The organism is Micromonospora sp. NBC_00421, from assembly GCF_036017915.1.
Classification (GTDB): domain Bacteria; phylum Actinomycetota; class Actinomycetes; order Mycobacteriales; family Micromonosporaceae; genus Micromonospora.
In genome coordinates, this window is record NZ_CP107929.1 from 3404712 (window position 1) to 3461052 (window position 56341).

The window sequence follows — 56341 nt, forward strand, 5'->3', positions numbered from 1 at the left end:
TCTTGGCGGCCTTCAGGTCGGTGCCGACCTTCTGGGTGACCTGCTTGAGCAACGACTCCCGCTGCGGCTGGTGCTCCCCGATCAGCCGCAGGATCTCCTCGTAGCGTTTCGGGAACAGGGTGCCGAAGGCCAGATCCTCCAGCTCCCACTTGATGGTGTTCATACCGAGGCGGTGGGCCAGTGGCGCCAGGATCTCCAGCGTCTCCTTCGCCTTCTGCTCGCGCTTGGGCGCCGGCAGGAAGGAGAGCGTACGCATGTTGTGCAGCCGGTCGGCCAGCTTGATCACCAGGACCCGCGGGTCCTTCGCCATCGCCACGACCATCTTGCGGATCGTCTCCGCCTTGGCCGCGTCGCCCAGCTTGACCTTGTCGAGCTTCGTCACGCCGTCGACGAGCAGGGTGACCTCGGGCCCGAAGTCGGCCCGCATCTGGTCGAGGGTGTACTCGGTGTCCTCGATCGTGTCGTGCAGCAGTGCCGCCACCAGCGTGGTGGTGTCCATCCCCAGGTTGCCCAGGATGGTCGCCACCGCGAGCGGATGGGTGATGTACGGGTCGCCGGACTTGCGGTACTGACCGGAGTGCCAACGCGCGGCGGTGTCGAAGGCCCGCTGGAGCAGCCGGGCATCCGCCTTGGGGTGGTTCTCCCGGTGGCTGGCGATCAGCGGTTCGAGCACCTCGCTGACCTGGGAGCTCTGCCAGGGGGCGTTGAACCGGGCCAGCCGCGCCCGCACCCGACGCCCGGTCGGCGCGTTGGACAGCGCGAAACCGGCGCTCGGCGACGGGTCGTCGGCGGTCGACGACTCCACGGCCACGCCGTCGGGCGCGGCACCGGCGGCGTCGCCGACTCCCGCAGGGCTGGCCGGTGGATCGTTCTTCCGATCGGTCACCGCGCCGTCAGTGTCGCCTGTCGGGTGCACCGTGCCCTCCACCGGAGGGACGACATCGTGGGACACCGGCCTCCTCACCGATCGCCGGGACCACGCCGGCCGTGCGGCCGACGCCTTGTCTTCCAACCGGCCTTCGCGCCGGCATGTTCCCATCGACCGTCGTCGGGCCGATGGCGTTGCCCGCCGGCCGTGCGGCCGACGACGTGCCCACCGACCGGACGGGTGATCGCCCGGTCAGCAATGGGCAATGCTACCCGCACGGTAGGTGCCGTGCCGCTCCGCCGGACGGTCCGTCCCTGGTCGCCGGGACGTCCCGGGCGTCAAACGGTCAGCAGGGCATGGACCGGACGCCCGGCGAGCCGCTCCCGCCCGCCAAGGAAACCCAACTCCAGCAGTACGGTGAAACCGGCCACCGTGCCGCCGGCGCGCTCGACCAGGTCGAGGGTCGCCTCGGCGGTGCCTCCGGTGGCCAGCACGTCGTCGACCACCAGCACCCGGTGCCCGGCGGTGAAGGCGTCCTGGTGCACCTCCAGCGTCGCCTCGCCGTACTCCAGGGCGTAGGAGGCCGAGTACGCCGGCCGGGGCAGCTTGCCCGCCTTGCGCACCGGCACCACACCCAACCCGGTGGCGTACGCGATCGCGGCGGCGATCACGAACCCCCGGGCCTCGATGCCGACCACGATGTCGAAGCTGTCCCGCCCGTGGTGTGCGACGATCCCGTCGATCACCTCACGGAACACGTCGCCGTCGGCGAACAGCGGCATCAGGTCCTTGAACATGACCCCGGGCTTGGGGAAGTCCGGCACGTCCAGCACCCGGCTGGCGACCAGCCGGGCCACCTCCGGGCCGCTGTCTCCCCGTACACCGGTGCTGTGGGTCTCGGTCACGGTGGTCGGCTCTCCTTCGATACGACGACGGCGTCCGTCATGCTGCTCGCACAGCATGGCGGACGCCGTCGACTCGACGTGTGGCGGGTCGCCCGTCGGTCAGCGCCGCTTCGCGCCGCCGGGCCGGTTACCCCCGCCGCCGCTGGGCCGGCCACCCCGGGCCCCTGTCGCCCGCTTGGCCGCCGGGCGGGAACCGACCTTCGGCGCGCTGCCGGCCAGGGCCGCCGCCTCCGGGTCGATCGGCTCGTCGACGGTCTCGTCACCGGCGGGCCGGGCCGCGCCGCGCGGGGTGATCTCGCCCCGGGCGACCGCGCCCCGGCGGGCCAGCACCCGCTTGGCGTGCGCCTCGATCCGCGGGTCCTGGTTCTTCAGCAGCACCAGCAGCGGGGTGGAGAGCAGGATCGAGGTCAGGAACGCCATCGCCATACCGACGAAGAGCACCAGGCCGAGGTCCTTCAGGGTGCCCGCGCCGAGCAGGCCGGCACCGATGAAGAGCAGACCGCCGACCGGGAGCAGGGCGACGACCGAGGTGTTCAACGACCGCATCAGGCTCTGGTTGAGCGCCAGGTTGGCCGCCTCGCCGTAGGTCTGGTTGTTGTTGGCGGTGATGCCCCGGGTGTTCTCCTGGACCTTGTCGAAGACCACCACCACGTCGTAGAGCGCGAAGCCCAGGATGGTGAGGAACCCGATGATCGTCGACGGGGTGACCTCGAAACCGACGAGCGAGTAGATGCCGGCGGTGAGGATCAGGTTCATGAACAGCGAGATGATCGCGGCGACCGCCATCCGCCACTCGAACCGCAGCACCAGGTAGACCGCCACCACCAGGACGAAGATGACCAGGCCGAGCAGCGCCCGGGAGGTCACCTGACTGCCCCACGCCTCGCTGACCTGGCTGCCGCTGATCTGGTCGGCGTTGATGCCGAACTCGTCGGCCATCTCGGCCTTGACCGCGTTGGCCTGCTCGGCGCTGAGCTGCGAGGTACGCAGCTCGTAGTACTGACCGCTGGTGCTGCCGACCTTCTGCGCGGTCACCACCTTCGCGCCGTCGCCCTCGGCCGCCAGCGCGTCGTTGACCTTGGCCTCGGCCTGGTCCAGGGTGCCGACGCTGGCCGGCACCTGGAACGAGTTGCCGCCGGCGAACTCGATGCCCAGGCTGAAGCCGCGCACCGCGAAGCTGAGCACGGCGATCAGCACCAGCACCCCGGCGACGGTGAACCACAGCTTGCGCCGGCCGACGATGTTGAGACCGGCCTCGCCCCGGTAGAGCCGAGACGCCAGACCACTCTTAGCCATCTCAGGCCTCCTTGACGCGCGAGTTGCGGGCGGTGCCCGGGTCGGCCGAACGGGCGGGCAGGGCCCGACCGAGGCCGCTGACCCGGGGCGACAGGAACGCCGGGGTCCGGGCGAACATCGTCATGATCGGGTGCCGGAAGAGGAAGACGACCACCAGGTCGAGCACGGTCGCCAGGCCGAGGGCGAAGGCGAAGCCCTTCACCGTGCCGACCGAGACGATGTAGAGCACCACGGCGGACATCAGGGTGATCGCGTTCGCCGAGATGATCGTCCGGCGGGCCCGAATCCAGGCCCGGGGCACCGCGCTGCGCGGGCTGCGCCCCTCCCGGATCTCGTCCTTGAGCCGCTCGAAGTAGATGACGAACGAGTCCGCCGCCACACCGAGCGAGACGATCATGCCGGCGATGCCGGCCAGGGTGAGGGTGAAGCCGATCGACCGGCCGAGCACCACCAGCGCGCCGAAGACCAGCAGCGCGGAGAGCACCAGGCTCAGGAAGATCACCGAACCGAGCAGCCGGTAGTAGAAGAACGAGTAGATGATGACCAGCAGCATGCCGATGCCGGCGGCCAGCAGACCGGCCCGCAGGTGGCTGTCGCCCAGCGTCGCCGTGACGTTCTGCTGCTCCTGCGGCACGAAGGTGACCGGCAGCGCGCCGTAGCGCAGCTGGCTGGCCAGCGCGTTCGCCGAGGTGTTGTCGAAGCTGCCGGTGATCTGCGAGTCGCCGGTCAGCACGCCCTGGATCTCGGGCGAGGAGACGATCTCGTTGTCCAGCACCACCGCCACCCGGCACTTGCCGTCCTGGCCCAGCGCCGTCTGGTCGCAGCCGCCACCGGTGTTGTTGAACGCCTCCCGGGTCAGCTCGGTCCACTTGGACTGACCGTCACCGGTGAAGTTCAGGCTGACCACCCAGGTGCTCGCCTGGTCGAGGACGGCGTTGGCGTCCTTGACGTCGGTGCCCACCACCTTGGCCTGGTCGAGCAGGTACTTCGCCGCGCCGCCCTCACAGGCGACCGCCTGCTGCTTCTCGTCCTTGATCGACGCGGGGGGCCGCTTGTCGAGCTGGGCGCAGGTGATGGTCGGCACGTTGAACTGCATCTGCGGGGTCAGCACCGCGACCTCCTGCGCGGAGAGCGTGCCGAACGGCTTGAACGTCTCCGCCAGGGCCGGGTTGGTGGCCAGGTCGGCCGGGGCCTGGAGCCCGCTCGCGGCGGCCCAGGCGGGCGCGCCCACCTTCTTCTCGACGGCCTTGCGCTGCTCCTCGATGCTCTGCGGCACCGGGGCCTCGGTGGTGCTGGGCGAGGCGGCGGGGGCGCTCGGCGAGGGCGACCCGGACGGGGTGGCGCTCGGCGCGGGGGCGCCGCCGCCCTGACCACCGGCGCTCGGCGAGCCGGTCACCTTGGGCGACGCGCCGCCGGAGGCCTTCGGCGAGGGGCTGCCCGACGGGCTCGGCGCGGCGCTGCCGGACGGGGCCGGCGTCGGGGTCGCCGGGGCGGCGACCGCGCCGCTGCCGTCGGCGGCCTTGAGTACCTTGCGGAAGCGCAGCTCCGCGGCGCTGCCGACGTCGGTGAGGTCACGGTTCTCACCGGGCAGGGAGATGACGATGTTCCGGTTGCCCTCGGTGACCACCTCGGCCTCGGCCACCCCGTAGGCGTTGACCCGGCTCTCGATGATCTGCCGGGCCTCCTCCAGGTTGGCCGACGTCGGGGGCTTGCCGTCGAGGCTGTTGGTCGCCTCCAGCGTCAGCCGGGTGCCGCCGATCAGGTCCAGGCCGAGCCGGGGCTCCAACCGGTCCTTCCAGCCGCCACTGGCGCCGCCCGAGAAGAACACCAAGGTAAAGAGGACGACGAAGATGAACCCGAGCACGGCGAGCTGCCGCCCGGGGCGCATCTGTCCCTGAGGTGGTGCCACGGCTGTCTGTCTCCCTGTAACGGTCGCGCCGCCGGTGCAGCGGCGGCGAGGTCGGAGCGGAATTCTCGCCCCGACGTGCTCTGCGCGGACCACTCCCGACCGGCGGCACGGCGCACCGCCGCCGACGTGGGGGCGTCGAGCGGACGGGGCGCGTGCCGACCCTGGAGACCGGCCCACCTATCCAGTTGTCCCGCCTGCCCGCTCGGTGCGGGCGGGCGCTCACTCCTTGACGGCCTCCGCGTCCTCGGCGACCGGCTCGTCGGCCTCCGGCCGCTCGGCCCGGGTGACCACCCGGGCGATGGCCGGACGGGCGTAACGGGTCTGCACGCCGGGGGCCACCTCCAGCAGCACGGTGTCGTCCTCGACGCCCACGACCGTGCCGTAGAGCCCGCCGATGGTGACGACCTCGTCACCGGGGCCGAGCGCGGACTGCATGGCCTCGGCCTCGCGGCGGCGCTTCTGCTGCGGCCGGATCATCATGAAGTACATGACCCCGAAGAGCAGGGCGATCATGATGATCGGCGTCAGGCTGCCGGCGCCTCCGCCGGACTGTGCTGCGTAAAGCACGGTGTGCGACCTTCCCATTGGCCCCCGTCACGGCGCGTAGGCACCGGAGCGGAGGCGGATATTCACATCCTGTACAGACCGCGGCGAGTCTAATCCCTGCACCTGGGAACGCCGAATGCGGCGCAGATCACGTTCAGATCACGGTGGATCGGGCGCGTTCGAGAAGAGATCAGGCACAGCGGGGGCTTCCATGCCAAATGTACCATTTGGCGGCGTGCGGCCCAGGTGCCGCCAGGCAGCCTCGGTGGCCACCCGCCCCCGGGGCGTCCGCGCCAGCAGACCGGCCCGGACCAGGAAGGGCTCGCAGACCTCCTCCACCGTGTCCGGCTGCTCCCCCACCGCCACCGCGAGGGTGGACAGGCCCACCGGCCCGCCCCGGAACGAGTCGACGAGCGCGGTCAGTACCGCCCGGTCCAGCCGGTCCAGGCCCAGGGCGTCCACGTCGTACACGGTCAGGGCGGCGCGGGCGGTCTCCAGGGTGACCACGCCCTCGGCCCGGACCTCGGCGTAGTCCCGCACCCGGCGCAGCAGCCGGTTGGCGATCCGGGGCGTGCCCCGGGACCGGCCGGCGATCTCCACCGCCCCCTCCGGGGTGATCGGCACGCCCAGGATGCGCGCCGACCGGTGCAGCAGCGCCTCCAGGTCGGCCGGGGAGTAGAAGTCGAGGTGCGCGACGAAGCCGAACCGGTCCCGCATCGGGCCGGTCAGCAGGCCGGACCGGGTGGTCGCGCCGACCAGGGTGAACGGCTCCACGTCCAGCGGGATGGCGGTCGCCCCCGGCCCCTTGCCGACGATCACGTCGACCCGGAAGTCCTCCATGGCGCTGTAGAGCAGCTCCTCCGCCGGCTTGGCGATCCGGTGGATCTCGTCGATGAACAGCACGTCGCCCTCGGCGAGGCTGGTCAGGATGGCGGCCAGGTCGCCCGAGCGCTCGATCACCGGACCGCTCGTCACCCGGATGCCGGAACCCAGCTCGGCGGCCACGATATTGGCCAACGTCGTCTTCCCAAGGCCGGGAGGCCCCGACAGGAGGATGTGGTCCGGTGGGGCGCCGCGCCGCATAGCGCCCTGCAACAGCAGGTCGAGCTGGTCGCGCACCCGGTGCTGGGCGATGAACTCGTCCAGCCGCTTCGGCCGGACGCTGACCTCCGCGTCCCGCTCCGCGTCGTCGGCGTACGCCGAGACCAGGCCGTCGCCGGTCATCGGGTCCGGCCGAGCAGTCGGATGGCCTGCTTGAGCAGGACCGGCACCGGCGGGGTGGGGCCGTCCACGGTCTCCGCCACGGCGGCCACCGCCTGGTCGGCCTGCCCGGCCGTCCAGCCGAGCCCGACCAGTGCCTGGCGGACCTGGTCCGGCCAGGCACCGGCGGTCACCCCGGCCGCGCCGTCGGCGCCCACCGGCACCGGGCCGATCCGGTCGCGCAACTCCAGCACCAGCCGCTCGGCGCCCTTCTTGCCGATCCCCGGCACCCGGGTCAGGGCGGCGGTGTCGGCGTTGGCGATGGCCTTGCGGACCGCGTCCGGGGTGTGCACGGCCAGCACCGCCTGGGCCAGCCGCGGGCCGACCCCGCTGGCGGTCTGGAGCAGCTCGAACAGTTGCTTGGCGTCGTCGTCGGCGAAGCCGTAGAGGGTGAGCGAATCCTCCCGGACCACCAGGCTGGTGGCGAGCCGGGCCGGCTGGCCGACCCGCAGCTCGGCCAGGGTGCCGGGGGCGCACTGCACGGCCAGGCCGATCCCGCCGACCTCCACCACCGCGTGGTCCGGACCGGTCGCGGTCACGGTGCCGCGCACGCTGGCGATCATCGCGCTCCTCCTCGTCGTGCCCGGTCGGCGGCGACTGCCAACTTGGACCGGGTGCCGCCGCGCCACACGTGGCAGATGGCCAGGGCCAGGGCGTCGGCCGCGTCGGCCGGCTTTGGCGGCTCGGCCAGCCGCAGCAATCGGGTGACCATGGTGGTCATCTGCTTCTTGTCGGCCTGACCGGAGCCGGTCACCGCCGCCTTGACCTCGCTCGGCGTGTAGGTCTGCACCGGCAGCCCGGCCCGCGCCCCGGCCAGTACGGCGATCCCGCTGGCCTGGGCGGTGCCCATCACGGTGCGCACGTTGTGCTGGCTGAACACCCGTTCGACGGCGACCGCGTCGGGCCGGTGCTCGGCCACCAGGTCGGTCAGCGACCGGTCCAGGTGCAGCAGGCGCAGGGACAGGTCGTCGGCGGGATCGGTGTAGACGACGTAGTAGGCGACAAGCGTGCAGGGCCGCCCCGGCACGCCCTCGACCACGCCGACCCCGCACCGGGTCAGCCCCGGATCGACGCCCAGCACGCGCACGCCGCCTCCTCCCCGACCCTCGGCAGTACGTGTGTTCGACACCCTACTGCCGCACCCCGACGCGCCGGTGAGCGGACACGCCGTCCCCCGCCCGACCGGCACGGACGCGCTGCCGGCCACACAGTTCGGGGGTGGAGTATGTGTCGCCGACCCATGTGCCGCCGGTCGGTCAGCTCGTAACTTCTGCGCCATGACGGCAGAACCCGTGGCGCTCCCCCATGTCGTACACGTCGACCTCGCCGGTCGGCGTGCCCTGGTGACCGGTGGTGGCAGCGGCATCGGCCGGGCCTGTGCGCTGCGGCTCGCGGCGGCCGGCGCGGCGGTGCGGGTGGTGGACCGCAACGTCGAGGCGGCCAGGGCGGTGGCCGCCGAGGCGGGCGGGCGGGCGGAGGGGGTCGACCTGGCCGACCCCGAGGCGGTGGCGGGCCTCGACGCGGACGTCGACATCGTGGTCAACAACGCCGGGCTCCAGCACGTCGCCCCGGTGCCGGACTTTCCCGTCGAACGCTTCACCCACCTGCACCGGGTGATGGTCGAGGCGCCCTTCCAGATCATCCGCCGGGCGCTGCCGCACATGTACGCCCGCCGCTGGGGGCGGATCGTCAACATCTCCTCCGTGCACGGCCTGCGCGCCTCCCCCTACAAGGTGGCGTACGTGTCGGCCAAGCACGCCCTGGAGGGGCTGTCCAAGGTGGTCGCCCTGGAGGGCGCGGCACACGGGGTCACCGCCAACTGCATCAACCCGGCGTACGTGCGGACCGCGCTGGTGGAGGGTCAGATCGCCGACCAGGCGGCCCGGCACGGCATCGGCGAGGACGAGGTGGTCGAAAAGATCATGCTGGCCCGGGCCGCGATCAAGCGGCTGATCGAGCCGGCGGAGGTGGCCGAACTGGTGGCGTACCTGTGCGCGCCGCCGGCCGCCTTCATCACCGGCGCGTCGATCCCCCTCGACGGGGGCTGGACGGCGAGCTAGTGGGCACCCGGACAATGGGCGGCATGTCGTCGCCGGTCGAGTTCCTGGAGTTGCTCGCCCGGGAGGCGGCGGCTGTCGAGTTCGAGGGTCCGCTGGTGGCCGCCCGGGCCGCCGGGCTGCCCCCGGAGCGGCTGGCCGAGCTGGAGCAGGCCAAGCTGGTGGCGCTGCGGGTACGCGGCCTGCTGGAGCGTCGCCGCCGCCGGGAGAGCGAGCTGTCCGGGCTGTACGACACCGCCGGTGACCTGGCCGGGCTGCGCGACCTGGACGACGTGCTGCGGGCCATCGTGCACCGGGCCCGGCACCTGCTCGGCGCGGACGTGGCCTACATGACGCTCAACGACGACGAACGCGGTGACACCTACATGCGGGTCACCGACGGGTCGATCTCGGCGGCGTTCCAGCGGCTGCGGTTGGAGCTGGGCGACGGGCTGGGTGGCCTGGTGGCGCAGACCGGCACCCCGTACGTGACCGCGAACTACGCCGAGGACGAGCGGTTCCACCACACCGGTGAGATCGACTCCGGGGTGGGCGAGGAGGGGCTGGTGGCGATCCTCGGGGTGCCGCTGCGCCTCGGGTCGAGCGTCATCGGGGTGCTCTACGCGGCGAACCGGTCGGCCCGCCCGTTCGCCCGGGAGGAGGTGTCGTTGCTGGTCTCGTTGGCCGCGCACGCGGCGGTGGCGATCGACACCGCCCGGCTGCTGGCCGAGACCCGGGCCGCGCTGGCCGAGCTGTCGGCGGCCAACACCACCATCCGGGCGCACAGCAGTTCGGTGGAGCGGGCGGCGGCGGCGCACGACCGGATGACCGCGTTGGTGCTGCGCGGCGGCGGGATGCCGGACGTGGCGGCGGCCGTCACCGACGTGCTGGGCGGGGCGTTGCTGGCGCTGGACGCCGAGGGTCGGCTGCTGGCCCGGGTGGGCGAGCTCGGCGAGCCGGACCGGGCCGACCTGGTGGAGGCGGTGGCGGCCTCCCGTACCGAGGGGCGCAGCGTGCGGCGGGGCGACCGCTGGTACGCCGCCGTGGTGGCCGGCACCGAGAACCTGGGCGCGTTGGTGCTGCGTCCCGACGGTGACCTGGTCGACGCCGACCAGCGGATCCTGGAACGGGCGGCGCTGGTGACCGCGCTGCTGCTGCTGTTCCGGCGGACGGTCGCCGAGGCGGAGGGCCGGGTCCGGGGTGAGCTGCTCGACGACCTGATCGCCCGGCCGTTGCGGGACACCGACGCGCTGCGCAGCCGGGCCCGCCGGCTCGGGGTGGACCTGGACGCCCCGCACGTGCTGGTGGCGGTGGGTGACGACGCGTTCGCGGCGACCGGTTCGGCCCGGCTGCGGGTGTTGTCCTGGGCCACCACGTACGCCTCGACCCGCAGTGGACTCGCCGCGGCCCGCGACGGACGGGTGGTGCTGATGCTGCCGGGGGGCGACGCCGGGGGCAGCGCCCGCGCGGTGGCCCGGGACCTGTCCCGGGTGACCGGTCGGCCGGTGACCGCCGGGGCGAGCGGGCCGACGGTCGGTCCGACGGCGTTGGCGGCGGCCTTCACCGAGGCGGACCGCTGCCTCACCGCGCTGGGGGCGTTGGGCCGGGTCGGCGAGGGGGCGAGCACCGCGGAGCTGGGCTTCGTCGGGCTGCTCCTGGGCACCGTCGGCGACCAGGGGGAACGGGACGTGACCCGGTTCCTCACCGCGACCGTGGGGCCGGTGGTCGACTACGACGCGCGGCGGGGCACCGCGCTGGTGCGCACCCTGGAGGCGTACTTCGGGGTGGGTGGCAGCCTGGCCCGGGCGGCCGAGCAGCTGCACGTGCACGTCAACACGGTGACCCAGCGGCTGGAGCGGGTCGGGCAGCTGCTCGGGCCGGACTGGCAGCGGCCGGAGCGGGCACTGGAGGTGCAGCTGGCGCTGCGCCTGCACCGGCTGCGTACCCCCGGCTGAGCCCGGCCGGGCGCCGGTGGGGGCGGCTCAGCGTGGCCGCAGGCCGGCCAGCACCCCGTCGACGACCTTCTCCGGGAGGAGCCCGTCGTCCAGCTCCGGGTGCCAGCGCAGCAGGCGCTGGATCAGCATCGGCCCGGTGAGCAGCGCCATAGCCACCTCGATGTCGAGATCGGCCCGCAGCTCACCGGTGCCGACCCCACGGCGCAGCACCTCCCGCATCAGCTTCCGCCGGGGCTCGATGATGTTCTGGTAGAGCATGAAGTGGTCCGGGCTGCGGTTCACCTCGGGCACCAGGCACGGCATGATCCGGGCGGCCCGCGGGTCTATGTTGCGCCCTACCGCGCCGACCAGCAGCACCAGGTCGTCGCGGACGGAGTGCCCGGCGGGTTGCGCGGCGACCCCCTTGAGCCGGCGCAGCGCGTCCAGCAGCAGGGCGTCCTTGCCCGCCCAACGGCGGTAGATGGTGGCCTTGCCCACCCCGGCGCGGGCGGCGATCGCCTCGATCGACAGCGCCTCGAGGGTGCTGCCCTCGGCGAGCAGGTCGAGGGTGGCCTCGATGATGGCTTCGTCCGCACGGATGCTCCGCGGTCGCCCGGGCGACCGCGGAGCATCCGTGGTGGGGTTCGTCTCCGACATCGTCCCGCGGACCTATGTGGTCCCGGCCAGTTCCCGCTCCTCCACCGGCGTCGTGGTGGTGGCGGTGGCGGGCCGACCCGGCATCCAGCGCAGCACGATGAGGATGCCGAGGGCGGCCACCACCGTGGAGATCGCCGCCGCCCAGTGCATCGCCGAGACGAAGGAGTCGTTGGCCGCCGCGATCAGCTTCGGCGCCGCCGGGCCGAGCTGCGCCGCCGCCGCGTACGCCCCGGAGACGGACTCGTTGGCCGACTCCCGGGCGGGGGCCGGCAGGCCGTCGAGGGCCGAGGCGATGTCCTGCCGGTAGACCGCGGAGAGCACCGAACCGATGACCGCGACGCCCAGCGCACCGGCGATCTGACGGACGGTGTTGCTCACCGCCGACCCGACGCCGGCCTTCTCCCGGGGCAGCGCCGACATGATCGACTCGGTGGCCGGCGGCATGATGTTCGCCATCCCGACACCCTGGAGGAAGAAGGCCACCAGCACCACCCAGAGCGGCGTGTCGGCCTCGATGAAGGCGAAGGCGGCAAGCGACACGGCGGTCAGCACGAGGCCGACCGTGGCGACCGACCGGCCGCCGTAGCGACGCACCATCGCGGCGCTGCGGGGGGCGAAGACCAGCTGGGCACCGGCGAACGGCAGGAAGCACAGGCCGGTCTCCAGCGGGCTGTAGCCCCGGACCAGTTGCATGTAGAAGGAGCTGAAGAACATCACGCCCATCGCGGCGAAGAACACCAGGCCGACGATCGCCACCGGCGCGGCGAACCGGGGCACCCGGAACAACCGGACGTCCAGCGACGGGTGGTCGCTGCGCCGCTCGTGCGCGACGAACCAGGCGAGCACCGCCACCCCGCCGAGGATGGCGGCCCACACCGTCACCCGGCCGAAGCCGTGCTCACCGCCGTCGATGATGCCGTAGGTCAGCGCGATCAGCCCGACGACCGAGAGCAGCACGCCGAGCACGTCGACCCGGCCCGGTCGGGGGTCGCGGGACTCGGGCACCAGCAGGGCCACCAGCACCACCCCGACCGCCACCACCGGCACGTTGATCAGGAATACCGAACCCCACCAGAAGTGCTCCAGCAGCGCGCCGCCGAGGATCGGGCCGATCGCCACCGCCAGGCCGACCGCGCCGGCCCAGACGCCGATCGCGCGGCCCCGTTCCCGGGGGTCGAAGACGTTGGAGATGATCGACAGGGTCACCGGCATGATCGCCGCGCCGCCGACGCCCATCAGGGCACGGGCCGCGATCAGCTGGCCGGGGCTCTGCGCGTACGCCGACAGCAGCGACGACAGGCCGAACAGGACCAGACCGACGAGCAGGAACCGGCGGCGGCCGACCCGGTCGCCGAGGACCCCGAAGGTGAACAGCAGGCCGGCGAAGACGAGGGTGTAGGAGTTGATCGCCCATTCCAGCTCGCCCTGGCTGGCCCCGAGGCCGTGCACCGGGTCGGCCAGGGTGCGCAGGGCGACGTTGAGGATGGTGTTGTCGAGGACGACGACGAGCAGGCTGATCACCAGCACGCCCAGGATCGCCCACCGTCTCGGATGTCCGGTGTTCTCGTGCGGTTGCATGCGTCCGGCGCTCCCCCCGGTTCACCCGTCCCGTGCAATACGAGACGGGTAAGACTCGTAACGGCCCTCACCTTACGAGCGCGATGTTTCGATACGACACCGGTTCGTATCGGATGTGGTACGGGTCACCCCGCACCGGCGGAGGGCGGCGCGGGTCGGACCGGCACGCCGCAGGCGACCAGCGCGGCGGAGAAGCTGGTCAGCCGGGTCGACGGGGGCGGTAAGGGCTCGATCCACCCCGGGCCGGCGGCGTACACGCGTACCTCGGGGAAGTCGCGGCCGAAGCGGACCAGGCGGTACGCGCGGCCGGTGACCGGCGTCTGCGACCAGACCACCACGACCCGCGGGCGGGCCCGCAGGACGGCGGACCGCAGCGCCGCCCAGGGCAGGGCCGGCCCGAGGTGCACACAGCCCCGGCCCTGCTCGCGCAGCGCGGCGGCCACCGCGTGCAGACCCAGGCAGTGCAGCTCGTGCTCGGCCCCGGCGAGCAGCACGCCGTCGGTGCGCAACCGCCGACCGGGGTCGCGCCGGTGCACGTCCAGCCCGATCCGGACGCCCTCGGACACCGCGTGTTCGACGGCGATCTCGGCGGCGTCGCGCCCGCGCAACCCGGCCAGCAGCGGCACGCAGAGCCCCTCCCAGACCGCCGCCACCCCGACCTCGGCGGCGAACTCCAGCACCAGCGCGGCGACCAGGTTCGCGTCGAGGTCCTCGGCGGCCGCCGAGAGCCGCTTGCGCGCCGTCTCGACGGTCTGGACCGGCATCGGATCTGTCAACACCAGACGCACCCCCGGGTAGGTCACCACTACCAGGGGTTCGCCCGGACAGGGCCGAACGGATGCGCCGTCGGTGGATTTCTCGGCGCCGGCTCAGTCGGTGAGTGCCGCCACGGCCAGGTCCACGTCCGCCTCGGTGGTGTAGAGGTGGAACGCGACCCGCACCTGCCCGGCGCGGACCGCCGCCCGCACCCCGGCCCGCGCCAACCGCTGCCGCGCGTCGGGCACCTCCACCGCGACGATCGCGCTGTGCCCCGGTGGTTGCCCCAGCCCGGCCAGGAACCGGTTCGCCAGCGCCACGTCGTACTCCCCGATCACCGCCGGGTCGAGCTCGGCGACCAGTTCCAGGGCCGGTGCGGTGCCCACCCAACTGAACCAGGCCGGGGAGATGTCGAACCGGCGGGCGTCGTCGGCCAACCGCAGCGGCGGACCGTAGTAGGTGGAGTGCGGGTCCTTGCCCGCGTACCAGCCGGCGGCGTCCGGGCGCATCCGCTCCCGCAGCGCCGGTGCCAGGTAGGCCAGCGCCGAGCCGCGCGGCGCCATCAGCCACTTGTACGCCCCGACCGCGACCGCGTCGGCAAGCGAGGCGTCGAACGGCAACCATCCACACGCCTGGGTGGCGTCCACCACCACCCACGCGCCGTGCGCGCGGGCCGCGGCCACGATCTCGGCGTACGGGGCGACGACCCCGTCGGCGGACTGCACCAGGCTGAACGCCACCAGGTCGGTGTCGGCGTCGATCGCGTCGCACAACCCGGCCAGCGGCACGGTGCGCACCCGCACCCCCCGTTCCTCCTGCACCAGCCAGGGGAAGAGGTTGGAGGTGAACTCGACCTCCGGGACGACCACTGTGGCCCCGGCCGGCAGGGCGGCGGCGACCGGCGCGAGCAGCTGCGACACGGTGCTGCCGACCGTGACGTCCGCCGCCGGCACCCCGACCAGCCCGGCGAAGGCCTGCCGGGACCGCTCGGTCGCCTCCCCCCACACCTCCCACGAGGTACGCCCCACCCGCCAGTCGGCCAGCGCGTCCTGCACCGCCGTCCAGACCGGCTCGGGTGGGAGCCCGTAGCTGGCGGTGTTCAACCAGCCGGGCTCCGGCTGCCACAGCTTGCGTGCCTGTTCCAGCTCCATGGTGTCGAGGCTAGTGACGACCCGGTCACCCGGTCAGCGCCAATCGGCCGGTGGTGGCCCCCGCCCGCCGTCGGCCCGCCCACCGTCGGCCCGCCCGCCGCCGTCGTATGTCGGTGCCGGGGTCGGGATCGGGTGCCGGCGCGGTCGGCCTTGACGGGCTGGCCTAGGTTGATGATCCACATCGCGACGAACCCCTGGAAGGGTGATGCCCCGTGCCGGTCGGCTTCACATTCGCCGTCATCCTCGCGATCGGGCTGGCGATCGCCGGCGCGGTGGCGCTCCTCGCCCGCCACCGGGACGTCAAGCGCATCGCCGCCCTGGTCGCGCTCGGCTGCCTGGCCGGCGCGCTGCTCTTCGGTGTGGGGGCCAGCGCGCACTCCGTGCCGATCCGTTCGGTCGGCATCGTCACCAGTTTCAACAAGCCGACCGGCGAGGTCACCGGCTCCGGGCTGAAGTGGGTCGCCCCCTGGCAGAAGGTCGGCGAGTGGGACGCCGGCCGGCAGAAGTACGACCACATCGGCGGCGACCAGTGTGTCCGGGTCCGCACCGGCACCCTCGCCGACGCCTGCGTGGAGGTGCTGATCGAGTGGCAGGTCAAGCCCGAGAACGCGCCGAAGCAGTTCATGGACTACAAGGGCGACTTCGAGAGCTTCCGGGGTCAGCGGGTGGGGGTGCAGCTGGACAGCGCGGTCAACGACGCCTTCGCCGCGTACAACCCGCTGGAGAAGATCGACGCCCGGACGGGCAACCTGAACGTCGACCTCAAGCCGTTCGCCGAGGGCATCCGGGGCAACGCCGAGGGCCGTCTCTCCGGCGACGTCGACATCCTGTCCGTCACCATCACCCGGGTCAACCACGACGACAAGACCGAGGGCAACATCAAGGCCTTCCAGGACAAGCTCGCGCAGACCCGCAACCTCGAACAGGACCGCAAGAACGCCGACATCCAGAAGCAGATCACCGAGACCAACGCCAAGGTCGACAAGGTGTCCCGCTGTCTGGAGATCGCGGAGAAGAACGGCAGCACCCCCGGGCTGTGCATCAACCCGGGAATCGTCACCGGCGGCAAGTGACCCCGCCGGCTGACCATCGGCCGGCAGGTGACCACCGGCCGGGCGGTCAGCTCACGTTGGCCGGGCCGAGGACGCTCTTCAGGTCGCCCATCAGCGCGGTGGTGGCGGCCACCCGGAAGGGCCCGAGCCGCAGGGTGGTCACCTTGCCGCCGTTGAGCAGCTTGACGTGCACCTCGGTGTCACCGGGATGCAGCACCAGGGTCTCCTTGAGCCGTTCCACGAGCGGCGGGGTGCAGCGGTGCACCGGGATGGTCAGCGTCACCGGCTTGCTGCCCGGGGTGCTGCTGACGTCCGGCATGGACATGTCCATCGCCATGATCCGCGGGGTGTCGTCGCGCCGGTCCACCCGGCCCTTGACCACCACGATCGCGTCCTCGGCGATGTACTGCCCGATCACCTCGTAGGTGTTCGGGAAGAACAGCGTCTCCACCCCGCCGGCCAGGTCCTCCAGGGCGGCCGAGGCCCAGGCCCGGCCCTGCTTGGTGACCCGGCGCTGCACGCCGGAGAGGATGCCGGCCAGGGTGACCACGGCACCGTCGGGGACGGTGCCCTCCTCGGAGAGCGCGGCGATCGTGGTGTCGGCCGCCGCGCCGAGGACGTGTTCCAGCCCGAACAGCGGATGGTCGGAGACGTAGAGGCCGAGCATCTCGCGTTCGAAGGCGAGCTTGTCCCGCTTGTCCCACTCGGCGTCGCCGATCACCGGCATCGCCGTGGTGCTGCCGCCCGCGTCGGTGTCGCCGAAGCCGGCGCCGAACAGGTCGTACTGGCCGACGGCCTCCTTGCGCTTGACGTCGGCGAAGGCGTCGATGGCGTCGGCGTGCACGGTGAGCAGGCCCTTGCGGGTGTGCCCCAGTGAGTCGAAGGCGCCCGCCTTGATCAGGGACTCGATCGTCTTCTTGTTGCAGACCACCGCGTCGACCTTGGACAGGAAGTCGTAGAAGTCGGCGTACTCGCCCTTCTCGTCGCGGCACCGCATGATCGCCGCGACCACGTTCGCGCCGACGTTGCGCACGGCGGCCAGGCCGAACCGGATGTCCTGGCCGACCGGGGTGAACGGCCCGGCGGAGGTGTTCACGTCCGGCGGCAGCACCTGGATCCGCATCCGGCGGCACTCCGACAGGTAGAGCGCCATCTTGTCCTTGTCGTCACCGACGGAGGTGAGCAGCGCCGCCATGTACTCGGCCGGGTAGTGCGCCTTGAGGTACGCCGTCCAGTACGACACCAGGCCGTACGCCGCCGAGTGCGCCTTGTTGAAGGCGTACCCGGCGAACGGCACCAGCACGTCCCAGACCGCCTGGATCGCGGCGTCGGAGTAGCCGCGCTCGCGGCAGCCGTCCCGGAACGGGATGAACTCCTTGTCGAGGATCTCCTTCTTCTTCTTGCCCATCGCCCGGCGCAGCAGGTCGGCCTGGCCCAGGGTGTAACCGGCGAGGATCTGCGCGGCGCGCTGCACCTGCTCCTGGTAGACGATCAGACCGTGGGTGGGGGCGAGGATCTCCCGTAGCGGCTCCTCCAGCTCCGGGTGGATCGGGGTGATCTCCTGGAGGTTGTTCTTGCGCAGCGCGTAGTTGGTGTGCGAGTCGACGCCCATCGGGCCGGGCCGGTAGAGCGCCAGCACGGCGGAGATGTCCTCGAAGTTGTCAGGCTTCATCAGCCGCAGCAGCGAGCGCATCGGCCCACCGTCGAGCTGGAACACGCCGAGGGTGTCGCCCCGGGCGAGCAGTTCGTAGGCGGGCTTGTCGTCAAGCGGCAGGCCCAGCAGGTCGAGCTCCCGGCCGTGGTTGAGCTGGATGTTCTTGACCGCGTCGTCGATGATCGTCAGGTTGCGCAGGCCGAGGAAGTCCATCTTCAACAGCCCGAGCGACTCGCAGGTCGGGTAGTCGAACTGGGTGATGATCGCCCCGTCGGCGTCCCGGCGGGTCAGCGGGATGTGCTCGATGATCGGCTCGGCCGACATGATCACCCCGGCGGCGTGCACGCCGGTCTGCCGGATCAGCCCCTCGATGCCCTTGGCGGTGTCGATCACCTTGCGCACGTCCGGGTCGGACTCGTAGAGGCCGCGGATCTCGCCGGCCTCGGCGTAGCGGGGGTGCTTCGGGTCGAAGATGCCGGTGAGCGGGATGTCCTTGCCCATCACCGCCGGCGGCATCGCCTTGGTGATCCGGTCGCCGACCGCGTAGGGGAAGCCGAGGACCCGGGCCGAGTCCTTGATCGCGGCCTTCGCCTTGATGGTGCCGAAGGTGGCGATCTGGGCGACCTTGTCCTCACCCCACTTGTCGGTGACGTACTTGATCACCTCACCGCGCCGACGCTCGTCGAAGTCGATGTCGACGTCCGGCATCGAGACCCGCTCGGGGTTGAGGAACCGCTCGAAGATCAGGCCGTGCGGGATCGGGTCCAGGTCGGTGATGCCCAGCGCGTACGCGACGAGCGAGCCGGCGGCCGAGCCACGCCCCGGGCCGACCGCGATGCCCTGGTTCTTGGCCCACTGGATGAAGTCGGCGACCACCAGGAAGTACGAGGGGAAGCCCATCTGGTTGATCACGCCCAGCTCGTACTCGGCCTGCACCAGGTGGCCCTCGGGGATCCCGCCGGGATAGCGGCGGGCCAGCCCCTTGAAGGTCTCCTTGCGGAACCAGGACTCCTCGGTCTCCCCGTCGGGCACCGGGAAACGCGGCATCAGGTTGTGGAACTCGAACATCCCGCTCGGGTCGACCTTCTCGGCCACCAGCAGGGTGTTGCGGCAGCCCTGCTGCCAGAACTCCGAGGAGTCCACCGCGCGCATCTGGTCGGCGGACTTGACGAAGTAGCCGCCGCCCTCGAAGCGGAACCGGTTGGGGTCGGCGACGTTGCTGCCGGTCTGCACGCAGAGCAGCACGTCGTGCGCCTCGGCCTGCGCCTCGTGGGTGTAGTGCGAGTCGTTGGTGACCACCGGCGGGATGTCCAGCTTCCGGGCGATGGTGATCAGGTCTTCCCGGACCCGCTGCTCGATGGAGAGCCCGTGATCCATGATCTCCAGGAAGTAGTTCTCCTTACCGAAGATGTCCTGGTAGGTGGCGGCGACCCTGAGCGCCTCGTCGAACTGACCCAGCCGCAGCCGGGTCTGCACCGCGCCGGACGGGCAGCCGGTGGTGGCCATGATGCCCTCGGCGTGCTCGGCGATCAACTCCATGTCCATCCGGGGCCACTTGACGTAGTGCCCCTCCATGGACGCGCGGGAGTTGAGGGTGAACAGGTTCTTCAGGCCCTGTGCGTTGCGCGCCCACATGGTCTTGTGGGTGATCGCGCCGTTACCGGAGATGTCGTCGCTCTTCTGCTCCGGCCGGCCCCACTTGACCCGCGCCTTGTGATAGCGCGACTCCGGCGCCACGTACGCCTCGACGCCGAGGATGGGGGTGATCCCGACGGCCATGGCCTGCTTGTAGAAGTCGTTCGCGCCGTGCATGTTGCCGTGGTCCGTGATCGCCACCGCCGGCATCCCCAGCCGGTTGGCCTCGGCGAAGAGGTCCTTCAGCCGGGCCGCCCCGTCGAGCATCGAGTACTCGGTGTGCACGTGCAGATGCGCGAACGAATCACCCATGCGTGACGCCCCCCGGCGGTGTGGATCAAGCCAGCTGTCGAGTCGACCGGCCCACCCTACCGGCCGGTCCTGCGCCCTCGAAGCTGCCGCACCGGGTCGGTCCCGGCTGGTGCGACAGGGCCCGTCGGCGTCCGCACCGGGCCCGGGCCCGGCCGACGCGGACACCAGCCGGGACCACGCGGTGGACGCCTGGTGGACGCCGGTCAGGGCCGCACCGACCTGCCCAGCGTCCGGGGGCGGGGCCGTTCCGGATCGGGGCGTCGCTGAGCCGGCTCACCTCGGCCGGTCTGATCGACTGGACGGCCGTCGGGTGCGACGGTGTGGTCCAGGCCGGGGTCACCGGTGAGTGGGCCGGGGTGATCCTGGTGGCCTTCCGGGACGGCCGGCTGGTCGAGGTGGGTACCGCCACCGCCCCGCCCCGTTCACCGGCCGGGCGGCGGTGGGCATGTCCTTCGCCGAGTTGGCGCAGGTCCACGGCCCGCGGGGCGCCCTGATCCACAACGACGCCGGGGACGCCACGGTGTACCTGGTGCGGTTCGGCAACCGGGTCGGGCTGTTCACCGGACACCCGATCCGGCCGGGCGTCGGCTACTTCCAGGTCGGGCTGGCCGACCACGTCGAGCGGGCCTTCCGGCAGGGCCGCTCCTGCTGACACCCGTACGGGGCCGGGGCGTCGAGGGTTCCCGACGCCCCGGCTCGCATGGTGGCATCTCCCACATTGCTGTATGGCTCGACATTAGTGTGTGACACACACTATCGTGTGAAGCATGGTTAGGGACGAGATCCTGCGGACCCATCTCCAGGAGCTGCGGCGCGGGACGGTGGTGGTGGCCAGCCTGCTGGCCCTGCGCCAGCCCGGCTACGGCTACGCGCTGCTGCAACGCCTCACCGGGCACGGCTTCCCGGTCGACGCCAACACCCTCTATCCCCTGCTCCGACGGCTGGAGGAGCAGGAGCTGCTGACCAGCGAGTGGAACACCGAGGAGAGCCGGCCGCGCAAGTTCTACCGCACCAGCGCCGACGGGGAGACGGTCCTGGCCCGCCTGCTCGACGACCTCACCGCCGTACAGACCTCCGTGACCGGGCTGATCGAAGGAGCCGACCGATGAGCACCCTGACCGACCGCTACCTCGCGGCCACCCTGCGGGCGGTGCCGGCCCCCCGACGCGAGGAGATCGCCACCGAGCTGCGGGCCGCCATCGCGGACATGATCGACGACCGGGTCGGCGGCGGGCAGGACACCACCACCGCCGAACGTGAGGTGCTCACCGAACTGGGCCACCCCGAGCGGCTGGCCGCCCGCTACGCCGACCGCCGGCTCCAGCTCATCGGCCCCGCCTACTACCTGGTCTGGCAGCAACTGCTCCGCCGACTGCTGACCGTCATCCCCGGCACGGTCGGCGTGATCGTCGGGGTGGTCCAGGCGACCGTCGCCGACAACCCGGGCGGGGCCATCGGCGCGGGCATCAGCGTCGCCTTCCAGACGGCCGTGCAGATCGCCTTCTGGGTGACCCTGAGCTTCGCGATCCTGGAACGCACCGACATCTCGCTGAAGCTGCCCGAGTGGACCGTCGACCAACTGCCCGAGATGCCGGCAAAGCGCGACATCCGGCTCCCCGACACCTGCGCCTCGATGGTGACGATCCTGCTCACCCTGACCTTCCTGGCCTGGCAGCACTTCCGCTCCTGGGTCCGGGGCACCGACGGCGAACGCATCCCGCTGCTCGACCCGGCGCTGTGGACGTCCTGGCTGCCGGTGCTGGCCGCCGTCCTGGTGGCCGGTCTGGCGCTGGAACTGGTCAAGTACCGCACCGGTCGGTGGACCTGGCCCCTGGTCGCGGTCAACGCCCTGCTCGACCTGGCCTTCGCCGGGCCGCTGATCTGGCTGGTGCTCACCGACCGGCTGCTCAACCCGGACCTGGTCGCCCGGTTCGCCTGGCTGCGCGACGGTGCCGGCCTCGACGCCACCACCCGGGTCACGGTCGTGGTGATCGTGGCGATCACGCTCTGGGATGTCGTGGAGAGCGCGGTGAAGGCGCGTCGATCCGGCGCGCGGACCGCCATCTGAAGTCCCGGTCCCGGTCCGGCGCACACGGGGGCCGCCTGACCGGGACCGGTCACCTCGACGGCACGACGGTGCCGGACCAGACCGCACCACACAGGAGCTCCCGCCGGACGGCCAAGTCGCCCGGCGGGAACCGGTGCACCGGCCCGGTCGTCAGGCGTCCACCGCCGCAATGACCTCGTCCGGGACGTCGAAGTTGGCGTAGACGTTCTGCACGTCGTCGCAGTCCTCCAGCACGTCGATCAGCTTGAAGATCTTGCGGGCGCCGTCCTCGTCCAGCGGCACGTTGACGCTGGGGATCAGGGCGGACTCGGCCGACTCGTACTCGATCCCGGCCTCCTGCAGGGCGGTACGCACACCGATCAGGTCGGTCGGCTCGGAGACCACCTCGTAGGCCTCGCCGAGGTCGTTGACCTCCTCGGCGCCGGCGTCGAGGACCGCCATCATCACGTCGTCCTCGGTGGTGTCGGCCTTGGGGACGATCACCACGCCCTTGCGGGAGAACATGTACGACACCGAACCGGCGTCGGCGAGCGAGCCACCGTTGCGGGTCAACGCCGTGCGCACCTCGGTCGCGGCCCGGTTGCGGTTGTCGGTCAGGCACTCGATCAGCATCGCCACGCCGCTGGGGCCGTAACCCTCGTACATGATGGTCTGCCAGTCGGCGCCGCCGGCCTCCAGGCCCGAGCCGCGCTTGACCGCGCGGTCGATGTTGTCGTTCGGGACCGAGCTCTTCTTGGCCTTCTGGATGGCGTCGTAGAGGGTCGGGTTGCCGGCCGGGTCACCGCCGCCGGTCCGCGCCGCGACCTCGACGTTCTTGATCAGCTTGGCGAACATCTTGCCGCGCTTGGCGTCGATGACGGCCTTCTTGTGCTTGGTGGTCGCCCATTTAGAGTGGCCGGACATCTCGTACCTCCGTCTGTTGACTCACGCCTCGCGTCGGCTGGCCGCGCCGACTCCAGGCCAGGACCGGCCGCACTGGAGGGCTGCGACGGGCGGTGCCCGCGCCGAACCGCGGCAATCCTACCGAGAGCACCCGCCCCGCCGTCACACCCGGCACGTCAGCAGCACGAACCGCCCGCGAATCAACGGCCCTCGGTGGCCCGGACCAGGTCGGCGAAGTAGCGGTGCAGGCGCAGGTCGCCGGTCAGCTCCGGGTGGAAGGAGGTCGCCAGCAGGTTGCCCCGGCGGACGGCGACGATCCGGTCGACGGCCGGGCCACCGGTGATCCGGCCCAGCACCTCGACGCCGTCGCCGACCCGCTCGACCCAGGGGGCACGGATGAAGACCGCATGGAAGGGGCCGCCGTCGACCCCGGTGATCTCCACCGGGGCCTCGAACGAGTCGACCTGGCGGCCGAACGCGTTGCGCCGCACGGTCATCGCGATGCCGGCGAAGCCCCGCTGGTCGGGGCGGCCGTCAAGCACCTGGGTGGCCAGCATGATCATGCCGGCGCAGGACCCGTAGACCGGCATCCCGTCGGCGATCCGCTTGTCGATCGGCCCGCGCAGCGCGAAGATGTCCACCAGCTTGCTCATCGTGGTGGACTCCCCGCCGGGGACGACCAGCCCGTCGACCGCGTCCAACTCGGCCGGGCGGCGCACCGGACGGGCGTCCGCGCCGACCCCGGCCAGGGCGGTGACGTGCTCGCGGACGTCCCCCTGGAGCGCGAGCACCCCGATCACCGGTCCGCCCACGACCCCTCCTCCCGTCCCCGAGGGAACGACCACCGCGCCCGGGTCACCAACCGCGCTCGGCCAGCCGGTGCGGCTGGGGGATCTCGTCGACGTTGATGCCGACCATAGCCTCGCCCAGGCCCCGGGACACCTTGGCCAGCACGTCCGGGTCGTCGTGGAAGGTGGTGGCCTTGACGATCGCGGCGGCCCGCTGGGCCGGGTTGCCGGACTTGAAGATGCCGGAGCCGACGAAGACCCCCTCCGCGCCGAGCTGCATCATCATCGCGGCGTCGGCAGGGGTGGCGATGCCCCCGGCGGTGAACAGCACCACCGGCAGCTTGCCCGTCTCGGCGACCTCCTTGACCAGGTCGTACGGGGCCTGCAACTCCTTGGCCGCGACGAACAGCTCGTCGGCCGGCAGGGAGCTGAGCCGGGCGATCTCCTGACGGATCCTGCGCATGTGCATGGTGGCGTTGGAGACGTCGCCGGTGCCCGCCTCCCCCTTGGAGCGGATCATGGCGGCGCCCTCGGTGATCCGGCGCAACGCCTCACCCAGGTTGGTCGCGCCGCACACGAAGGGGACGGTGAACGCCCACTTGTCGATGTGGTTGGCGTAGTCGGCCGGGGTCAGCACCTCGGACTCGTCGACGTAGTCGACGCCGAGCGACTGGAGCACCTGCGCCTCGACGAAGTGCCCGATCCGGGCCTTGGCCATCACCGGGATGGAGACCGCCTCGATGATGCCGTCGATCATGTCCGGATCGCTCATCCGGGACACGCCGCCCTGGGCGCGGATGTCGGCCGGCACCCGTTCCAGCGCCATCACGGCGACCGCGCCGGCGTCCTCGGCGATCCGGGCCTGCTCGGCGGTGACCACATCCATGATCACACCGCCCTTGAGCATCTCGGCCATGCCGCGCTTCACACGGGCGGTGCCCATCACCTGGTCGGCACCGGTGTTCGGGGAGGTCGCTTCGGGCATGGTCCATCACTCCTCGGACGTGCTCGGGGGCTGGCTCCGGCTGATGCTACGACCCCTCGGACGCCGCTCCGACAGCCAATCGGCCCCACGGTGGCCTGCCCTGTGGCCCCCGTCACCCCGACCCGCACCGCCGCTCCGCGCGGAGCCGCACCGCGCGGAGCCGCACCGCAAGCCGTGGGTCAGCCCGTCGGGACGTCGGCGGGCAGGGCCAGGGTGGGATCGTCGATGTCGAAGTAGCGCGGCCACGGATGACGGCCGCCCATCCGGCACAGCCGCACCAGCGGCCGGCTCCGCGCGGCGCGGGCGTCCCGCACCAGGTCGGTGTGCACCTGCCGGGACAGGGCCAACCGCCGGCTCGCCGCGATCACCGCCTCGCAGGTGGGATCGGCCGGGTCCAGCCGGACCGACCGCAGTTGCCGGGTGAGATCGTTCTCGGCCGCCTCCCGGTCCTCGGGAACGGCGTCCAGGGCGATCCGGGCCGCCGCGTACAGCTCCACGCCGTACCGCCTCTCGGCCAGCACCGCGGCGGCGGCGGCCCGACGCAGCAGGTGGGCGTCGAGCGCCCGGGCCGCCGACTCCGCCCGGGTCTGCAGCCGCTCGACCCGACCGGCCGTCCAGACCAGGTAGACCCCGGTCAGGGCGACGGCGACCGCGGCGGCCAGCATCGCCCACAGGTGCGGCATCGTGGTCACCCCGGACCACCCAGCCCCGTCCACTCCTGGTCGATGACCCGCCCGTCGGTGGCCTCGATGGCCGCCGCGTAGACCTCCACCACCCGGCGGGCCACCACCGGCCAGTCGTAGTGGGCCACCACCTGCTCGCCGCAGGCGGACAACGCGCGGCGCTGCGCCGGGTCGTCGAGCAGCTCCGCCAGGGCGGCTTGCAGGGCGGTCGGGTCACCGGTCGGGAAGAGCCGGCCGGCCCGTCCGCCGTCGAGCACCCGGCGGAACGCGTCCAGGTCGCTGGCGACCACTGTCGCCCCGGCCGCCAATGCCTCGGTGAGGATCATGCCGAACGACTCGCCGCCGGTGTTCGGGGCGACGTAGAGGTCGACGCTGCGCAGCATCCGGGCCTTGTCGACCTCGGAGACCAGGCCGAGGAAGGTCACCCGGTCGCGCAGCTCGACCGGGAACCGCCCGAACAGGTCGTCCGGGTCGCCCGGCCCGGCCACCAGCAGGCGCAACCCGGGCCGGTGCGGGGCCAGCGCGACGAAGGCGTCCCGCAGGATCGGGAAGCCCTTGCGGGCCTCGGTGAACCGGCCGAGGAAGCCCAGCGTCCCACCGCTGCCGGTGGTGCACTCCCCCGGCCAGCCGGGCAGCGGCTCGACCCCGGCGAACTTCGCCACCGCGACCCCGTTGGGGATCTCCACCGCCCCGCCGTCCAGGTGCTCGACCTGCACCTTACGGGCCAACGCGCTGACCGCGATCCGGGCGGTGATCCGCTCCAGCAGGATCTGGAGGACACCCTGCGCGGCGGCCAGCATCCGGGACCGGGTCAGCGCGGTGTGGAAGGTGGCCACCACCGGACCCCGGGCCGACAGCACCGCCATCATCGACAGGCTCGGGATCAGCGGCTCGTGCACGTGCAGCACGTCGAAGTCGCCCCGGGTGATCCAGCGCCGCACCCGGGTCGTGTAGAAGGGCCCGAAGGCGATCCGGGCCACCGAACCGTTGTACGGCAGCGGCACCGTCCGGCCGGCGGCGACCACGTACGGCGGCAGTGTCGACTCCTCGTCGGCGGGGGCCAGCACGCTCACCTCGTGCCCCAGCCCGAGCAACGCCTCGGCCAGGTCCATGACGTGGTTCTGGACCCCGCCCGGGACGTCGAAGGAGTACGGGCACACGATGCCGATCCGCACTGGCGCCCCCTCCCTCAGACCGCACCGGCGCTGGCCGGAGGCGGCGGCGCGGTGGACCCGCCGTCGGTGGAGCCCCGCTGGTCCAGCCACATCCGCTGCAACATGTGCCAGTCTTGCGGATGACGGGCGATGCCGGCCGCCAGACAGTCGGCGATCCGCTGGGTGAGCACCCGGACCCGCTCGTCCAACGGTGCGCTGTCCGGCTCGGGCACCGTCAACGGGCCCTCCAACTGCGCGCGCGGCATCTCCGGTTCGTACCACAGCGACGCCACATAGAGCGGGGCACCGGTGCGGATGGCCAGCAGGGCGGGCCCGGCCGGCATCCGGGTCCGGCCGCCGAAGAAGTCCACCTCGATGCCCCGGGCGGACAGGTCCCGGTCGGCCAGCAGCGGCACCACCGTGCCGGCACGCAGCCGGTCCACAAGCACGTCGAAGGTGGGCCGGGCACCACCGTGGGTCGGCAGGATCTCCATGCCGAGGCCCTGGCGGAAGGCGAGGAACCGCTCGTAGACGCCCTCCGGCTTGAGTCGTTCGGCGACCGTGGTGATCGGCAGGCCACTGGCCGCCACCCAGGCACCGGCGGCGTCCCAGTTGCCGGCGTGCGGCAGCGCCACCACCGCGCCCCGGCCGGCCGCCACGTCGGCGACGAGCATCTCCGACCCGCCCAGGTGGAACCCGTCGAGGATCTGCCGGCGGCTCAGCGAGGGCAGCCGGAACGCCTCCATCCAGTACCTGGCGTACGACCGCAGGCCGCGCCTGACCAGCGCGTCCAGCTCCGCCTCGGGCAGCTCGGGGCCGACCACCCGGCGCAGGTTGGCGCGCAGTCGGGTGGCGCCCGTGCCGCCGGCGCGGTGGGCGCGGTCGGCGCCCGCCCGGAAGGCCGCGGCGACCACGGGCCGGGGCAACGCGCGGGCCAGCCGCCAGCCGGCGACGTAGCCGAGTTCGGTGAGGTTCACTCCCGGCCGACCAGTTGCGCCTGCCGGTACACGTGGGCCACCCGCTGCCCGACCGTGAAGATCGACACCGCGGCGAGCAGCCAGAGTGAGATCTCCAGGGCGGGCCCGACACCGAGGCCGGTCAGCAGGCCACCGACGCCGACTATCAGCAGTCGCTCGGTACGCTCGGCGACGCCCACGTTGCCGGTCATCCCCAGGCCCTCGGCGCGGGCCTTGACGTAGGAGACCAGCCCGCCGACGGCCAGGCAGATCAACGCGGCGGCCACCCCGGAGTGGTCACCCTCGGTGGCCAGCCAGTAGGCGACCGCGCCGAAGACCGCGCTGTCGGCGACCCGGTCCATCGACGAGTCGAGGAACGCGCCGAACCGGGTCGAGCCGCCACTCATCCGGGCCATCGTCCCGTCGAGCATGTCGGTAAGCGCGAAGAACGTCACGATCAGCGCTCCGGCGACCAGTTGACCGCGGGCGCCGAAACCGAGCGCGCCGACGAGCACGCCGACGGTGCCGGTCACGGTGACCGCGTTGGGGGACACGCCGGCGCGGAGCAGACCGCGCGCGACCGGCTCCACGACGCGGGTCATCCCCGCGCGGGCCGTCACTTGGAAGATCTTCGCCATGGCGGTCCCACGATAACGGCAGGCAGCGGCGGGCGATACGGCCGGTCGTCCGACCCGCCCGACGAGGCCCGTGCCGGGTCCGTCGGCAGGTGTGGGAGCGCAGTGAAAGTGAGCCAGCTCACCACCTGGCCCATTGACCGCCCGCCGGTCGGCGGACCACCGGAGGATATCGCCGCGGCATCCGACCGGGCCGCTTCCCGTCGCGTGCGGCGGTCGCCACCCACCACCGACTGAGGGAGGTGCGCCGCGATGGCGCAGAAGAACCACGAGAAGGGGGCCACCGGCGACGCGCCGGTGGTGACCGCGCCCGACCGGGTGCGCAACGTGGTGCTCGTCGGGCACTCCGGGGCCGGCAAGACGACACTGGTCGAGGCGCTGCTCGCGGCAAGCGGCACGATCGACCGGGCCGGCACCGTCGCCGCCGGCACCACCGTCTGCGACCACGACCCCGCCGCGGTACGCCAGCAGCGCTCGGTCGGCCTGGCCTGCGCCCCGCTGGTGCACGCCGGGGTCACTGTCAACCTCCTGGACACCCCCGGGTACGGCGACTTCGTCGGTGCCCTGCGGGCCGGCCTGCGGGCCGCCGACGCGGCGCTGTTCGTGGTCTCCGCCGTCGACGGGATGGACGCCGCCACCGCCGCCCTCTGGGAGGAGTGCGCCGCGGTCGACCTGCCGCGCGCCGTCGCGGTCACCCGGCTCGACCACCCGCGCGCCGACTTCGACGAGGCGGTGGCGCTGTGCCAGCGGGTCTTCGGGGACAACGTGCTCCCGCTGCACCTGACGATGCTCGGCGACGACGGTGAGTCGGTGGCCGGGCTGCTGGCGCTGATCACCCGGCAGGTCCACGACTACTCGGCCGGGCTGCCCGTCGTCGTCCGGGAGCCGGAGCCGCAGCACCTGCCGGCCATCACCGAGTCCCGGGGTGAGCTGATCGAGGGGATCATCGCCGAGAGCGAGGACGAGACCCTGATGGACCGCTACCTCGACGGCGAGGAGATCGACACCGGGGTGCTGATCGCCGACCTGGAGAGGGCGGTCGCCCGGGGTCACTTCCACCCTGTGGTACCGGTCTGCGCGGCCACCGGCGTCGGGCTGGACGTGCTGCTCGACGGGCTGGTGTCGGCGTTCCCGTCACCGCTGGAGCACGAGGTGCCGGCGGTCACCGGGCTGGACGGCTCCCCCCGCCCCCCGCTGGACTGCGACCCGGACGGCCCGCTGGTCGCCGAGGTGGTCGGCACCACCGTCGACCGGCACGCCGGCCGGGTCTGCCTGGTCCGGGTCTTCTCCGGCACGCTGCGCCCCGACCAGACGGTGCACGTGGCCGGGCACCCGACGGCCGACCGTGGCCACTCCGCCGACCAACGGATCGGGCACGTCCACCGCCCGCTCGGGGCGGACCTGCGGGAGGTACCCGCCTGCGTCGCGGGTGACATCTGCGCGATCACCGGCGTGGGTGGCGCGGAGACCGGCGACACCATCTCGGCGCGGGACGAGCCGCTGTTGATCGCGCCCTGGGAGATGCCGGAGCCGCTGCTGCCGGTGGCGGTCGTGGCCCGGCGTCCGACCGACGAGGACGCCCTGGCCCGCGACCTGGGCCTGCTGACCGCCGGCGACCCGACGCTGCGGCTGGAGCGCAACCCGCAGACTGGCCAACTGGTGCTCTGGTGCACGGGCGAGGCGCACGCCGACGTGGTGCTCGACCGGCTCCGGGCCGGCGGGGTGGAGCTGGACACCGAGCCGGTGCGGGTGCCGCTGCGGGAGACCTTCACGGTGGCCGCCACGGGGCACGGCCGGCACGTGACGCAGTCCGGCGGGCACGACGGGTACGCCGTCTGCGACATCGAGGTGGAGCCGCTGCCCCGGGGCGGGGGCTTCGAGTTCGTCGACCGGATTGCCGGCGGGGCGGTGCCGCACCACTTCGTACCGTCGGTGGAGAAGGGCGTCCGGGCGCAGTTGGCGCGCGGCCTGGTCACCGGGCACCCGGTGGTGGACCTGCGGGTGACCCTGGTCGACGGCAGGGCGCACAGCGTCGACTCCTCCGACGCCGCGTTCCAGGCCGCCGGCGCGCTCGCCCTGCGCGACGCCGCCGAGCGGGGCGGGCCGACGCTGTTGGAGCCGGTCGACGAGGTGCGGATCCGGGTCGCCGACTCCTCGGTCGGTGCGGTGCTGGGCGACCTGTCCAGCCGTCGGGGCCGGGTACTCGGCACCGAGGCAGATCCGGACGCCGAGGGCCGGACCCTCGTCCGGGCCGAGGTCCCCGCCCTGGAACTGCTGCGTTACGCCGTGGAGCTGCGGGCCCTGACCGCCGGCACCGGCACCTTCCGCCGCACCTTCTCCCACTACACCCCCACCCCGAAATAACCCCACCCCACCCAACCCTCCCCCTCCCCCACCCCGCCCTCCCCGCCCTCCCCGCCCCACCCGTGCCCGTGCCCCCACCCGTGCCCGTCGATCATGGAGTTGTGGTGGGGGCAACGCCCCTGTTTGCACCTTGTGCGGGGCACCACAACTCCATGATCGACGCGGGCGGGGTGGGCGCGGCAGGGTGGGGCGGGCAGGGTGGGGGTGGGGTGGGGTGGGGTGGGGGTTAGGGGCGGGCGGTGGGGATGGGGGGGAGGGGCCAGTACGGTCGGTCGGCGTCTCGGAGGGCGGCTGTGCGGAGGGCGGCGAGCTGCCTCTCCACCTCGGCGAAGTGGTCCGGGGTGAGCGGGCCGAGGCGCAGCGCGGCGGCGTTCTCCTCGACCTGGGCGACGGTGCGGCAGCCGGGAATCGGCACCGTCCGGTCGCTGCGCGCCCAGATCCAGCCGAGCGCGCCCTGTGCCAGGGTCCGCCCGTCGGCGGTGAGCGCGCCCCGCACCGCGGTGACCCGACGCAGCCACTCCGGTGCCGGCCGACCGCTGCGGAACCACTCCAGCCAGCCCGGGGCCATCCCCCGTACGTCGTCGCGGGGCAGCGTCGAGCCGGTGGTGTACTTGCCGGTGAGCAGCCCCATCCCGAGCGGGCCCCGGTTGACGCTGGCCAGGTCGTGCTTGTCGCAGGTGGCCAGCATCACCGGGGCGTCCCGCAGCACCGACAGGCTGTGCTGGATCGCGGTGGCGTGCGGGGCCACCTGGGCGAACCCGGCGGCCCGGTCGGCCCGGTCGGTGCTCCAGCCGTACGACCGGACCAGGCCGTCGGCGACCAGTTCCTCACAGGTGCCGACCAGGGCCTCCACCCGGGGCAGCGGCAGGTCGCCGAGGTGCAGTTGGTAGAGGTCGATCCGGTCGGTGTCCAGGCGGCGCAGCGAGTCGACCACCGCCCGCCGCAGATGGTCCGGGGAGGCATCCTCGCCGGTGGCCTGCCGGGACCGCTCGTCGAACGTGTATCCCCACTTGGTGGCGATCACCGCCTCGTCCCGACGGCCCGCCAACGCCCGCCCGAGGATCCGCTCACCGTGCCCCGCGCCGTACGTGTCGGCGGTGTCGAAGAGGGTGATCCCGAGGTCGAGCGCCCGCCGTACGGCGCGCACCGATTCCTCGTCGTCGACCGCGCCCCAGCCCAGCGGTTGGTGTCCCTCGGCCCAGGGGCCACCGATCGCCCAGCATCCCATGCCGAGGGCGCTGACCTCGATGCCGCTGCGACCCAACATCCGTGTCGTCACTGCCATCGCCGCATCGTGTCACCTTCGGGGCGCGCGGGGGGACGAAGCTGACGCATCGTGCCCGATCGACCACAAGCGACACCGGCGCGGCCGTTCCCGGACACCGCCGGCGCCCTCGTCACCAACAGCGCCCGCACCGGATCGACCCCACGCGGCACCGGCGGCCGACAGGCCCGGCCGCCGAGGTCAGCGCGGCAGCAGACGCGCCAGCGGCAGCGGTGTCGGCTGCCCCGGCCAGGCCCCGGTCAAGGTGGCGGCGGTCGACCCGTCACCGGGCAGCCCGTCGCCGCCCTGGTCACCGCCGGGCAGCCGGCGCGCGACGACCAGGTCGACGGTGTCGGTGACGATGCGGACCGGATCGCCGTCGACCACCTGGCGTACGCCGCCCACCACCGGGACGGCGACGCTACCGTGGACGGCCACCGCCATGGACGGCTCGCGGACCTCCCGTACGCCGTCGGTCTCGAAGTGTTCCTCGGCCTGCCCGGTGCCGGTCACGATCGCGGCGGCCAGCGCGGCGGCGTACACCGGGTCGCCGCAGGCGTCGTAGACCCAGCGGGGGCCGAGCACCGAGTGCCGGGTGGTGCCGATCAGCAACTCGTCGGCACCGGCCAGCGGCGCGCCCCGGTAGGTCAGCGGGACCTGGTACACCGGCCCGGCACCGACCCGGACCAGCATCGTCTCGATGCCCACCGCGCCGGCGGGGTCGTCGAACCGGTAGGCCGCCACCCGTGCCGGCTCGCTGTCGACCGGTCCCGCGTACCACCGCCGGCCGGGCAGCCAGGCGGTCAGGAGTTCGAGTTTGGTGGGGCGGATCTCCGCCCGGTGCAGCAGCGCCATGATCACATCCTAGGAACCGGCCGGTCCGGACGGCCAGGCGCGGGCGAGCAGCGCACGGGTGTCGGAGAGCAGTTGCGGCAGCACCTTCGTCCGGCCGATCACCGGCATGAAGTTGACGTCCCCACCCCACCGGGGCACCACGTGCTGGTGCAGGTGGGCGGCGATGCCGGCACCGGCCACCCCGCCCTGGTTCATCCCCAGGTTGAACCCGTGCGCGCTGCTGACCTGTCGGACCACCCGCATCGCGGTCTGGGTGAACACCGCCAACTCCGCCGTCTCGGCCGGGTCGAGATCGGTGTAGTCGGCCACGTGCCGGTAGGGGCAGACCAGCAGGTGCCCGGGATTGTACGGGTAGAGGTTGAGCACCACGAATACGTGCGCGCCCCGGGCGACCACCAGGCTCCGGTCAGCCGGCAGCCCGGGGGCCAGGCAGAACGGACAGCCGGCGGGCTTCTCGTAGCCGCCCTCGGGCCGGTCCTCCCCGGAGATGTAGGTCATCCGGTGCGGGGTCCAGAGCCGGTCCAGCCCGTCCGCCAGACCCTCGTCCGCCGGGCCTTCGTCCGCCGGGCTGTGGTCCGTGTCGCCGTCGAGGTGCCGCTCCGCCCCAGTCACACCGTCGATCCTACGATCCCCCGCGCGAACCGCCACCGGCCCGCCGGTGCGGGCCGGTGGCGACCGGGGTCAACTCCCGGCGGACGGCCCCGAGTTGGTACGCGAGGAGACCACCTCGAGCACGTGGCCGACCGCCTCGGCGACCGGCACCCCGTTGCGCTGGGAACCGTCGCGGTAGCGGAACGACACGGTGCCGGCGGCCACGTCGTCGTCACCGGCGATCACCATGAACGGGATCTTCTGCTGCTGCGCGGTGCGGATCTTCTTCTGCATCCGGTCGTCACCGGCGTCGACCTGGGCCCGGATGCCCTCGGCGCGCAGCGCCGCGACGAACCCGTGCAGGTAGTCGGTGTGGTCCTCGCGGATCGGGATGCCGACCACCTGCACCGGTGCCAGCCAGGCCGGGAAGGCCCCGGCGTAGTGCTCGGTGAGCACCCCGAAGAACCGCTCGATCGAGCCGAAGAGCGCCCGGTGGATCATCACCGGCCGCTGCCGGCTGCCGTCGGCCGCCTGGTATTCCAGGCCGAACCGCTCGGGCAGGTTGAAGTCGACCTGGATGGTGGACATCTGCCAGGTCCGGCCGATGGCGTCCTTGGCCTGTACGGAGATCTTCGGCCCGTAGAACGCCGCGCCACCCGGGTCGGGCACCAGGGTCAGGCCCGACTCCTGCGCGGCCGAGCGCAGCGCCTCGGTGGCCCGCTCCCAGTTCTCGTCGGTGCCGACCGACTTGTCCGGGTTTCGGGTGGACAACTCCAGATAGAAGTCGTCCAGGCCGTAGTCGCGCAGCAGTTCCAGGACGAAGGCGAGCAGCGACTTCAGCTCGCCGGCCATCTGCTCCTCGGTGCAGAAGATGTGCGCGTCGTCCTGGGTCATGCCGCGAACCCTGGTCAGGCCGTGCACCACACCGGACTTCTCGTACCGGTAGACCGTGCCGAACTCGAACATCCGCAGCGGCAGCTCCCGGTAGGAGCGGCCCCGGGACCGGAAGATCAGGTCGTGCATCGGGCAGTTCATCGGCTTGAGGTAGTAGTTCGCCCCCTCCACCTCCATGGGGGGGAACATCCCGTCGGCGTACCAGTCGAGATGCCCGGAGACCTCGTACAGGTGGCCCTTGGTGATGTGCGGGGTGTTGACGAACGCGTAGCCGGCCTGCTCGTGCTTGATCCGGGAGTAGTTCTCCATCTCCCGGCGGATGATGCCGCCCTTGGGGTGGAAGACCGCCAGGCCGGAGCCCAGTTCGTCGGGGAAGCTGAACAGGTCGAGGTCGACGCCGAGCTTGCGGTGGTCGCGCCGGGCGGCCTCCTCCAGCAGCTTCAGGTACGCCTTCAGCTCGTCCCGGGTCGGCCAGGCGGTGCCGTAGACCCGCTGGAGCTGGGGGTTCTTCTCCGAGCCCCGCCAGTACGCGGCGGCCGAGCGCATCAGCTTGAACGCGCCGATCAACCTGGTGTTCGGCAGGTGCGGGCCCCGGCACAGGTCCGACCAGCAGACCTTGTCCTCGCCGGCGGCGAGGTTGTCGTAGATGGTCAGCTCGCCGCCGCCGACCTCCATCACCTCGCTGGTGTCCAGCCCCTCGCCCTTGACGTCGATGAGCTCCAGCTTGAACGGCTCGGCGGCCAGCTCGGCCTTCGCCTCGTCCAGGCTGGCGAAGCGGCGGCGGCGGAACCGCTGCCCGGACTTGACGATCTCCTGCATCCGCTTCTCGAGCTTGGCCAGGTCGTCCGGCTGGAACGGCTTGTCGACGGCGAAGTCGTAGTAGAAGCCGTTCTCGATCGGCGGGCCGATGCCCAGCTTGGCCTCGGGGAAGACGTCCTGCACGGCCTGGGCTAGCACGTGGGCGGTGGAGTGCCGCAGCACGTCGAGCCCGTCCGGCGAGTCGAGGCTGACCGGCTCGACGGTGGTCTCCTCGGCCGGGGCCCAGTCCAGGTCACGCAGCTGGCCCTGCGGGTCGCGGACCACCACGACCGCCTTCGGGCCGGCGGCGGGCAGCCCGGCCGCGGCCACCGCGTCGGCCGCCGTCGTCCCGGCGGCGACGACGACGGGGTCGGCCACGACGGGGGTACGGGGTGCGGACACGGTGACTCCTCAACGGCAGACGGCACGGATGGGCCGGGTGTTCCGGCTCCTTCGATGCTATCGGGCGCCCGGTTCCGCCCGGTCGCCGGGAAAGGAAGCCCTCGTCGTGTCGTCGGCGGCCCGCGGGTTGAACCTTTTCGGCCCGCCGTCCGAACTACCAGGTGTGGCCGGAGCCGGTGTCGGCCACGGCGAGACGGATGGGGGCGGAAATGGCGACGACCCGCGATGGTGCCCGGCGGGGCCGGACCGTACTGGTGCTGGCGGCTGCGGTGGCCGCGGTGTTCGGTGCGCCGGTCGCGGCGTCGGCCGACGGGGTGACGTCCAGCCCGGGCCAGGCCGTGCAGGGCGACGCGGTGGAGCTGACGTTCGTGGTGCCCGAGGAGCGGCCCGGCACCCGCACCGAGAAGATCGAGTTCAGGCTCCCGCCGGACGCCCCGATCGGCGAGGTCTACCCGCTGTCGGTGGACGGCTGGGCGCCCCTGATCACCTCCCGCGACCTGGAAGCGCCGGTGGCCGGGATCCACGCCCCCTCGGTCAGCACGGTGACCTCCGCGGTGGTCTGGACCCGGGGGGCCGGGCCGGCGGTGCCGGGGCCGGCCCGGCTCTCGGTGGCCATGGGTCCGCTGCCGCAGCTCGACCGGATGACCTTCGAGGTGGTGCAGACCTACTCGGACGGCACTGTGGTGCGCTGGGCCGACCCGGCCGGGGGCGGGCACCCCGCCCCGACGCTGGCGCTGGTGCCGCCGGCTCCCGGGGCGGCCACCGGGCACGGCCACGGCGGTGCCGCCGACGGGACGGATGCCGGGGCCGACCCGGCCGTCGGGGCCGAACCCACGGAGGACGGCGGGGACGGCGGGCCCAGCGCGGACCTGCTGCTCGGCGGCGGTCTGCTGGTCGGTCTGGGTGGCGGCGCGGCGATCGGCTGGGTGGCGAACCGCTCCCGCCGCCGGTCCGCGGCCGGCGACGCGGACGCGGCCGACGAGAACACCGGCAGGGACGACGACCCGACGCCCGCCACCGATTCCACCCCGGACGACCGGGCCTGGCGCTTCGACGGGCACTCCCCGACCGACCGGAACCCCGCCGCCCCGGGCACCACCGGGCAGACCGGAACCCCGACCGCCGCCGAGGCGGACGTCGACACGGCCCGTACCACCACCGCCGGCACCGAGGCGCGGGCCGACGCGCGCTGAGCCAGGCAGACGTCCGCGCGCTGAGCCAGGCAGACGTCCGGTCAGCCGAGCCAGGCTGGCAGCGCCTCCCGGGCGGCGAGCCAGTCGGTCGGCACCCCGCCGGGCGTGCCGACCCCGGTGTGACAGCCGACGATCCCGCCGACGATCGCGGCGGTGGTGTCGACGTCCCCGCCCGCCTCGACGCAGGCGCGGATGGCGGCCGGGTAGTCGGCCAGGTGGGTGGCGGCCACCCAGAGGGTGAAGGCGACGGTGTCCTGGGCGGTCACCCGGGAGCCGTTGCCCAGCACCGCGACGACCTCGGCGAGGGGGCGGCCGAGTAGGCCGATCGCCCGGCGTGTCCCCCGGTGCACCTGGCCGGCCGGGTCGATCGCGCCGGCGACGGTGGCGAGCAGCCGGGCCGCGTCGGGGCGGTCCCCGTCCAGCCGGGCCCGCGCGGCGAGCGAGGCGGCGACGGCCACCGCGACCGCGCCCGCGATCCCCTCCGGGTGGGCGTGGGTGATCTCGGCGCTGGCGCGGGCCCGGGTCGCCGCGCGGGTGGTCGAGTCGGCGTACCAGGCCCCGAGCGGGGCGACCCGCATCGCCGCGCCGTTTCCGCAGGAGCCCTGCCCGTCGAAGGCCGAGGCGGCGGCCACCGGCCACGGGGTGCCGGTGCGGATCAACCGCAGGATCGTCACCGCACCCGGCCCGTAGCCCCGGTAGGGCTCGGCCCGGGTGGCGAACGCCAACGCCAGCCGGTCGGGGTCGACGTCGCCGTGGGCGGCCAGCTCGGCCAGCACCGAGCAGGCCATCTCGGTGTCGTCGGTCCACTGCCAGGGCGGCGTGGGTAGCCGCCCGGCCGCGAGGTCCTCGGGCCGCCGGCCCGGGACGAAGAACTGGGAACCGAGGGCGTCGCCGACGGACAGCCCGGCGAGGCTGTCCCGGGCCAATGCCAGCCGGGCGTCGGGGAAGAGGGTGAACGACATCGTCGTACCATTTTGCCCGGTTCGCGGATACGGCGCAACGGACCCGACTTGCCACGGGCAGTACGGTGCTGACGTGGCCACCGTGCTCCTGGTCGAAGACGACCACGTCGTCCGGGGCGCGATGCTGCGCTCGCTCAGTGAACGGGGGCACGCGGTGCACGCGGTCGGCACGGCGCTGGACGCGCTGCGCCGGGTCGCCGCCGAGACCCCCGATCTGGTCGTACTCGACCTGGGCCTGCCCGACCTGGACGGCTCGGACGCGCTGCGGATGCTCCGCGGCATCACCGACGTGCCCATCATCATCGCCACCGCCCGCGACGACGAGCAGTCGGTGGTCCGGCTGCTGCGCGCCGGTGCGGACGACTACATGGTCAAACCGTTCACCGGCGCCCACCTCGACGCCCGGATCACCACCGTGCTGCGCCGGGTCGGCCGGGCCAGCCGTACCGTGTCCCCGGCCGTGCACACGGTCAGCGGGCTGCGGGTGGACGTGGGCGAGCGCAGCGCGGTGCTCGACGGGGAGCCGCTGGCGCTCACCCGCAAGGAATTCGACCTGCTGGCCTACCTGGCCGCGCGACCTGGCCGGGTGGTGTCCCGGCGGGAACTCTTGGAGGAGGTATGGCGCCAGCCGTCGGTCGGCGAGGACCAGACCATCGACGTTCACCTGTACTGGCTGCGTCGAAAGATGGGCGAGTCCGCGGCGAAGCCGCGCTACCTGCGCACCGTGCGGGGGGTGGGGTTCCGGCTGGTGGCCCCCGACTGAGGCCGGCGCTGGCCGCCCTGACGGCCGGGATGTGCGCGCTGGTCGCGCTGGCGTTCCTGGTCCCGCTCGGGCTGAGCCTGCAGGGCGAGGTACGGGACGAGGCGCTGGCCGACGCGGCGCGCCGCGGGGCGATGGTCACCGGCGCGCTCGCGGTCAGCACCGAGCCGACGGCGGTCCGCCGGGCGGTCGAGGCCACCGGGGACGACCCGGCGACCCGACCGGTGGTGCATGGCCTGGCCGGCGAGCAGCCCGCCGGCCGGGCCTCGACCGCCGACCTGGAGCAGGCCCGGGGCGAGGCGCAGTCGCGGGTGGTCGACGTCGACGGCGGGTTGGTGCGGCTCGACCCGGTGGTGCTCGACGGCAGGGTCGCCGTGGTCGAGGTCTTCGTGCCCACCGCCGTCCTCGACGAGGGCGCGGGCGGCACCTGGTTGCTACTCGCCGGGGTGGCGGTGGCACTCGTCGGCGCGGCGGTGATCGTGGTGGACCGGGTCGCCGCACGGGCGGTCGACTCCACCCGGGGCCTGGTCCGGGCCGCGCTCGCCGTCGGCGACGGCGACCTGGGGGTACGCGTCGACCCGACCGGTCCACGCGAGCTGGCCGAGGCCGGGTACGCGTTCAACCGGATGGCCGACCGGCTGGTGGCCGCCCGTACCGACGAGCGGGAGCTGGTGGCGGACCTGTCGCACCGGCTGCGTACCCCGCTGACGGTGCTGCGGCTGGACGCCGAGGGGCTGGACTCCGACGACACCAGCGTCGGCTCGTTCAGCCCGGCGGAGTTGGACCGGCGGCGGACGATCCGGCGCATCCGGCAGGCGATCGTCACCCTGGAGGGGGAGATCGACGTCCTCATCAAGACGACCCGCAAGGCGATCGCGCACGAGGCCGGGCCGGCCGAGTGTGACGTCAGCGAGGTGGTCCGGGACCGGATGGTGTTCTGGGCGGCGCTGGCCGGCGACCAGAACCGACCACACCGGGTCAGCGGCGCCCAGTTGCGGATTCCGGTGCCGGTGCCCAGGGCCGAGCTGGCCGCCGCCCTGGACGCGGTGATCGGCAACGTCTTCCGCTACACCCCGCAGGGCACCGCGTTCGAGGTGGCCGTCTCCCGCCGGGACGGGTACGTGGCGATCCGGATCGACGACGCCGGGCCGGGCATCGCGAACCCGGACCGGGCGTTGCGGCGCGGGAGCAGCGACCAGGGCTCGACCGGGCTGGGGCTGGACATCGCCAGGCGGGTGGCGTTGCAGGCCAACGGTTCGGTGAGCCTGGACCGGGCCCGGCTGGGTGGGGCCAGCGTGGTGATGCTGCTGGCCGACCCGCAGGCGACCCCCCGTCAGGTCAACCGGTTCGGCCTGGTGGGCCGGATGGCGCGGGAGGCGCGGGAGCAGAAGAGCGGGGGCCGCCGCTGGCCCCGGCAACGCCCCACGGACGACTGACCGGTCGCCTCCGACAGTGCCGTGGCGGCGCTGACTGTGCTGCGGTGCAAGGTTTCCTTAGATCCGGATTAACGACGGCGACGCGGGGCGCGCGGGCTGACAGGATCGTGTCCGAACCCATCAGTTCCACCGGCCTGTCGCCCCTGACACCCACCGGCCGGTGGATCGGTACGCGCGGCGGGGGCACGGTCCCCCACACCAGTCCCCGCCGCGCGTACACCACTTCTTCCCGCTGTCACAGCCCGTTCCTGCTGTCACAGCCCCTTCCCGCTGTCACCGGCCGCCGACCCGGCCGACCCGGTCGCGGGTCAGCGGGTGGCCACGAGGGCGTCGATCTCGGCGGTGATCCGGGCCTTACCGGCCGGGTCGAGGAACGAGGCGGAGACCGCCTCCCGGGCCAGCGCGGCGAGCCCGTCGGGGCCGGCGTCGAGCAGCCGGGCGGCGACCGCGTACTCGTCGTTGAGGGTGGTGTTGAACATCGGCGGGTCGTCGGAGTTGATGGTGACCCGGACGCCCGCGTCGACCAGTTGCCGCAGCGGGTGCTCCTCGATCCGGGCGACCGCCCGGGTCCGCACGTTGGAGGTCGGGCAGACCTCCAACGGGATACGGTGCTCGGCCAGGTATCCGAGCAACGCCGGGTCCTGCGCGGCGGAGATGCCGTGGCCGATCCGTTCGGCGCCCAGCTCGCGCAGGGCGTCCCAGACGGTCTGCGGGCCGGTGGTCTCCCCGGCGTGCGGCACGGACCGCAGCCCGGCCGCCCGGGCCCGGTCGAAGTACGGCTTGAACTGGGGTCGGGGCACCCCGATCTCGGGCCCGCCGAGGCCGAAGCCGACCAGCCCGTCGGGGCGCTCGTCGAGGCTGATCCGCAGGGTCTCCTCGGCCGCCGGCAGCCCGGCCTCGCCGGGGATGTCGAAGCACCAGCGCAGCGCGATGCCGAAGTCGGCCTCGGCCCGTCGGCGGGCGTCCTCGATGGCCTCGCAGAACGCCGGCGCGGGGATGCCCCGGCGCACGTGCGAGTACGGGGTTACGGTCAGCTCGGCGTACCGGACCTGCTGCCGGGCCAGTTCCCGGGCCACCTCGTGGGTGAGCAGCCAGACGTCGTCGACGTCCCGGATCAGGTCGACGACGCTGAGGTAGACCTCGATGAAGTGGGCGAAGTCGCGGAACGCGAAGTAGTCCGCGAGCGCGTCCGGGTCCGCCGGCACGGGGCTGCGTCCCTCGTGCCGGGCGGCCAGTTCGGCGACGATCCGGGGGGACGCGGAGCCCACGTGGTGCACGTGCAGCTCCACCTTGGGCAGTTCGGCGATGAAGGTGGACAGGTCGGTCACTGCTTCTCCTCTGCACGGGCGCCGGTGCGGGCGACCACGAAGATCCGACGGAACGGGAAGTACACCTGACCCTGCCGTACCGGGTACACGTCGGCCAGCAGAATTCCCAGCGCGGCGCGGAAGTCGGCCAGGGCGGTGTCGTCCAGCACCGCCCGGACGGGGCGCAGGGCGGTGCCGTCCAGCCAGCTCAGCACGGGGTGCTCGGCGTCGGCGGGGGCGGGCAGCCGGTGCAGGTAGGTGGTCTCCCAGGCGTCGACGGCGCAACCGGCGGCGGTCAGCGCGGCGGCGTACCCGATCGGGTCGTCGACCGGGGTCTCGCGCAGCAGCGGCCGGACGGTGGCCGACCAGCGGCGGTCGGTGGCGACCTCGCGCAGCGCCCGGTGCGAGGGGCCGGTGAAGTTGCCGGGGACCTGGAACGCCAGCCACCCACCGGGCGGCAGTTCGCCGGCCCAGCGGCGCAGCAGGGCCGGGTGGTCGGGCACCCACTGGAGCACCGCGTTGGCGACCAGGACGTCCACGTCGGGGGTGGGGTGCCAGTCGGCGACGTCACCGACCGTGAAGTCGACAGGGGCGTCGAGCATCCGGGCCCGGTCGATCATCTCCGGGGAGGAGTCGAGGCCGGCGATCCGGGCGGCCGGCCAGCGGCGGGCGAGGGTCGCGGTCAGGGTGCCCGGTCCGCAGCCGAGGTCGACCACCGCCCGCGGTCGGTCGGCGTCGACCCGGGCGAGCAGGTCGTGGAAGGGTCGGGACCGTTCGTCGCCGTAGCGCAGGTAGCTGGTCGGATCCCACATCACGGCCTCCAAACCGTACGTACGTTTTGTGGTGACCCTACGACCCGCGCTGCGGCTCGGCAACCTGGTCACTAGGCTCGACCGCATGGAACAGCGCAGCTTCGACCGGCTCGGCCGGCAGGTGGGTGTGGTCGGTCTCGGTGCCTGGCAGCTCGGCGCGGACTGGGGACAGGTCAGCGAGGACGACGCCCTGGCCGTCCTCGCCGCCGCCGTGGACTCCGGGGTCACCTTCCTCGACACCGCCGACGTCTACGGCGACGGCCGCAGCGAGCAGTTGATCGGGCGGTTCCTGCGGGACAATCCCGGGCACGGGCTCACCGTCGCCACCAAGATGGGTCGCCGGGTCGAGCAGACGCCGCAGGCGTACACCCTGGACAACTTCCGGGCCTGGACCGACCGGTCCCGGGCCAACCTCGGCGTGGACACCCTCGACCTGGTGCAGCTGCACTGCCCGCCGAGCGAGGTCTTCGCCGACGACCGGGTCTTCGACGGCCTCGACACCCTGGTCGCCGAGAAGCGGACCGCCGGTTACGGGGTCAGCGTCGAGACCTGCGACCAGGCGCTCACCGCGATCGCCCGGCCGGGCGTGGCAAGCGTGCAGATCATCCTGAACGCGGTCCGGCTCAAGCCCCTCGACGAGGTGCTGCCGGCCGCCGCCGCGGCCGGGGTCGGGATCATCGCCCGGGTGCCGCTGGCCAGCGGCCTGCTCTCCGGCCGGTACGACGAGCACACCACCTTCGCCGCCGACGACCACCGCACCTACAACCGGCACGGGGAGAGCTTCGACGTCGGCGAGACCTTCTCCGGCGTCGACTTCGACCTCGGCCTGACCGTGGTCCGGCGGCTCGCCCCGCTGGTCGGCGACGGGCGCACGATGGCCCAGTTCGCCCTGCGGTGGATCGTCGACCAGCCCGGGGTGACCGTGGTCATCCCCGGTGCCCGCAGCCCGGAGCAGGCCCGGGGCAACGCCGCCGCAGCCGGCTCCCCGGCGCTGACGGCAGCCGAACTAGACACCGTCCGCTCGGTCTACGAAGAGCTGGTCCGGCCCCGGGTGCACGACCGGTGGTGAGCCACGCCGGCCGGGTCGTCGCCTCGGCGCGATCCGGCCCGCATCCTGGTGACCGGGCCGGATCGACCGGTCCACGGAAGGGGGACCGGTGAGAGGTTGGCTCACCCTCACCCTGGGCCTGCTGGCCGTGGTGGTCGGCGCCGTCTGGACGGTCCAGGGCCTCGGGTACGTCGGTGGCAGCGTGATGACCGACGAGCGGTTCTGGGCGTTCGTCGGGCCGCTGCTGGTGCTGGCCGGGCTGGTGCTGCTCTGGCGCGGCCTGCGCTCCCGCCGGCTGCCCTGATACCGCGCCGCGCCACCGGCCGAGGCGGCACAGCCGCGCTCCGGCAGCACAGCGCGCGGGAGACCGATCGCTCCGGCGGCACAGCGCGCGGGAGACCGATGCGGAAAGCCCCGCGTCCCTCGGGGACACGGGGCTTCTCGTCGATCCGGCTGGCCGGATCACCCGGGCCGGCAGCGCCGACCGGCTTGGCTCAGAGGGGGCGGACCTGCTCGGCCTGCGGACCCTTCTGACCCTGGGCGATCTCGAACTCCACCCGCTGGTTCTCCTCCAGCGAGCGGTAGCCGCTGGACTGGATGGCCGAGAAGTGGACGAACACGTCAGCACCCCCGCCGTCGACGGTGATGAAGCCGAAGCCCTTGTCAGCGTTGAACCACTTCACGGTTCCCTGCGCCATGTGTATCTCCTTCTAAAACTGGCGGCCGAGCATGCCGTGCGGCCGATTGGCCGTTTTCGAGCAGCGGAGCCTGAGGCGGCCTCCACAGTGGCAGGCTTCTCTCGACCCACGCCATCTCGCAACAGCGGGGATTAGCAAACCACGTACCCAAAAACTCTGCACAGCCTAATCGACGAAATTCTCCGACATGTGACCTGACGGATGCCCGACGCCCGCTTGCAGGGTCGCCGAAAACATGCGAAAGGCCCCCCGACCGTCGATACGTTCGGGGGGCCGACAGGCCGTCTGAGCCCAGTGTCGCGGCTGGTCGGCGGGCAGGTCGTGGTGACCGACCGGTCAGTCCGGCCAGCGCCCGGTCAACCGCCGCACGCCTACCGCACCGCCCCGGTCCACCGCCGCGCGGACGACCGAGAAGATCGCCCCCTGCAATGCCGCCGCCGCGAGAATCTCGCCCCAGCGACGATCCTCGTCGGTCGGGTCGGGCGCCTCACCGTCGCCGGCGGTCGCCTTCCAGACCTGCCGGAAGATCGCCCCCGCGAGCGTGCCCGCGGCCAGCCCCAGCAGCACCCCGACCGGCTTGTACGCGGTCCTGCCGATCCCCTTGCTCACCTACGCCTCCCCCGAACGATCAACAACACCACCACCACGGCGACCGCACCGGCCGCCACCGTCGCCCACGGCACCGGATTACGCCGGACCGCGACCCCCGTGTCGTACGCCTGCGCCCGCGCGATGTCGGCGCCCTGCGCCGCCTGGCCCCGTACCCGCGCCACGGTCAGCGCGGCCTGCTCACGCACCCGGTCCTTCGCCTGCTCCGCCGAGTCCTTCAACCGTGCCTTCACGTCGGCCTTGGCGGCCAGCATCTCCACGGTCTCGCCCAACTCCACCCGGGTCCGCCGGATCTCCTCGCGGAGCGCCTCGGTGTCACCGGTGCCGTTGCCCGCCCCGTTACTGCCTGTCGTGCCGGTCATGCCCGTCCCCTGTCCTTCACCGCGGCGGCGACGGTGTCCACGTCCGCGCGGACGCTGCGGACCGTCGCCTCCGGCATCGGGGGGACCGCCTGGCTGACCTGCTTCTTCCCGACCAGGGCGAGCACCCCGGCGATGAGGAAGAGCACCACCGCCACGATCAGCGCCGCCGCCCAGGCGGGCAGCACCAGGGCCAGCAGCAGGATCGCGGCGGCGACCAGCGCGCCGAGCCCGTACAGGGCCAGTGCCCCGCCCCCGCCGAAGAGGCCGATCCCGATCCCGGCGTGCTTGCCCTTCTGGGTCAGCTCCGCCCGGGCCAGGGCCAGCTCGTCCCGGACCAGTCGGGAAACCTGCTCCGTGGCCCGCTGCACCAGCTCGGCGGTGGACGGTTCGCTCCCGGTCCGGGACGTGTGGTGGTTCGCGACGTCAGCCATGCTGTCCTCCTTTCGTCATCACCGCGCTGTATGCCCGGAGCCGCCGTCCGTCAATCCTGCGCACGGTTACCAACCACATCTGACCCCAGGTCGGGCCGGAACGTCCGGCAAAACGCGGAAGCGGATCCGACGAAGCCCCACGACCCGGGGTCGCGAGGGCTTCGAGGTGGCTCACGCCGGGCAGCCGGCACCCGATACTCAACGCCGGGCGACAGCCGCCGGTGGCGCAGCGCCGGGCGACAGCTGCCGGTGGATCAGCGCCGGGCGTCCGCGTTCTGGTCGGCACCGACCAGGGCGTCGCCCCGGGCATCGGTGTCGGGGCCGACGAAGGCCTCGCTGCGGGCGTCGCCGTCGTCGCTGCCACCGAAGACCCGGGCGTCGTCGGGCACCTCGCCGTCCTGCCTGCGACGGGCCGGCCGGCGCGGCTGCACCCACTGCCAGGGCAGGCTGCCGGAGGAGTCACCCAACTCGGTACGGGTCCGGGGCAGCGCGGTGGGCCGGTGGTCGCGCACCCAGCCGACCAGGTGTTCGCGTACCAGGCAGCGCAGGTCCCACAGGCTGCCGGCGTCTGCGGCGCTGACCAGGGCCCGGACCTTGACCGCGCCACCGGTGGCGTCGGTGACCTGGAGCACGCAGACCCGGCCGTCCCACAGCTCGGTGCCCTCGACCAGCCGGCGCAGCTCCTCGCGCATCGACTGCACCGGGATCGACCAGTCGAGGTCGAACTCGGCCGTGCCGAGCACCGCCGCCTCGGTCCGGGTCCAGTTCTGGAACGGGGTGCTGGTGAAGTACGAGGTGGGCAGGATCAGCCGCCGGTCGTCCCAGATCTGGACCACCACGTAACTCAGCGTCAACTCCTCGATCCGGCCCCACTCCCCCTCGACCACGACCACGTCGTCGAGGCGGACCGCGTCGCTGAAGGCGAGCTGAAGACCGGCGATGACGTTGCCGAGCAGGCTCTGCGCGGCAAGCGCGGCGACCACACCGACCACCCCGGCACTGGTGAGCACGCCCGCGCCGATGCCGCGTACCGCCGGGAAGGTCATCAGCATCACGCCGACGGCGAGCACCACGATCACCACGATGGTCAGCCGGCGCAGCAGCACCACCTGGGTGCGTACCCGGCGGGCGTGCCGGTTGTCCGGCACGTCCACCCGCAGGAACCGGGCCAGCGCGGTGTCCTCCGCCACCACGAGCAGCGCGGCGACCAGCCAGGCCACCGCAGCGACCACGCCCAGTACCAGGATGTGCAGCATCGCCTGCCGCAACCCGGTGCCGATCGCGTAGCCGGTGGTCCAGCGGACCGCGAACTGCACGGCCACCACCGTGCCGGCGACCTGGAACGGCCGGTGCACGTGCGCGGTCAGCTCGGTCATCAGGTGGGACCGGCGGCCGAGCCGCCGGATCACCCGGTGCACCACCTCGACGAGCAGCAACGCGATCGCCGCCGCAGTGGCCGCGGCGGCGATCGTCTCCAGGTAGTTCCGCACGTGGTTGTCTCCTTCCGGCCGGGCGAGCCCGTTCGGGCAAAAGCCCAATGGTGCCCGGCGTTTCCGGTGTCGGCCAGGCTCAGATCTTCCGGAACCGGGACTGGAAGTAGCAGTAGACCCCGAACGCGGCGATACCGAGGGCCATCAGCGCCAGGATGAACGGGCCGTACGGCTGGTCCTGCAGGGTCCGCAGCGCGGCGTCCAGACCGCGTGCCTTCTCCGGGTCGTAGTTGATCGCGGCGACCACGACCAGCAGACCGGCGACGGCGAAGACCGCACCCCGGGCGATGTAGCCGGCCATGCCGAGCCGGCGGGTCAACTGCCGGGTCTTGGGGCTCATCTCGCCGGTCTTCAGGTTCCGCTCGAACTTCTTCTTGTAGCCGTAGATCATCATGCCGATGCCGACGGCGGCGAGCACCAGCCCGGCGAGCCCGACCAGCCAGCGACCGCCGCTGGAGGCCATCAGCTTCTCGCTGAACTGCTCCTGCTGGTCGGCGCTGTTGGAGCTGGCGTCCTGGACCACCTTGATCGCGGTCCAGGCGAGCCAGAGGAAGATGACGGTACGGACCACCGAGGCGATCCGCTCGAAGAGGCGTTCCCTGCCCTGCCTGGCGCGGTGGCCGACGGCCGCCTCCAGGGCCTGCCAGATGGCCATCGCGATCAGCCCGACGGCGATCGCGATCAGCAGGAACTTGCCCATCGGCTGGGCGCCCAGGGCGCGCAGCGCGCCGTTCTGGTTGCCCTCCTCGCCGGAGTTGGAGAAGGCGATCTGAAGGATGACCCAGGCGAAGAGCAGGTGCACGATCCCGTAGCCGATGAAACCGGCCCGGGCGAGGAGTTCCAGCCAGCGGCTGTCCGCGGTGCGGGCGGCGGTGGCTTCGGCGTTCCGGGTGAGTGGCATGGCGCCACAATCTCCGCTCGCGAAGCTTCTCAAACGTGGTCCGCCGCTGCTCCCGGGGGTTGGTCAGCTGCCGGCGTTGCGCGCCACCCGGATCTGCACCTGCTGGTCGGTGACGCTGTCCAGGGTGACCGCGAACCCCCCCACCTCGGCGGCCTGCTGGCCGATGGTGAGGGAGAGCTGCTCCCCGGCGACCTCGACGGTCACCTGGTCACCCTGCGCACCGATCAGCTTCGCCTCGACGCCGAGGATGGAGGCGCTGGCGTCGACGCCCCGGTCGAAGGTGACCGTGCAGGCGTCCAGCCCGCAGTCGGTGTCCGCGCCGTCCGAGCTGCATCCGGCAAGCACGGCCACGCCGAGCGCCAGGCCGGCCAGCAGGCCGGCGGTCCGACGGAGAGGGGTGGGGGCGGTGGCGCTTCGCTTCGTCACCCCACCAAGGGTACGAGACGCGGCCCACCGCGCCACCCGGGTGGATCTTCGACGGCCGGTGGCGGCGGGCTAGGGTCCGGGGCATGCCGTTCGACATCACCCGGGTCCGGGCCGCGTACCCCGCGCTCGCCGAGGGTTTCGCCCACTTCGACGGTGCCGGCGGCACCCAGACCCCGCAGTCGGTGATCGACGCGGTGGCCGACGCGATGCGGATCGCGGTGGGCAACCGCAGCACCGCCTCCGTGCCCGGCCGGCGCTCGCTGGAGCTGGTGGCGCAGGCCCGGAGCGCGGTGGCCGACCTGCTGGGCACCGCGCCGGACGGGGTGGTGCTGGGGCCGAGCGCGACCGCGCTGACGTACACCCTGGCCCGCACGCTCGGTGCCACCTGGCGTCCGGGCGACGAGGTGGTGGTCTCCCGGCTCGACCACGACGCCAACGTACGGCCCTGGGTGCAGGCGGCCGAGGCGGCGGGGGCCACCGTGCGCTGGGCCGAGTTCGACCCGACCACCGGGGAGTTACCCGCCGACCAGTACGCCGACCTGGTCGGTGACCGGACCCGGCTGGTGGCGGTGACGGCCGGCAGCAACGCGACAGGCACGATGCCGGACGTGGCGACGATCGCCGCGACCGCGCACACGGTCGACGCGTTGGTCTGCGTGGACGGGGTGCACTCGGTGCCGCACGGCCCGACCGACCTGGCCGCCTCGGGCGCGGACTTCCTGGTCACCAGCGCCTACAAGTGGTCCGGCCCGCACCTGGCGGCGATGGTGGCCGCCCCGGCCCGGTGGGCGGCGATGCACCCGGCCAAGCTGGTCCCCTCCTCCGACGCCGTACCCGACCGGTTCGAGGCCGGCACCCCGAGCTTCCCGCTGCTGGCCGGGGTGGCCGCCGCCGTCGACCACCTGGCCGGGCTGGACCCGAGCACCACCGGTGACCGCCGGTCCCGGGTCCGCGCCGGGCTGGCCGCCGCCCAGGCGTACGAGGAGACGGTCTTCGCCCGGCTGTGCGACGGGCTGGCCGCCAGGCCGGCGGTGACCGTCCTGCCGGCCGGCGCGCGTCGCTGCCCGACCGTGTCGTTCCGGCTGGCCGGGTGGACGCCGGCCGGGCTGGCCGCCGCACTCGGTGCCGCCGGGCTCTGCCTGTCCAGTGGTGACTACTACGCCTACGAGTACTTCCAGACGCTCGGGTGGCGCGGCAGTGGTGGTGCGGTCCGGGCGAGCGTCTACCACTACAACACCGTCGACGAGGTGGACCGGCTGCTGGCCGACCTGGACCGGCTGGCCGCCCGGCAGGAACAGCCGGTCGGCTGACCCACCGGTCCGGGCCGCCCCGGTGGGTCAGCGGGCTCCGGCGAGCAGTTCGGCGGCGGCGCGGGCGGCGGCCCGGGTCGCGCCGTGGGTGGCCAGGTGCAGCCGGCCGGTGACCAGCTCGGGCACGCCCAGCTCCACGACGACGGCGTCCGGCCGGGTGGCCAACGCCCGGTCGACGGCGGCCCGCATCCAGTCGTGCCGGTGCAGGTCCCGTACCACAAGCACCAGCGGCCGACCGGCGGCCCCGGTGGTCGGGTCGGCGGGCAGGTCGGCCTCGGTGAACCGCACGGTGCAGGTGCCGGGGAGCAGGTCGGCCAGGGGAGCGCCGAGGCCCCACGGGGTCTCCGCGCCGATGGCGATGTTGTGCGGTGGGGCGAACTCGACCACGTGCGCGGCACCGGTCAGCGGCAGCCGGCCGACCGGGTCGCCGCTGACCCGGACCGCCCGCCGGGCCGCGGTCAGGCCGACCGGTGAGCCGTCGACCGGGCGCAGGGCGCCGGCAGGGCGACCGACGCGGGCGGCGGTGCTCCACTCGGCGAGCTGACCGACCCGTTTCGCGGCCTCGGCGAGCCGCTCCTCGGGCAGCTCGCCAGCGAGCACCGCGGCCACGATGGCGTCGCGCAGGTAGCGGGCGGCGGCCTCGTCGGCGCGTTCCCCGCCGACGCAGATCGCGTCCGCCCCGGCGACGAGCGCCCGGACGGCGGCGCCGGCGAAGCCGTACCGGTCGGCGACGGCCCGCATCTCCACCGCGTCGGTGACCACCACACCGGAGAAGCCCAGCTCGTCGCGGAGCAGGTCGCCGAGGATGCGGCGGCTGAGGGTGGCCGGCAGGTCGGGGTCGAGGGCCGGGACCAGCAGGTGCCCGGTCATCACCGCCTGCACCCCGGCGGCGACGGCGGCCCGGAAGGGGACCAGCTCGCCGGCGTCGAGGCGGGCCCGGCTGGCCTCGATGCGGGGCAGGTCGTGGTGCGAGTCGACCCGGGTGTCGCCGTGGCCGGGGAAGTGCTTGGCACAGGCGGCCACCCCGGCGGACTGGAGGCCGCGTACCCAGGCTGCGGTGTGCCGGGCGACCAGGTGCGGGTCGGCGCCGAACGAACGCACCCCGATCACCGGGTTGGCCGGGTTGATGTTGACGTCGGCGTCCGGCGCGTAGTTGAGGGTGACGCCGAGGGCGGCGAGTTCACGGCCGAGGTCGCGGGCGACCTCCTCGGTGAGCGCGGGGTCGTCGACCGCGCCGAGGGCGAGGTTGCCGGGGCGGGAGCTGCCCCGGCCGGATTCGATCCGGGTGACGTCGCCGGCCTCCTCGTCGATGGCCACCAGCACGTCGGGACGCTCGGCGCGCAGGGTCGCGGTGAGCGCGGCCACCTGCTCCGGGTCGACGACGTTACGGGCGAACAGCACCACCGCGCCGAGCCCGTCGGCCAGCCACCGGCAGACCCAGTCGGGCGGGGTGGTGCCGACGAAGCCGGGTTGCAGGACGGTGGCGGCCAGGCCCGCCAGGTTGCGCTCGTTCATCCGGCCCCGGTACCCCCGTCGCGTGCCGACGGCCCGGTGCCGTCGCGGTGCTGCCATGGTCACACCGGGCGAGGTAATAGTCAATAAACCTTACTGTTACTGCCTGGCGTCGGTCGGGGCCGCGTGCGACAGTGCGGGGATGGACCTGCCGCCACTCGCCGACGCCACCTCGCCGACCGACATTCCCGGCGTACGCCTGCTCGGCCTGGTGGTCGGCGGGTTGCTGCTGCTGGCCGCCATCCGGGCAATGCTCGGTCGCCGGTGACCCCCAGCTGATCATGACGGCACCCCGGGTGACCGCCGATCGACCTGCCCCGCACCGCCCACACCGGGCGACGCGCGGATCCCGTGGGAGCGGTTTCGGCCTCGATCCACTCGGGTATCTCCGGCCCTCGATGAAGCTGTCCATGCACTCGACGACGTTGCGCCGCGCGGCGCGCAGCCTTTTCGGCTGGACCGCGCTGCGGCCCAACCAGCTCGCCGCCATGCGCGCGGTGATGAAACGACGCGACGCCCTGGTGGTGCTCCCCACCGGAGCCGGCAAGTCGGCGATCTACCAGATCCCGGCGAGCCTGATCCCCGGGCCGACGGTGGTGATCTCACCCCTGCTCGCTCTTCAGCAGGACCAGATCGCCGCGCTCAACGAACGCCAACGCCCCGAGCTGCGCGCGGTACGGATCAGCTCGGACGAGAGCGCGGCCCAGCAGGCCGAGGCGATCACCGAGATCCGGCAGGGGCGGGCCGAGTTCCTCTTCATCACCCCGGAGGCGCTCAGCAACCCCGACCGGATGGCCGAGGTGAAATCGCTGGCACCGGCCCTGGTGGCGATCGACGAGGCGCACTGCATCTCGGCCTGGGGGCACGACTTCCGCCCCGACTACCTGGCGTTGGGCCACCTGATCGACGGTCTCGGCCGTCCGCCGGTGGTGGCGCTGACCGCCACCGCCTCCCCGCCGGTACGCGACGACATCATCGCGCGGCTGCGGCTGCGTGACCCCGAGGTGGTGGTCTCCGGGCTGGACCGGCCGAACCTCTTCATCGAGGTCGCCTACTGCCCGACCGACGACTACCGCTGGCGGCGGCTGACCGCGCTGCTGCGCGACGACGAGCGGCCCGGCATCATCTACGTGCCGACCCGACGGGCCGCCGAGGAGCTGGCCGACCGGCTGACCACCGCCGGTCTTCCCACCCAGTACTACCACGGGGGGATGCCCACCGCCGCCCGGCACGCACTGCACGAGGCGTTCCTCGCCGACCAGGTGCCGATCATGGTGGCGACCTCGGCGTTCGGCATGGGTATCGACAAGCCGAACATCGCCTGGGTGGTGCACATGGCGCTGCCCGACTCGCCGGACAGCTACTTCCAGGAGATCGGCCGGGCCGGCCGCGACGGTGCACCGGCCCGGGTGCTGCTGCTGTGGCGGGCCGAGGACGTCGGGCTGCAACGCTACTTCTCCGGCGGGCTGCCGGACGAGACCGAGCTGCGGGACCTGGCCGCGTTGCTGCGTCGTCGGCCGGCCACGAAGAAGGCCCTGCGCGAGGCGACCGGCCTCGGGCCCCGCAAGCTCGGCCAGTACCTGGCCCTGCTGGAGCAGATCGGCGCGGCCGAGCCCCGGGCCGGGCAGAAGATCGGCGCCCCGCGCTACTCCCCCACCCCGGCCGAGGCCGGCGCGGCGGCCCTGGCCGAGGCCGAACGGCAGCAGACGGTGACCCGCTCCCGTACCGACATGATGCGCGCGTTCGCCGAGACCACCGGGTGCCGGGGGCAGGTGCTGCTGGCGTACTTCGGTGAGCAGATGTCCCAGATCTGCGGGCACTGCGACAACTGCCACGCCGGCACCAGCGTCGCCGACAGCGGTGCGGTCGGCCCGTTCCCGGTGCACAGCCAGGTCCGGCACCCGGAGTGGGGTCCCGGACTGGTGCTCAACTACGAGGACGACCGGATGACGGTGCTCTTCGACGAGGTGGGCTACAAGACGCTCTCCGTGCGCGTGGTGTCCGAACAGGGTCTACTGACGCTGGACTAGCCTGACCCGGGCGACCGCCGGCGTGCGGTGCCTGCAGTGAAACAACCGAGAGGGGCTCAGTCGTGATCGAACAGCCGGCGTACACCGGGTTCGGGTTCTCCGACGAGGAGTGGGGGCTGTTGGTCGGCCTGCCGCAGTCGGTCCTGACCGCGGCGAGCGCCGCCGAGTCGGACGGTGCCCGGCGGACCCGCGCCGAGAACGCGGCCGGGCTGGAGACCATCGGCACCGGACGGGAGTCGGCCAGCCCGCTGGTCGCCGCGGTCGCCGGGGAGATCGTGTCCCGGGTGGGCGACCCGGAGGCCGGCGAGGAGTTGCCGGTGATCTCACCGTCCGACCCGCAGGCGCTCATCGACGACGTGCTGGTCCGGGCCGGGCAGGCGTCCGCCCTGCTGACCGCCAAGGTCGACGAGGGTGAGGCCGGGGCGTACCGGCACTGGTTGGTGGAGATCGCCGAGCAGGTGGTCGGGGCGGCGTCCAGCGGAGGGCTGCTCGGCATCGGCGGCGACCAGGTCAGCGACTCGGAGCGGAAGTTCCGCGACCGCCTCTCCCACGTCCTCAACGACTGACGCCGAGCGTGGTGCGGGCCGGGTCGCCAGTGGGCGGCCCGGCCCGCCGCCGTGCCGCAGCGCCCACCCTCGGGTGGTCTCCACCACCTGACCCACCTGGCCGGCGTTTCCACCGAGTTCGAGGCGACGGCACCACCACCTGTGCGGGGTGCAACGGCGGCGGGCCTTGTCCGTCGACTGCAAGGTCATGCTCGAACGTGGTCGTAGTGGCCTCGCCATGCCCGAAGGCCCCTACAACCATGAAGTAGCACGAACCATGAAGAAGCACGATGTTGCGTGGCTGGCGACGGCACCGCAGAGGGGGCGGCCGCACCGTCGAGCCGGAACCGGCAGGCTGCCACAACAGACCGTCCACCTCCCACCTGACGGGTGACCCCCACCCATCCGGAGCCAGCACCGGGAAGCGATGAGCGGCGAGCCCGAATCCGCCGGTCAACTCAAGTTCGCCAATGTCGCCGTATCCCGTCGCGCCGAAGCAGCAGCGCGCCGTCCCGTTCCCGTTCCCGGTGCCGTTTCGATACCGCCATGTCGATGAGAATTGTGAGTCACTGCCGGTTGGGAGCGGATCGGTGGCCCCTTCGTCCAGAATGGAGGGGTAGTGCCCGCCGACGGGGAGGCCGGACATGGTGCACCGCGCAATGATCGACACCGAACAACTGCCACCTGCGGAACGGTTCGGGATGTGGCTCGACCTGGTCGCCCGGACCGCCGCGCCGTTGCGGATCCGCTCCGCGCACCAGCACGACTTCCGGGCCCGGGCCGAGTTCGTCGAGCTGGGGCCGGTCCAGTTGGTGCGCTACCGCTACCCGTCGCTGGAGGCGGTCCGCACCGCGAAGCTGATCCGGCGTACCGAGGTGGACTTCCATATGCTCGCCCTCACCACCGAGGGCGCCGGCGTCGTCGGGCAGGACGGCCGGCAGAGCCGACTGGGTGCCGGGGAGTTCACCTTCTACGACGGCTCGCGCCCCCACGAGGTCAGCGGCTTCGGTGACGAGGGCGAGCAGCAGCACGCCGCCTCGGTGGTCGCCCTGATCCCTTACGGCGCGATGCCGCTGTCGCCGGAGCGGCTCACTCCGCTGCTGGCGGGCCGGATGTCGGCCACCGAGGGGCTGGGCGCGCTCGTCGCCCAGTACCTGACCCGGATCACCTCGTACCCGGAGCAGTACCGGCAGGCGGACGCCGAGCGACTCGGCGGGGTGGCGCTGGACCTGATCTCCACCATGCTCGGCCGGCATCTGGTCGCCGAGGACGACATGCCCCGCGAGGTACGCCGTCGGGCGCTCCTCGCCCAGGTGCAGAACCACATCCAGCGACACCTGGGTGACGCCGGCCTGACCCCCGGCTCGATCGCCGAGGCGCACCACATCTCGGTCCGGAGCCTGCACCGGCTCTTCGAACAGGAGCAGACCACTGTCGCCTCGTACGTCCGTGAGCTGCGGTTGGAGCGGTGCCGGCGGGACCTGGCCGATCCGGCGCTGGCACACCGGCCGGTCCAGGCCGTAGCCACCCGCTGGGGCTTCCGGGACAAGGCCCACTTCAGCCGGACCTTCCGGGCCGCCCACCGGCTGACACCGCAGGAATACCGGACGGTCCACCTTCAACAGGCACGGATCGTCAACAGCCCGGCGTCCGAAGTCAACTCAGGACGGACATAATGACAGTGGGCCGAGGGTCATCCGACCGTGCGGCCCAACGGTAACGGGGGACCGTGGCGTGGCGTCCGTGACCCAGCGTCATGGACGGCCCGCCCGGTGCCGCACCCACCGGGTCCGGGCCGACGCCACGCGACAAGCTCCCCGACCGGCCAGGCCCCGGCCCCGTCGCATTTCCCCCAGGATTCGCGGCGGGGCCGGTCAGGCCTCCTCCAGTAGCTCCAGCACCGACCGTTCGGCCTGTTCACGGGGGAAACCGGAGGTCACCGGCAGTACCACGCCGTCGTGGTACAGGTCGACCACCCGGGGGTCCACGTACGACGTCCGGGCAACCGTGGGCGTGTTGCCGAGCAGGTCGGCCACCGCCCGCATCACCCCGGCCACCGCCCGGCGACGGGCCGTCACGGAACGTTGCGCCCCGACGGTGGCCAGCTCGGTGGCCGCGCGTACGGTGGCATGCCAGGTACGGAAGTCCTTGGCGGTCATCTCACCGCCGCTGGCGTCCCGCAGGTAGCCGTTCACGTCGTCGCTGCGCACGTCCCGCCAGGCCCGGCCGTCCCAGTAGCCGAAGAGCCGTTCCTCGGCCCGCCGCCGTCGACGCAGGTTGGTCAGCACCCGGCACAGCTCCGGGTCCTCGATCCGGCGGACCTGTGCGATGCCGCCCTTGGCCGGGAACTCGAAGACCACGCAGCCGCCCCGGGACCGGGCGTGCTCCGGGCGCAGGGTGGAGACACCGAAGGTGGCGTCCTCGCCGACGGCGTACTGCTCGTTGCCGACCCGGAAGGTGCCCATGTCGAGCAGCCGGGCGACGGTGGCCAGCACCCGGTCCCGGTTCAGCCCCGGGCCGGCCAGGTCGTCGGTGATGCGCGCGCGCAGGGTCGGCAGCCGACGGGCCACCTCCAGCACGTGGTCGAACTTCGCCTCGTCCCGCCTGCGCCGCCACTCGGGGTGGTAGAGGTACTGCCTGCGGCCGGCCGCGTCGGTCCCGGTGGCCAGGATGTGCCCGTTGGGATACGGCGCGATCCAGACGTCGGACCAGGCGGGCGGGATCACCAGCTCACCCAGCCAGGCCAGCACGTCGGGATCCCGGACCGGCGCACCGTGCCGATCCAGGAAGCTCCAGCCCTTGCCGCGCCGGCGACGCCCGTACCCCGCCCGACCCGGATCACTGCGCCGCAGTCGCACCTCAGACCCGTACCATTTCCTCGGCCTCGTCCACCGCGGCGAGCACCCGGTCGACCGGGAGCGCCGCCAACCTCGCCGCCGTTGCTACCCCGGAGGAACCGCCGCAATCCTCACCGAAGGCCCAGAGCACCCGGTGCCACGGCCGGTCCGGCGGCGGCCCCCAGCGGGCCGGCGGGACCGGGCCGAAGAGCAGCACCGACGGGGTGCGGTAGGCGGTGGCGAGGTGACCTACCCCGGTGTCCCCGCTGACCACCAGCCGGGCGGCAGCCACCAGCCCAGCCAACTCCCCCAGGTCGGTCCGCCCGGCCAGCACCGCCGACCCCGGCAGCCCCGCGCCCGCCGCCACCCGGGCGGCCAGCTCCCGCTCACCGGTCGAACCGGTCACCACCACCCGGTGCCCCCGGTCGGTCAGCCGTCGGGCCAGCGCGGCGAACCGGTCCGCCGGCCACCTCTTCGCCTCGACCTTGCTGCCCGGATGCACCACTGTCACCCCGGCCGGCAACCGCCCCGGTGATGGTCGACGCAACGCCAGGTCGGTGCGGTCGGCCCGGATGCCGTACCAGTCGAGCAGCCGGCACCAGCGGTCCACCTCGTGTTCGTCGTCGCACCAGTCGGGACCGTCCCGGTGCCCGGCCGACGGGCACCGGAAGGCAAGCAACCGGCCCGCGCCGGCCAGCATCCGATGCGACTCCGGCCCCCGTCCGTGCAGGTTGACCGCCAGCTCCGGCGGTGGGCCGGGCCACGACGCCGGGCCAGCCGACGACGGTGACCGACCGGCCGGTG

The 56341-nt window shown here is 72.9% G+C and carries 54 protein-coding genes (2 of these 54 only partly in view); 17 read left to right on the forward strand and 37 right to left on the reverse strand.

The window, feature by feature from the left end:
- The 8 genes from OHQ87_RS14040 to ruvC form a co-directional block, all read right to left on the reverse strand.
- A protein-coding gene (locus OHQ87_RS14040) for a RelA/SpoT family protein (RefSeq protein ID WP_328348842.1) crosses the window boundary here: on the reverse strand, window positions 1–928 show its start. The gene continues 1505 nt to the left of window position 1, outside the view; 928 of the gene's 2433 nt are visible here — the first part of the coding sequence; the start codon lies at window positions 926–928; the stop codon falls past the left edge of the window.
- 278 nt (window positions 929–1206) lie between these two features.
- Window positions 1207–1773, reverse strand: coding sequence for an adenine phosphoribosyltransferase (locus OHQ87_RS14045; RefSeq protein ID WP_328348523.1), 567 nt, complete (start codon window positions 1771–1773; stop codon window positions 1207–1209).
- Between the two features lie 99 nt (window positions 1774–1872).
- The gene (secF, locus tag OHQ87_RS14050) at window positions 1873–3069 is read right to left on the reverse strand and encodes a protein translocase subunit SecF (RefSeq protein WP_328348524.1); all 1197 of its coding nucleotides are present in this window, start codon (window positions 3067–3069) and stop codon (window positions 1873–1875) included.
- Between the two features lies 1 nt (window position 3070).
- Entirely contained in the window at window positions 3071–4978 is a 1908-nt protein-coding gene (gene secD / locus OHQ87_RS14055; RefSeq protein WP_328348525.1) for a protein translocase subunit SecD, read from the reverse strand.
- 219 nt (window positions 4979–5197) lie between these two features.
- Window positions 5198–5563, reverse strand: a complete 366-nt coding sequence (gene yajC / locus OHQ87_RS14060) for a preprotein translocase subunit YajC (RefSeq protein ID WP_442930773.1) — start codon at window positions 5561–5563, stop codon at window positions 5198–5200.
- Between the two features lie 120 nt (window positions 5564–5683).
- Entirely contained in the window at window positions 5684–6748 is a 1065-nt protein-coding gene (gene ruvB, locus OHQ87_RS14065) for a Holliday junction branch migration DNA helicase RuvB (RefSeq protein WP_067307871.1), read from the reverse strand.
- Window positions 6745–7347 carry a Holliday junction branch migration protein RuvA gene (ruvA, locus tag OHQ87_RS14070; protein ID WP_067307819.1) on the reverse strand — a complete coding sequence of 201 codons (603 nt, stop codon included), beginning with the start codon at window positions 7345–7347 and terminating at the stop codon, window positions 6745–6747. Before ruvA ends, ruvB begins: the two co-directional genes overlap by 4 nt.
- A complete protein-coding gene (gene ruvC, locus OHQ87_RS14075; protein ID WP_328348527.1) occupies window positions 7344–7871 on the reverse strand; it encodes a crossover junction endodeoxyribonuclease RuvC in 528 nt (175 codons plus the stop codon). Before ruvC ends, ruvA begins: the two co-directional genes overlap by 4 nt.
- Before the next feature lie 190 nt (window positions 7872–8061).
- Between ruvC and OHQ87_RS14080 the strand changes: the two genes are divergently transcribed.
- Both OHQ87_RS14080 and OHQ87_RS14085 read left to right on the forward strand, forming a co-directional pair.
- Window positions 8062–8844: a 3-hydroxybutyrate dehydrogenase gene (locus OHQ87_RS14080; protein WP_328348528.1), complete on the forward strand. Its 783-nt coding sequence runs from the start codon at window positions 8062–8064 to the stop codon at window positions 8842–8844.
- 14 nt (window positions 8845–8858) lie between these two features.
- Window positions 8859–10775 (forward strand): helix-turn-helix domain-containing protein, encoded by a 1917-nt coding sequence (locus OHQ87_RS14085; protein ID WP_328348843.1) that lies wholly within the window; start codon window positions 8859–8861, stop codon window positions 10773–10775.
- Between the two features lie 27 nt (window positions 10776–10802).
- On the opposite strand, the gene OHQ87_RS14090 is transcribed toward OHQ87_RS14085, so the two are convergent.
- The 4 genes from OHQ87_RS14090 to OHQ87_RS14105 form a co-directional block, all read right to left on the reverse strand.
- A complete protein-coding gene (locus OHQ87_RS14090) occupies window positions 10803–11411 on the reverse strand; it encodes a TetR/AcrR family transcriptional regulator (RefSeq protein ID WP_328348529.1) in 609 nt (202 codons plus the stop codon).
- A 12-nt stretch (window positions 11412–11423) separates the two neighbouring features.
- Window positions 11424–12989, reverse strand: a complete 1566-nt coding sequence (locus OHQ87_RS14095; protein WP_328348530.1) for an MFS transporter — start codon at window positions 12987–12989, stop codon at window positions 11424–11426.
- 125 nt (window positions 12990–13114) lie between these two features.
- A complete protein-coding gene (locus OHQ87_RS14100) occupies window positions 13115–13768 on the reverse strand; it encodes a transcriptional regulator (protein ID WP_328348531.1) in 654 nt (217 codons plus the stop codon).
- Between the two features lie 90 nt (window positions 13769–13858).
- Window positions 13859–14896 (reverse strand): aminotransferase class V-fold PLP-dependent enzyme, encoded by a 1038-nt coding sequence (locus tag OHQ87_RS14105; RefSeq protein ID WP_328348532.1) that lies wholly within the window; start codon window positions 14894–14896, stop codon window positions 13859–13861.
- A gap of 212 nt (window positions 14897–15108) precedes the next feature.
- Between OHQ87_RS14105 and OHQ87_RS14110 the strand changes: the two genes are divergently transcribed.
- Window positions 15109–15969 carry an SPFH domain-containing protein gene (locus tag OHQ87_RS14110; RefSeq protein ID WP_328348533.1) on the forward strand — a complete coding sequence of 287 codons (861 nt, stop codon included), beginning with the start codon at window positions 15109–15111 and terminating at the stop codon, window positions 15967–15969.
- Between the two features lie 46 nt (window positions 15970–16015).
- Here OHQ87_RS14110 and dnaE read toward each other — a convergent pair whose 3' ends face one another.
- On the reverse strand, window positions 16016–19549 hold the full coding sequence (dnaE, locus tag OHQ87_RS14115) for a DNA polymerase III subunit alpha (RefSeq protein ID WP_328348534.1): 3534 nt from the start codon (window positions 19547–19549) through the stop codon (window positions 16016–16018).
- A gap of 445 nt (window positions 19550–19994) precedes the next feature.
- Between dnaE and OHQ87_RS14120 the strand changes: the two genes are divergently transcribed.
- From OHQ87_RS14120 to OHQ87_RS14130, 3 genes are all read left to right on the forward strand, one after another.
- On the forward strand, window positions 19995–20201 hold the full coding sequence (locus tag OHQ87_RS14120) for a hypothetical protein (protein WP_328348535.1): 207 nt from the start codon (window positions 19995–19997) through the stop codon (window positions 20199–20201).
- A gap of 115 nt (window positions 20202–20316) precedes the next feature.
- The gene (locus tag OHQ87_RS14125; protein ID WP_328348536.1) at window positions 20317–20658 is read left to right on the forward strand and encodes a PadR family transcriptional regulator; all 342 of its coding nucleotides are present in this window, start codon (window positions 20317–20319) and stop codon (window positions 20656–20658) included.
- The gene (locus OHQ87_RS14130) at window positions 20655–21617 is read left to right on the forward strand and encodes a permease prefix domain 1-containing protein (RefSeq protein WP_328348537.1); all 963 of its coding nucleotides are present in this window, start codon (window positions 20655–20657) and stop codon (window positions 21615–21617) included. The genes OHQ87_RS14125 and OHQ87_RS14130 overlap by 4 nt, the downstream gene beginning before the upstream one ends.
- 150 nt (window positions 21618–21767) lie before the next feature.
- Here OHQ87_RS14130 and OHQ87_RS14135 read toward each other — a convergent pair whose 3' ends face one another.
- The 7 genes from OHQ87_RS14135 to pgsA all read right to left on the reverse strand — a co-directional run bounded on the left by OHQ87_RS14135 (window position 21768) and on the right by pgsA (window position 27703).
- On the reverse strand, window positions 21768–22520 hold the full coding sequence (locus OHQ87_RS14135) for a YebC/PmpR family DNA-binding transcriptional regulator (RefSeq protein WP_328348538.1): 753 nt from the start codon (window positions 22518–22520) through the stop codon (window positions 21768–21770).
- Between the two features lie 179 nt (window positions 22521–22699).
- A complete protein-coding gene (gene pdxT, locus OHQ87_RS14140; RefSeq protein WP_328348539.1) occupies window positions 22700–23311 on the reverse strand; it encodes a pyridoxal 5'-phosphate synthase glutaminase subunit PdxT in 612 nt (203 codons plus the stop codon).
- Between the two features lie 43 nt (window positions 23312–23354).
- Complete coding sequence (pdxS, locus tag OHQ87_RS14145; RefSeq protein WP_328348540.1) at window positions 23355–24272, reverse strand: pyridoxal 5'-phosphate synthase lyase subunit PdxS; 918 nt, start codon at window positions 24270–24272, stop codon at window positions 23355–23357.
- 179 nt (window positions 24273–24451) lie between these two features.
- Window positions 24452–24955 carry a hypothetical protein gene (locus OHQ87_RS14150; protein WP_328348844.1) on the reverse strand — a complete coding sequence of 168 codons (504 nt, stop codon included), beginning with the start codon at window positions 24953–24955 and terminating at the stop codon, window positions 24452–24454.
- A gap of 5 nt (window positions 24956–24960) precedes the next feature.
- Window positions 24961–26130 carry a glycosyltransferase family 4 protein gene (locus OHQ87_RS14155; RefSeq protein WP_328348541.1) on the reverse strand — a complete coding sequence of 390 codons (1170 nt, stop codon included), beginning with the start codon at window positions 26128–26130 and terminating at the stop codon, window positions 24961–24963.
- A 14-nt stretch (window positions 26131–26144) separates the two neighbouring features.
- Window positions 26145–27086 carry a phosphatidylinositol mannoside acyltransferase gene (locus OHQ87_RS14160; protein WP_328348542.1) on the reverse strand — a complete coding sequence of 314 codons (942 nt, stop codon included), beginning with the start codon at window positions 27084–27086 and terminating at the stop codon, window positions 26145–26147.
- Window positions 27083–27703: a phosphatidylinositol phosphate synthase gene (gene pgsA, locus OHQ87_RS14165; protein WP_328348543.1), complete on the reverse strand. Its 621-nt coding sequence runs from the start codon at window positions 27701–27703 to the stop codon at window positions 27083–27085. Before pgsA ends, OHQ87_RS14160 begins: the two co-directional genes overlap by 4 nt.
- Before the next feature lie 249 nt (window positions 27704–27952).
- On the opposite strand from pgsA, the gene OHQ87_RS14170 reads away from it, so the two are divergent.
- Window positions 27953–30064: an elongation factor G-like protein EF-G2 gene (locus OHQ87_RS14170; RefSeq protein WP_328348544.1), complete on the forward strand. Its 2112-nt coding sequence runs from the start codon at window positions 27953–27955 to the stop codon at window positions 30062–30064.
- Window positions 30065–30290: 226 nt separating this feature from the next.
- Here the strand turns inward: OHQ87_RS14170 and OHQ87_RS14175 are convergent, their stop codons facing one another.
- The 4 genes from OHQ87_RS14175 to thrS all read right to left on the reverse strand — a co-directional run bounded on the left by OHQ87_RS14175 (window position 30291) and on the right by thrS (window position 34868).
- The gene (locus OHQ87_RS14175; protein WP_328348545.1) at window positions 30291–31349 is read right to left on the reverse strand and encodes an aldo/keto reductase; all 1059 of its coding nucleotides are present in this window, start codon (window positions 31347–31349) and stop codon (window positions 30291–30293) included.
- A 180-nt stretch (window positions 31350–31529) separates the two neighbouring features.
- Window positions 31530–32183: a CG0192-related protein gene (locus tag OHQ87_RS14180; protein WP_328348546.1), complete on the reverse strand. Its 654-nt coding sequence runs from the start codon at window positions 32181–32183 to the stop codon at window positions 31530–31532.
- 9 nt (window positions 32184–32192) lie between these two features.
- Window positions 32193–32795: an HIT family protein gene (locus tag OHQ87_RS14185; protein WP_442930774.1), complete on the reverse strand. Its 603-nt coding sequence runs from the start codon at window positions 32793–32795 to the stop codon at window positions 32193–32195.
- Window positions 32796–32864: 69 nt separating this feature from the next.
- Window positions 32865–34868, reverse strand: coding sequence for a threonine--tRNA ligase (gene thrS, locus OHQ87_RS14190; RefSeq protein WP_328348547.1), 2004 nt, complete (start codon window positions 34866–34868; stop codon window positions 32865–32867).
- 209 nt (window positions 34869–35077) lie between these two features.
- Between thrS and OHQ87_RS14195 the strand changes: the two genes are divergently transcribed.
- Window positions 35078–36061 carry a DUF1775 domain-containing protein gene (locus OHQ87_RS14195; RefSeq protein ID WP_328348548.1) on the forward strand — a complete coding sequence of 328 codons (984 nt, stop codon included), beginning with the start codon at window positions 35078–35080 and terminating at the stop codon, window positions 36059–36061.
- A gap of 41 nt (window positions 36062–36102) precedes the next feature.
- Here OHQ87_RS14195 and OHQ87_RS14200 read toward each other — a convergent pair whose 3' ends face one another.
- Window positions 36103–37023, reverse strand: a complete 921-nt coding sequence (locus OHQ87_RS14200; protein ID WP_328348549.1) for an ADP-ribosylglycohydrolase family protein — start codon at window positions 37021–37023, stop codon at window positions 36103–36105.
- Between the two features lie 73 nt (window positions 37024–37096).
- On the opposite strand from OHQ87_RS14200, the gene OHQ87_RS14205 reads away from it, so the two are divergent.
- Both OHQ87_RS14205 and OHQ87_RS14210 read left to right on the forward strand, forming a co-directional pair.
- Complete coding sequence (locus OHQ87_RS14205) at window positions 37097–37786, forward strand: response regulator transcription factor (RefSeq protein WP_328348550.1); 690 nt, start codon at window positions 37097–37099, stop codon at window positions 37784–37786.
- A gap of 29 nt (window positions 37787–37815) precedes the next feature.
- Window positions 37816–39219 (forward strand): HAMP domain-containing sensor histidine kinase, encoded by a 1404-nt coding sequence (locus OHQ87_RS14210; protein WP_328348551.1) that lies wholly within the window; start codon window positions 37816–37818, stop codon window positions 39217–39219.
- Window positions 39220–39527: 308 nt separating this feature from the next.
- Here OHQ87_RS14210 and OHQ87_RS14215 read toward each other — a convergent pair whose 3' ends face one another.
- Both OHQ87_RS14215 and OHQ87_RS14220 read right to left on the reverse strand, forming a co-directional pair.
- Window positions 39528–40547: an adenosine deaminase gene (locus OHQ87_RS14215; RefSeq protein WP_328348552.1), complete on the reverse strand. Its 1020-nt coding sequence runs from the start codon at window positions 40545–40547 to the stop codon at window positions 39528–39530.
- Window positions 40544–41338, reverse strand: a complete 795-nt coding sequence (locus tag OHQ87_RS14220) for a trans-aconitate 2-methyltransferase (protein WP_328348553.1) — start codon at window positions 41336–41338, stop codon at window positions 40544–40546. The genes OHQ87_RS14215 and OHQ87_RS14220 overlap by 4 nt, the downstream gene beginning before the upstream one ends.
- Window positions 41339–41423: 85 nt before the next feature.
- On the opposite strand from OHQ87_RS14220, the gene OHQ87_RS14225 reads away from it, so the two are divergent.
- Both OHQ87_RS14225 and OHQ87_RS14230 read left to right on the forward strand, forming a co-directional pair.
- Complete coding sequence (locus OHQ87_RS14225; RefSeq protein ID WP_328348554.1) at window positions 41424–42407, forward strand: aldo/keto reductase; 984 nt, start codon at window positions 41424–41426, stop codon at window positions 42405–42407.
- Between the two features lie 88 nt (window positions 42408–42495).
- Window positions 42496–42690, forward strand: coding sequence for a hypothetical protein (locus tag OHQ87_RS14230; protein WP_328348555.1), 195 nt, complete (start codon window positions 42496–42498; stop codon window positions 42688–42690).
- Between the two features lie 190 nt (window positions 42691–42880).
- Here OHQ87_RS14230 and OHQ87_RS14235 read toward each other — a convergent pair whose 3' ends face one another.
- The 7 genes from OHQ87_RS14235 to OHQ87_RS14265 form a co-directional block, all read right to left on the reverse strand.
- Complete coding sequence (locus OHQ87_RS14235; protein ID WP_067306996.1) at window positions 42881–43084, reverse strand: cold-shock protein; 204 nt, start codon at window positions 43082–43084, stop codon at window positions 42881–42883.
- Window positions 43085–43420: 336 nt separating this feature from the next.
- The gene (locus OHQ87_RS14240; RefSeq protein WP_282342645.1) at window positions 43421–43693 is read right to left on the reverse strand and encodes a DUF4235 domain-containing protein; all 273 of its coding nucleotides are present in this window, start codon (window positions 43691–43693) and stop codon (window positions 43421–43423) included.
- Complete coding sequence (locus tag OHQ87_RS14245; protein WP_328348556.1) at window positions 43690–44055, reverse strand: DUF3618 domain-containing protein; 366 nt, start codon at window positions 44053–44055, stop codon at window positions 43690–43692. The genes OHQ87_RS14240 and OHQ87_RS14245 overlap by 4 nt, the downstream gene beginning before the upstream one ends.
- Complete coding sequence (locus tag OHQ87_RS14250; RefSeq protein ID WP_328348557.1) at window positions 44052–44486, reverse strand: phage holin family protein; 435 nt, start codon at window positions 44484–44486, stop codon at window positions 44052–44054. Before OHQ87_RS14250 ends, OHQ87_RS14245 begins: the two co-directional genes overlap by 4 nt.
- A gap of 254 nt (window positions 44487–44740) precedes the next feature.
- Entirely contained in the window at window positions 44741–45976 is a 1236-nt protein-coding gene (locus OHQ87_RS14255) for a mechanosensitive ion channel family protein (RefSeq protein ID WP_328348558.1), read from the reverse strand.
- A 79-nt stretch (window positions 45977–46055) separates the two neighbouring features.
- Complete coding sequence (locus OHQ87_RS14260; RefSeq protein ID WP_328348559.1) at window positions 46056–46877, reverse strand: DUF1206 domain-containing protein; 822 nt, start codon at window positions 46875–46877, stop codon at window positions 46056–46058.
- A 63-nt stretch (window positions 46878–46940) separates the two neighbouring features.
- Window positions 46941–47303 carry a hypothetical protein gene (locus OHQ87_RS14265; RefSeq protein WP_067306974.1) on the reverse strand — a complete coding sequence of 121 codons (363 nt, stop codon included), beginning with the start codon at window positions 47301–47303 and terminating at the stop codon, window positions 46941–46943.
- Between the two features lie 83 nt (window positions 47304–47386).
- Between OHQ87_RS14265 and OHQ87_RS14270 the strand changes: the two genes are divergently transcribed.
- Entirely contained in the window at window positions 47387–48613 is a 1227-nt protein-coding gene (locus OHQ87_RS14270) for a cysteine desulfurase-like protein (protein WP_328348560.1), read from the forward strand.
- 27 nt (window positions 48614–48640) lie between these two features.
- Here the strand turns inward: OHQ87_RS14270 and OHQ87_RS14275 are convergent, their stop codons facing one another.
- The gene (locus OHQ87_RS14275) at window positions 48641–50128 is read right to left on the reverse strand and encodes a glycoside hydrolase family 3 protein (RefSeq protein WP_328348561.1); all 1488 of its coding nucleotides are present in this window, start codon (window positions 50126–50128) and stop codon (window positions 48641–48643) included.
- Between the two features lie 139 nt (window positions 50129–50267).
- Here OHQ87_RS14275 and OHQ87_RS14280 point away from each other — a divergent pair, with 139 nt between their 5' ends.
- The 4 genes from OHQ87_RS14280 (at window position 50268) to OHQ87_RS14295 (ending at window position 54376) form a co-directional block, all read left to right on the forward strand.
- On the forward strand, window positions 50268–50393 hold the full coding sequence (locus OHQ87_RS14280; RefSeq protein ID WP_328348562.1) for a hypothetical protein: 126 nt from the start codon (window positions 50268–50270) through the stop codon (window positions 50391–50393).
- Window positions 50394–50523: 130 nt separating this feature from the next.
- Complete coding sequence (locus tag OHQ87_RS14285; RefSeq protein ID WP_328348563.1) at window positions 50524–52155, forward strand: RecQ family ATP-dependent DNA helicase; 1632 nt, start codon at window positions 50524–50526, stop codon at window positions 52153–52155.
- Between the two features lie 62 nt (window positions 52156–52217).
- Complete coding sequence (locus OHQ87_RS14290) at window positions 52218–52721, forward strand: hypothetical protein (RefSeq protein WP_328348564.1); 504 nt, start codon at window positions 52218–52220, stop codon at window positions 52719–52721.
- 623 nt (window positions 52722–53344) lie between these two features.
- Complete coding sequence (locus OHQ87_RS14295; protein WP_328348565.1) at window positions 53345–54376, forward strand: helix-turn-helix domain-containing protein; 1032 nt, start codon at window positions 53345–53347, stop codon at window positions 54374–54376.
- A gap of 198 nt (window positions 54377–54574) precedes the next feature.
- On the opposite strand, the gene OHQ87_RS14300 is transcribed toward OHQ87_RS14295, so the two are convergent.
- Window positions 54575–55558 carry a DNA topoisomerase IB gene (locus OHQ87_RS14300; protein ID WP_328348566.1) on the reverse strand — a complete coding sequence of 328 codons (984 nt, stop codon included), beginning with the start codon at window positions 55556–55558 and terminating at the stop codon, window positions 54575–54577.
- A gap of 1 nt (window position 55559) precedes the next feature.
- Window positions 55560–56341: the 3' portion of a glycosyltransferase family 9 protein gene (locus OHQ87_RS14305; protein WP_328348567.1), read on the reverse strand. Its footprint extends 199 nt past the window's final position; 782 of the gene's 981 nt are visible here — the last part of the coding sequence; its start codon lies beyond the right edge, outside the window; its stop codon occupies window positions 55560–55562.

Excerpts from the sequence above, each read along its gene's own strand:
- secF (WP_328348524.1), bottom strand. The coding sequence starts at position 3,069 with ATGGCTAAGAGTGGTCTGGCGTCTCGGCTCTACCGGGGCGAGGCCGGT.
- yajC (WP_442930773.1), bottom strand. The coding sequence starts at position 5,563 with ATGGGAAGGTCGCACACCGTGCTTTACGCAGCACAGTCCGGCGGAGGC.
- ruvB (WP_067307871.1), bottom strand. The coding sequence starts at position 6,748 with ATGACCGGCGACGGCCTGGTCTCGGCGTACGCCGACGACGCGGAGCGG.
- ruvA (WP_067307819.1), bottom strand. The coding sequence starts at position 7,347 with ATGATCGCCAGCGTGCGCGGCACCGTGACCGCGACCGGTCCGGACCAC.
- OHQ87_RS14080 (WP_328348528.1), top strand. The coding sequence starts at position 8,062 with ATGACGGCAGAACCCGTGGCGCTCCCCCATGTCGTACACGTCGACCTC.
- OHQ87_RS14085 (WP_328348843.1), top strand. The coding sequence starts at position 8,859 with ATGGGCGGCATGTCGTCGCCGGTCGAGTTCCTGGAGTTGCTCGCCCGG.
- OHQ87_RS14090 (WP_328348529.1), bottom strand. The coding sequence starts at position 11,411 with ATGTCGGAGACGAACCCCACCACGGATGCTCCGCGGTCGCCCGGGCGA.
- OHQ87_RS14095 (WP_328348530.1), bottom strand. The coding sequence starts at position 12,989 with ATGCAACCGCACGAGAACACCGGACATCCGAGACGGTGGGCGATCCTG.
- OHQ87_RS14105 (WP_328348532.1), bottom strand. The coding sequence starts at position 14,896 with ATGGAGCTGGAACAGGCACGCAAGCTGTGGCAGCCGGAGCCCGGCTGG.
- dnaE (WP_328348534.1), bottom strand. The coding sequence starts at position 19,549 with ATGGGTGATTCGTTCGCGCATCTGCACGTGCACACCGAGTACTCGATG.
- OHQ87_RS14120 (WP_328348535.1), top strand. The coding sequence starts at position 19,995 with ATGTCCTTCGCCGAGTTGGCGCAGGTCCACGGCCCGCGGGGCGCCCTG.
- OHQ87_RS14125 (WP_328348536.1), top strand. The coding sequence starts at position 20,317 with ATGGTTAGGGACGAGATCCTGCGGACCCATCTCCAGGAGCTGCGGCGC.
- OHQ87_RS14130 (WP_328348537.1), top strand. The coding sequence starts at position 20,655 with ATGAGCACCCTGACCGACCGCTACCTCGCGGCCACCCTGCGGGCGGTG.
- OHQ87_RS14135 (WP_328348538.1), bottom strand. The coding sequence starts at position 22,520 with ATGTCCGGCCACTCTAAATGGGCGACCACCAAGCACAAGAAGGCCGTC.
- pdxS (WP_328348540.1), bottom strand. The coding sequence starts at position 24,272 with ATGCCCGAAGCGACCTCCCCGAACACCGGTGCCGACCAGGTGATGGGC.
- OHQ87_RS14150 (WP_328348844.1), bottom strand. The coding sequence starts at position 24,955 with ATGCCGCACCTGTGGGCGATGCTGGCCGCCGCGGTCGCCGTCGCCCTG.
- pgsA (WP_328348543.1), bottom strand. The coding sequence starts at position 27,703 with ATGGCGAAGATCTTCCAAGTGACGGCCCGCGCGGGGATGACCCGCGTC.
- OHQ87_RS14170 (WP_328348544.1), top strand. The coding sequence starts at position 27,953 with ATGGCGCAGAAGAACCACGAGAAGGGGGCCACCGGCGACGCGCCGGTG.
- OHQ87_RS14175 (WP_328348545.1), bottom strand. The coding sequence starts at position 31,349 with ATGGCAGTGACGACACGGATGTTGGGTCGCAGCGGCATCGAGGTCAGC.
- OHQ87_RS14180 (WP_328348546.1), bottom strand. The coding sequence starts at position 32,183 with ATGGCGCTGCTGCACCGGGCGGAGATCCGCCCCACCAAACTCGAACTC.
- OHQ87_RS14195 (WP_328348548.1), top strand. The coding sequence starts at position 35,078 with ATGGCGACGACCCGCGATGGTGCCCGGCGGGGCCGGACCGTACTGGTG.
- OHQ87_RS14200 (WP_328348549.1), bottom strand. The coding sequence starts at position 37,023 with ATGTCGTTCACCCTCTTCCCCGACGCCCGGCTGGCATTGGCCCGGGAC.
- OHQ87_RS14210 (WP_328348551.1), top strand. The coding sequence starts at position 37,816 with ATGTGCGCGCTGGTCGCGCTGGCGTTCCTGGTCCCGCTCGGGCTGAGC.
- OHQ87_RS14220 (WP_328348553.1), bottom strand. The coding sequence starts at position 41,338 with ATGTGGGATCCGACCAGCTACCTGCGCTACGGCGACGAACGGTCCCGA.
- OHQ87_RS14225 (WP_328348554.1), top strand. The coding sequence starts at position 41,424 with ATGGAACAGCGCAGCTTCGACCGGCTCGGCCGGCAGGTGGGTGTGGTC.
- OHQ87_RS14235 (WP_067306996.1), bottom strand. The coding sequence starts at position 43,084 with ATGGCGCAGGGAACCGTGAAGTGGTTCAACGCTGACAAGGGCTTCGGC.
- OHQ87_RS14245 (WP_328348556.1), bottom strand. The coding sequence starts at position 44,055 with ATGACCGGCACGACAGGCAGTAACGGGGCGGGCAACGGCACCGGTGAC.
- OHQ87_RS14250 (WP_328348557.1), bottom strand. The coding sequence starts at position 44,486 with ATGGCTGACGTCGCGAACCACCACACGTCCCGGACCGGGAGCGAACCG.
- OHQ87_RS14260 (WP_328348559.1), bottom strand. The coding sequence starts at position 46,877 with ATGCCACTCACCCGGAACGCCGAAGCCACCGCCGCCCGCACCGCGGAC.
- OHQ87_RS14270 (WP_328348560.1), top strand. The coding sequence starts at position 47,387 with ATGCCGTTCGACATCACCCGGGTCCGGGCCGCGTACCCCGCGCTCGCC.
- OHQ87_RS14275 (WP_328348561.1), bottom strand. The coding sequence starts at position 50,128 with ATGAACGAGCGCAACCTGGCGGGCCTGGCCGCCACCGTCCTGCAACCC.
- OHQ87_RS14280 (WP_328348562.1), top strand. The coding sequence starts at position 50,268 with ATGGACCTGCCGCCACTCGCCGACGCCACCTCGCCGACCGACATTCCC.
- OHQ87_RS14285 (WP_328348563.1), top strand. The coding sequence starts at position 50,524 with ATGAAGCTGTCCATGCACTCGACGACGTTGCGCCGCGCGGCGCGCAGC.
- OHQ87_RS14295 (WP_328348565.1), top strand. The coding sequence starts at position 53,345 with ATGGTGCACCGCGCAATGATCGACACCGAACAACTGCCACCTGCGGAA.